This is a genomic window from Roseofilum halophilum BLCC-M91, from assembly GCF_030068445.1.
GTDB classification, from domain to species: domain Bacteria; phylum Cyanobacteriota; class Cyanobacteriia; order Cyanobacteriales; family Desertifilaceae; genus Roseofilum; species Roseofilum halophilum.
Window position 1 is genome coordinate 1 of sequence record NZ_JAQPOK010000094.1, and the last position, 42,905, is coordinate 42,905.

Annotated in this window: 32 protein-coding genes and 1 tRNA gene; 11 read left to right on the forward strand and 22 right to left on the reverse strand. The window is 45.7% G+C overall.

Annotated elements, in window-relative coordinates; genetic code table 11:
* Positions 1-225: 225 nt before the first annotated feature.
* The 4 genes from PJF56_RS12855 to PJF56_RS12870 all read right to left on the reverse strand — a co-directional run bounded on the left by PJF56_RS12855 (position 226) and on the right by PJF56_RS12870 (position 5,887).
* Positions 226-888: a hypothetical protein gene (locus tag PJF56_RS12855; protein ID WP_283763080.1), complete on the reverse strand. Its 663-nt coding sequence runs from the start codon at positions 886-888 to the stop codon at positions 226-228.
* 54 nt (positions 889-942) lie between these two features.
* Positions 943-3,468 carry a DUF3769 domain-containing protein gene (locus PJF56_RS12860; RefSeq protein ID WP_283763081.1) on the reverse strand — a complete coding sequence of 842 codons (2,526 nt, stop codon included), beginning with the start codon at positions 3,466-3,468 and terminating at the stop codon, positions 943-945.
* Between the two features lie 78 nt (positions 3,469-3,546).
* Positions 3,547-3,786, reverse strand: a complete 240-nt coding sequence (locus PJF56_RS12865) for a CHAT domain-containing protein (RefSeq protein ID WP_283763082.1) — start codon at positions 3,784-3,786, stop codon at positions 3,547-3,549.
* A gap of 40 nt (positions 3,787-3,826) precedes the next feature.
* The gene (locus PJF56_RS12870; protein ID WP_283763083.1) at positions 3,827-5,887 is read right to left on the reverse strand and encodes an adenylate/guanylate cyclase domain-containing protein; all 2,061 of its coding nucleotides are present in this window, start codon (positions 5,885-5,887) and stop codon (positions 3,827-3,829) included.
* A 391-nt stretch (positions 5,888-6,278) separates the two neighbouring features.
* Here PJF56_RS12870 and PJF56_RS12875 point away from each other — a divergent pair, with 391 nt between their 5' ends.
* Positions 6,279-8,273 (forward strand): response regulator, encoded by a 1,995-nt coding sequence (locus PJF56_RS12875; protein WP_283763084.1) that lies wholly within the window; start codon positions 6,279-6,281, stop codon positions 8,271-8,273.
* Here PJF56_RS12875 and PJF56_RS12880 read toward each other — a convergent pair.
* Together PJF56_RS12880 and queA are read right to left on the reverse strand one after the other, a co-directional pair.
* The gene (locus PJF56_RS12880) at positions 8,270-8,926 is read right to left on the reverse strand and encodes a tetratricopeptide repeat protein (RefSeq protein WP_283763085.1); all 657 of its coding nucleotides are present in this window, start codon (positions 8,924-8,926) and stop codon (positions 8,270-8,272) included. The genes PJF56_RS12875 and PJF56_RS12880 overlap by 4 nt on opposite strands.
* A gap of 36 nt (positions 8,927-8,962) precedes the next feature.
* Positions 8,963-10,123 carry a tRNA preQ1(34) S-adenosylmethionine ribosyltransferase-isomerase QueA gene (queA, locus tag PJF56_RS12885; protein WP_283763086.1) on the reverse strand — a complete coding sequence of 387 codons (1,161 nt, stop codon included), beginning with the start codon at positions 10,121-10,123 and terminating at the stop codon, positions 8,963-8,965.
* 181 nt (positions 10,124-10,304) lie between these two features.
* Here queA and PJF56_RS12890 point away from each other — a divergent pair, with 181 nt between their 5' ends.
* On the forward strand, positions 10,305-10,694 hold the full coding sequence (locus PJF56_RS12890; RefSeq protein ID WP_283763087.1) for a hypothetical protein: 390 nt from the start codon (positions 10,305-10,307) through the stop codon (positions 10,692-10,694).
* A gap of 207 nt (positions 10,695-10,901) precedes the next feature.
* Entirely contained in the window at positions 10,902-11,912 is a 1,011-nt protein-coding gene (locus PJF56_RS12895; RefSeq protein WP_283763088.1) for a calcium-binding protein, read from the forward strand.
* Between the two features lie 77 nt (positions 11,913-11,989).
* Here PJF56_RS12895 and PJF56_RS12900 read toward each other — a convergent pair whose 3' ends face one another.
* Both PJF56_RS12900 and PJF56_RS12905 read right to left on the reverse strand, forming a co-directional pair.
* On the reverse strand, positions 11,990-13,360 hold the full coding sequence (locus PJF56_RS12900) for an adenylate/guanylate cyclase domain-containing protein (RefSeq protein ID WP_283763089.1): 1,371 nt from the start codon (positions 13,358-13,360) through the stop codon (positions 11,990-11,992).
* 47 nt (positions 13,361-13,407) lie between these two features.
* Entirely contained in the window at positions 13,408-14,586 is a 1,179-nt protein-coding gene (locus tag PJF56_RS12905) for a saccharopine dehydrogenase family protein (RefSeq protein WP_283763090.1), read from the reverse strand.
* A gap of 214 nt (positions 14,587-14,800) precedes the next feature.
* Between PJF56_RS12905 and argZ the strand changes: the two genes are divergently transcribed.
* Both argZ and PJF56_RS12915 read left to right on the forward strand, forming a co-directional pair.
* A complete protein-coding gene (argZ, locus tag PJF56_RS12910) occupies positions 14,801-16,909 on the forward strand; it encodes a bifunctional arginine dihydrolase/ornithine cyclodeaminase (protein ID WP_283763091.1) in 2,109 nt (702 codons plus the stop codon).
* A gap of 228 nt (positions 16,910-17,137) precedes the next feature.
* Positions 17,138-17,497 (forward strand): ArsR/SmtB family transcription factor, encoded by a 360-nt coding sequence (locus PJF56_RS12915; protein WP_283755106.1) that lies wholly within the window; start codon positions 17,138-17,140, stop codon positions 17,495-17,497.
* Between the two features lie 9 nt (positions 17,498-17,506).
* On the opposite strand, the gene PJF56_RS12920 is transcribed toward PJF56_RS12915, so the two are convergent.
* Both PJF56_RS12920 and PJF56_RS12925 read right to left on the reverse strand, forming a co-directional pair.
* Positions 17,507-18,103: a GerMN domain-containing protein gene (locus tag PJF56_RS12920; RefSeq protein ID WP_283763092.1), complete on the reverse strand. Its 597-nt coding sequence runs from the start codon at positions 18,101-18,103 to the stop codon at positions 17,507-17,509.
* 179 nt (positions 18,104-18,282) lie between these two features.
* Positions 18,283-19,116, reverse strand: coding sequence for an LmeA family phospholipid-binding protein (locus tag PJF56_RS12925; RefSeq protein ID WP_283763093.1), 834 nt, complete (start codon positions 19,114-19,116; stop codon positions 18,283-18,285).
* A gap of 75 nt (positions 19,117-19,191) precedes the next feature.
* Here PJF56_RS12925 and PJF56_RS12930 point away from each other — a divergent pair, with 75 nt between their 5' ends.
* On the forward strand, positions 19,192-19,374 hold the full coding sequence (locus tag PJF56_RS12930) for a hypothetical protein (RefSeq protein ID WP_283763094.1): 183 nt from the start codon (positions 19,192-19,194) through the stop codon (positions 19,372-19,374).
* Here PJF56_RS12930 and PJF56_RS12935 read toward each other — a convergent pair.
* From PJF56_RS12935 to PJF56_RS12945, 3 genes are all read right to left on the reverse strand, one after another.
* Complete coding sequence (locus PJF56_RS12935; RefSeq protein ID WP_283763095.1) at positions 19,364-21,538, reverse strand: hybrid sensor histidine kinase/response regulator; 2,175 nt, start codon at positions 21,536-21,538, stop codon at positions 19,364-19,366. The two genes, PJF56_RS12930 and PJF56_RS12935, sit on opposite strands and share 11 nt — an antisense overlap.
* 162 nt (positions 21,539-21,700) lie before the next feature.
* Positions 21,701-23,146, reverse strand: a complete 1,446-nt coding sequence (locus tag PJF56_RS12940; RefSeq protein WP_283763096.1) for a protein adenylyltransferase SelO — start codon at positions 23,144-23,146, stop codon at positions 21,701-21,703.
* A 25-nt stretch (positions 23,147-23,171) separates the two neighbouring features.
* Entirely contained in the window at positions 23,172-25,469 is a 2,298-nt protein-coding gene (locus PJF56_RS12945) for a RelA/SpoT family protein (RefSeq protein ID WP_283763097.1), read from the reverse strand.
* A 220-nt stretch (positions 25,470-25,689) separates the two neighbouring features.
* On the opposite strand from PJF56_RS12945, the gene patD reads away from it, so the two are divergent.
* Complete coding sequence (patD, locus tag PJF56_RS12950; RefSeq protein WP_283763098.1) at positions 25,690-26,052, forward strand: heterocyst frequency control protein PatD; 363 nt, start codon at positions 25,690-25,692, stop codon at positions 26,050-26,052.
* On the opposite strand, the gene PJF56_RS12955 is transcribed toward patD, so the two are convergent.
* The 7 genes from PJF56_RS12955 to PJF56_RS12985 all read right to left on the reverse strand — a co-directional run bounded on the left by PJF56_RS12955 (position 26,049) and on the right by PJF56_RS12985 (position 35,404).
* On the reverse strand, positions 26,049-27,176 hold the full coding sequence (locus PJF56_RS12955) for an ATP-binding response regulator (RefSeq protein ID WP_283763099.1): 1,128 nt from the start codon (positions 27,174-27,176) through the stop codon (positions 26,049-26,051). The genes patD and PJF56_RS12955 overlap by 4 nt on opposite strands.
* 139 nt (positions 27,177-27,315) lie before the next feature.
* The gene (locus PJF56_RS12960; protein WP_283763100.1) at positions 27,316-29,241 is read right to left on the reverse strand and encodes a diguanylate cyclase; all 1,926 of its coding nucleotides are present in this window, start codon (positions 29,239-29,241) and stop codon (positions 27,316-27,318) included.
* 160 nt (positions 29,242-29,401) lie between these two features.
* Positions 29,402-29,857: a response regulator gene (locus tag PJF56_RS12965; protein WP_283763101.1), complete on the reverse strand. Its 456-nt coding sequence runs from the start codon at positions 29,855-29,857 to the stop codon at positions 29,402-29,404.
* Positions 29,858-29,873: 16 nt separating this feature from the next.
* Positions 29,874-33,158: a PAS domain S-box protein gene (locus PJF56_RS12970; protein WP_283763102.1), complete on the reverse strand. Its 3,285-nt coding sequence runs from the start codon at positions 33,156-33,158 to the stop codon at positions 29,874-29,876.
* A gap of 203 nt (positions 33,159-33,361) precedes the next feature.
* Positions 33,362-33,739, reverse strand: a complete 378-nt coding sequence (locus PJF56_RS12975) for a DUF1823 family protein (RefSeq protein WP_283763103.1) — start codon at positions 33,737-33,739, stop codon at positions 33,362-33,364.
* Positions 33,740-33,835: 96 nt separating this feature from the next.
* A complete protein-coding gene (locus PJF56_RS12980) occupies positions 33,836-35,230 on the reverse strand; it encodes an NCS2 family permease (protein ID WP_283763104.1) in 1,395 nt (464 codons plus the stop codon).
* Between the two features lie 102 nt (positions 35,231-35,332).
* Positions 35,333-35,404: transfer RNA gene (locus tag PJF56_RS12985), tRNA-Thr, on the reverse strand.
* Positions 35,405-35,494: 90 nt separating this feature from the next.
* On the opposite strand from PJF56_RS12985, the gene dprA reads away from it, so the two are divergent.
* Together dprA and PJF56_RS12995 are read left to right on the forward strand one after the other, a co-directional pair.
* Positions 35,495-36,640: a DNA-processing protein DprA gene (gene dprA / locus PJF56_RS12990; RefSeq protein WP_283763105.1), complete on the forward strand. Its 1,146-nt coding sequence runs from the start codon at positions 35,495-35,497 to the stop codon at positions 36,638-36,640.
* A gap of 238 nt (positions 36,641-36,878) precedes the next feature.
* The gene (locus tag PJF56_RS12995; protein WP_283763106.1) at positions 36,879-37,766 is read left to right on the forward strand and encodes a WD40 repeat domain-containing protein; all 888 of its coding nucleotides are present in this window, start codon (positions 36,879-36,881) and stop codon (positions 37,764-37,766) included.
* A 21-nt stretch (positions 37,767-37,787) separates the two neighbouring features.
* Here the strand turns inward: PJF56_RS12995 and PJF56_RS13000 are convergent, their stop codons facing one another.
* The gene (locus tag PJF56_RS13000; protein ID WP_283763107.1) at positions 37,788-40,910 is read right to left on the reverse strand and encodes an ATP-binding protein; all 3,123 of its coding nucleotides are present in this window, start codon (positions 40,908-40,910) and stop codon (positions 37,788-37,790) included.
* Between the two features lie 280 nt (positions 40,911-41,190).
* Positions 41,191-41,823: a uracil phosphoribosyltransferase gene (gene upp, locus PJF56_RS13005; RefSeq protein ID WP_283763108.1), complete on the reverse strand. Its 633-nt coding sequence runs from the start codon at positions 41,821-41,823 to the stop codon at positions 41,191-41,193.
* Between the two features lie 127 nt (positions 41,824-41,950).
* Between upp and PJF56_RS13010 the strand changes: the two genes are divergently transcribed.
* Positions 41,951-42,136: a hypothetical protein gene (locus PJF56_RS13010; RefSeq protein WP_283763109.1), complete on the forward strand. Its 186-nt coding sequence runs from the start codon at positions 41,951-41,953 to the stop codon at positions 42,134-42,136.
* A gap of 85 nt (positions 42,137-42,221) precedes the next feature.
* On the forward strand, positions 42,222-42,842 hold the full coding sequence (locus tag PJF56_RS13015; RefSeq protein ID WP_283763110.1) for a transposase: 621 nt from the start codon (positions 42,222-42,224) through the stop codon (positions 42,840-42,842).
* The last annotated feature ends 63 nt before the right edge of the window (positions 42,843-42,905 follow it).

The window sequence follows — 42,905 nt, forward strand, 5'->3', positions numbered from 1 at the left end:
CCCCAGCACCCCCCCCCACACCAGACACATTGCCCGGTCACTGCAGGTCATACGTGTTCTCAACCGATCGGCTCTCCCATTTCCTCCTCTGGCAGCGAGCAAGATGCTCGCACTCCCCCCATTCCCCCATTCTCCCCTATGGCAGCGACCAAGATGCACGCACTCTCTATTCCCCCATTCCCCCCTATGGCAGCGAGCAAGATGCTCGCACTCCCCCATCTCCAATTAACTAGGGGGCGAATCTTGGACAAAGGCCTGCAACTTTAAATAAAACTCAGAAGTAGGTAAGGAGGGGGAAAATTGATCGATGGGGAGTTGATCGGATGGCTCATTGACTTTATCCGAGTCTAACTTGTGGGCGATCGCCGACTCCTCAGCCTCTGAAGATTCAGCCTCAAGGATTTTTTCGTCCTCCTCTGATTTTTCCCCATCTTCTTCTGTGATTGAATCCGTGAGTGTGGGAGGTTGATGTTCCGCCTCATCCGGTGGGGGGACTTCCGGAGCAGCAGAGCGCATTTCCGGAGTAAGATTCAGATAGTCTAAAGGCAGTAACTCTTCCGGTAACTTACTGCAAACAATTTGCTCAAACTCATGATTAAAATGACAGATGGGTTGTCCCCGTCTGGCCCAAAGATTCAAAATTTGCTCAATGGAAATGATCTTATATCGGCCTTGATATAAAGCTTCGACGATCGCCAATCGCAACCAATCCCCCTGAAACCGCTCCAGCCATCGCTGTATACATTCTTCCACCCGATAGCCATATAAATCAAAGCTATAGTAAATCAGCAACGCTGGAACATAGCAGAGCGATCGCATTTCGGAGACACTTCGCCCAACCGATATGCTCTCCAGAAAAGTAATCCATGGGTTTGCCGATCCGGTCATGGGGGAGTAATGGGGGATGGGGAATGGGGAATGGGGAATCGGTTCTAATTAAAATTAAAAAGATGGAATCACGGTGGGAGTCGCTTGGCGAATATTGGGACTCGAAAAAGACTGACTCACCCCGCTCCAATTAAAATCACCTAAGCGAAAGCCAAGAGCGGCTAAACCTAATTCTGGATTATATCGAAAGGTTACGCCATAGGTACGACGACTATATTCAACCATATAATCGGTACTAATTGTTTGCCCTGTATCTAGATTAAACCCAGCCCGGGCCGCAATGCGAATGGGGCCATACAGTTGTTGATTGAGTTCTAGCTGTAAAACCCGCACATCAGCCACGCGGTCAAAGCGAAACGGGGACTCTCCTGTGGGGATAAACTGGGCATAGAGCAAACTGAATCCAGTGTAGTCTAACCAGGGGCGGGAGAAATGGCCAAATTGTCCTCGAACTCCCATTAAGCCCTGTATATAGGATTGACTCTCGCCATTACTGTAAAATCCGGCGGTTCCTGTCAATCCGGCTAAAAGTTGCAGATAAGGAACCACGGGTTTAGGGGTATACTTGAGTCCCTCCGTAGGAGTTGCGGGTAAGGGTTCCCCCTTCCACAGAGAAAAGGGACGGCGCACGGTGGCACTCATCTGGGTACGATTTAAGGAAGCCCGGTCATTGGTTAAATCAGAGGGATCTAATAATTCTAGGCGATCGGTTGGGGCGTAAATATTTTGGAAACTGGCTTGATAATTCACTACAATTCCCGTATCGGCAATGGTCTGAATGGGTGAAGCAAAGACAATTCCTACACTGCGATCGACGGTTTGAAAGCCGAGGGAACCATTATAAAATCGATTGCGATAGGTATATTCGGCGCTTAAGGTATGATTGGCGATTAAGTGTTGCAATTGTACGTTAGCCCTGGCCGTATCTCCCGTATTATTGAGTCCGGCTAAACTGACATTGGCTTGGAAATTGGTCTGAGCGGCTAATTTGGCATCAAAGGAGGCTCGTAAACCAATCCAACTCCAAAACGAATCGGTTTCTAACTCCTCCTCGGATACACTCTCTGCATCTCGGTTATCGCTGGAGAACCCTAGAGCGCGTTGCACCAGGAATTGGGGAGCTAACCGTAGGGCAAAACGGCGAGTTTCAATGATTTCAAAACTGCGTTCAATGAATAAACCGCCGCGATCGCGGTCATCATAGCCTATATTGGCGATCGCCGGATCTCGCTCTTCTCGGCTAATAATCAGGCGATCGCGCAAGAGGGGAACCCCCACGCGCTGATCGAACACCAACCGGGGACGAGTGGCTAAAACCTCATCCTCTAGGGGAGAAATCCGCGTTAACTGGGCGCGATCGGCTCGTACCTCTAACTCTGGGGGTGAAAAGGGATCGTTGGTAAACCGAATATCCGTGGCTTGCCAACCTTCGGGCGTAAAATCTAACTGTTGAGCCTCAAACCTGACCCGTCGCACTTGCCCCCCTTGTTGCACGTTGGTGGTCGTCGTGGTTCCGCCCCCCCCTACATTAATAATTACCCCTCCTTCATTGGTAACATCCGTGGGCGGTTGGTCTAAGATAATTCCCTCTCCCGGAGGCGAAAGTTGGGAATCAGCGTTCTCATCTGTAAAATCAAAATCCGTTCCAGCCGTAGGAATATAGACCACGCCCCTGGCATTTTCAACCGTTCCCGTTCCTTGGACAAAGTTATAGAGAAAGCGAGAGCCTAATAAAATTTGTTCGCCACTGACTAAAGACACATTGCCCACCGCCAGAGCCAAGCGGTTAATCAAGTTAACCTGCAATTTGTCCGATCGCAAAATCGCCTCATCAAAGATCATTTCCACATTGCCTTCAGCCGTGAAAATTTGCCGCTCATCATCAAATTCCTGGCGATCGGCAGTTAATTCAATCACTGCGTCTTGTCCTGGAGGAGCAATGGGAATTTCAACCTCTTCCGGTTCGGCAGATTCAATCGGGATCGGAGTTTGGCGATCGGACTCTGGTGCATCCCCATTCAGGGGCGAGGGTTCTCCAGGAGTTGGGTTCTCTGATAAAACTGCATCTAAGGCTTCTTGGATAGAATCAGAGGCTGGCGTAGTTTGCCATGGGGAGAGTGGATCTGCAAGGGCTGGTAATTCCGGCTCCGTCACAGGTTCCAAACTCAGATCGCCAACCCCATAACCCTCCATAACCGGTGCAACCCGCACCTGGGAAGCCACCGATAATTCGCCCCCTAACGCTGAAGCCTGGGTACTGGCAACGAGGCGTTCATCGTCTGGAGAAGAGCGTTCTGGAGGAGAAATGGGCGATAGGGTTTCTGTACCCACCCAACTCAAGGCTTCCGGTTCAACCGCAGTTTTTTCCGGAGGGGAAACGGGTTCAGGACGTTCTCCTGTTTCCAAAGTATCGAGTACACTCGATCCCCCTACATCCCCCTTTTCAAGCAGGGGTTCTACCATAGTCACGGGTGTAGGAGCCACCCAATCGATCCCTTCAGTTGGCTCGGCAGCACGAATACTCTGATGGGGAATAGTATGAACAACTGGCGGCAATTGAGGGGGGACAGGATAGGGCATAGATTCTACAATTCACTCCAACACCTTGCCCAGTATAGCGCTACACGCTCGGCTGGAGTATGCTCCTAAGTTCTGTCCTTAATCGAGGCCATTGCCAATTAAAATAAAGGGGGCCCAATAGTAGGGATGTTGAAAAGAGGTGGGGTCAATATTCTCGGTTGCGGGAAGTTGAGCTTCAATTAAACTGATTTGCGCTTGGCGAAGGGCTTGGGCTAGGACGATCGAAGCATCGGTCTCTAAAAATTGATAAAATTCATCCATTAAGACTTGAGTTCCTCGATCGTCCACTTTCCAGAGGGTGGCGATCGCCGGTTGCACCGTAAAAATGGGGAACTTTAAGAGAAAAAAGGTTTACTCATCACTCCTTTATTCCTTGCAACCAATAGGTTTTCATCTTCCCCTTACCTTTCACCGAAATAATCCCCCGTTCTTCAAACTCAAACCGGTCTTTGAGACACTGATAAAATTTATCACTGACTTGAATTTTTCCCGGCATCCCCGAAGACTCCATCCGCGAAGCCACATTCACCGTATCCCCCCATAAATCATAACTAAACTTACGCACCCCAATCACTCCCGCCACCACTGGCCCCGTATGAATGCCAATGCGAATTTGCATACATTCTCCATTCTCTAAACAAAACTTTTGCATCGTCTCTTGCATTTCTAAGGCCATCGCTGCCATCGCTACTTGATGGTTATTTTGGGGAACCGGTAAGCCACCCACCACCATATAAGCATCCCCAATCGTTTTAATTTTTTCTAACCCATGTTTTTCCGCTAAATAATCAAAAGTAGAGAACAATTCATTCAGCCAAGTCACCAAATGAATAGGGGCCATGCGAGAGGATAAAGACGTAAAGCCAACAATATCCGAAAACAGGATCGTCACCGATTCAAAATGTTCCGCGATCGCCTGGGTTTCTTGCTTCAGTTGTTTGGCGATCGCCTCCGGCAGAATATTCAATAACAGGGTCTCCGATTTTTCCTGCTCTCGACGCAAATCTGCCGTTCTCTCTTCCACCCTTAACTCCAATTCCTCATTGCTTTTCTCCAAAGCTGTAAAAGACGCTTGAAGCTGATTGGCCATTTGATTAAACGATTGAGCCAAAACTTTCAACTCCGCGACTCCGGTAACTTCCACATTTTCCGCCAAACTTTCATGAGTCCAGCGCGTCAGAGCAGCACTCGCTAACCGACGACTGCCGTTACTTAACTGCATAATTGGATCGGTGATCCACTTTGCACTCACCCATCCAAAGCAAGTAGCGACGAACAGAGCAACCATACAGAGGGCGATCGTGCGTTGAGTATTTTTATGGATTTGTCCCATAAAATCAGACTCCGGAACCATCACCACAATTAACCAATCTAAATTCTGTCCTTGGCTAAAAGGAACAACTTGCAAAAAATATCGCTCTCGATCGATGTCTAACTGTAAATTTTCTGTGGTTTGAATAGTTTCTAAATCCGCGAAGCGATCGTACAAATATAGCGCTGTCTTTTGAGTCACTGTATTTTCACTTTCAATAGCTGGCAAGCGTTCTACCGTCTCTGGTTTAATCACAAAGGGTAATTCTTCCGTAGAACTAGCAACCAAAAAACCAGAACGATCCATAATAAAAGTTGTGCCCGATTCCCCAATTTTAATCGCTTGTAAAAACGTGCGGATATGAGATAAAACAAAATCTACACCCAAAACTCCCCACAGTTCTCCAGACTCTTGAAACACCGGTTCAGCAAGGGTTATTTTCAATCGCGGTTCCTTAAAATCCGTATAAACATCACTCCAGGTTGCCTCCTGAGCATCGACCGCTTTTTTGTACCAAGGGCGTACCCTCGGATCGTAAGGATTTCCTTTTTCTAAAATTTGGGTCGGATTTCCTTGACGATCTGTGGCATAACTATAAAAGTGAAACTGGGTTTCTTCCCCCGCTCTTCCGACTTGCCAAGTTTGATCGTTTTGAAATCCTAAACCCGTAAATTCTCCTTCGAGAGTACCAAAATAAATTGCTGAAACTTCAATCGGAGTAAACAGATCTCTCTGTCGCCAAAAGGTACGAGTTAAACGGGAGGGATCTTCTGTATCTAATTGCCCCAATTCCAGACTGTTGGTATTCACTTCGGCAATGATCCGAGGGGCTTCTAAATAATCATCCAAATTTTGCTTAATTCTAGCGCTGGCTTCATCTCGAAGTTGTAACGTCACTTCCCGCACTGCTTGTTGACCATTGCGTAAAGACAACCATCCCGTTAACCCAACTGCTCCTACAATTTGTAAAATAAAGGGAATAACTAAGAGTAATCTGAGGGGAATATCTTGAGAGAGATTGAGAGACCCAGAAGCACAACTGTTAGATTTTGTTTGAGCAGGTAATGATTTTTGATTTAAGGGTTCATTTTCTTCACTCTCTCTCATAGGTTTATCCTTGGGGTTGAGATGGGTCTCCACCATCAATCGTGACAATTACTAACTATTTTAAGTATGATGAACCCTTGATGTCACTATCTAGCAATTATTTTGAGTCGTTTAGCTCTCATTATAACGCTTTGTGCTGGCAATGGGTAAGTAATGTATGATACGATTTATCCCCTAGATCTAGACCTCTTGAGGGTTGATAGGGAACTTTAATGGTTTATTTATTACTCATCAGTGGTAACGAGGGAGTTTCATGGGGAGAACTTCCGACAGTGATGGGCACATTATTGGCCACAGCGTTATCAACGACTGTGGTCATTTGAGGCTGTTTTGACCTAAGATTTAGATATAGTCTTGATATCGTGAGCCTAGAAAAGATTCATATCCTCTAATGTATTCCTTTCCCCATAGTTACAATGCTTTACAAGAGATCGTTATTCTGATTGTAGATGATAATCCTACAAACTTAAAAGTATTGTCAGAGGCTCTCCAAGATTTAGGATGGGAAATTTTAGTGGCTGTTGATGGAGAAAGTGCCATTGAACAAGTTGAATATGCCAAACCTGACTTAATTCTGTTAGATGTGATGATGCCTGGGATTGATGGATTTGAAACCTGTCGTCGTCTCAAGTCCTCTCCTTCAACTCAAGATATCCCGATTATTTTTACGACTGCATTAGGAGAAATTGAGGACAAAATGCGGGGTTTTGCTCTCGGTGCAGTTGATTATATTACGAAGCCTTTCCGTCAAGAAGAAGTATTAGCTCGAATTAACGTCCATCTGCAACTCCGATTGTTAAATCAGAGTTTAGAACAACAGAATCAACAGCTTCATCATGAAATAAAAGAAAGACAGATTGCAGAAAGTTCCTTGAAAGAAATGACGGAAGAATTAGAAAAAAGAGTTCAATCTCGAACCCTGGAATTACAACTGGCAAAAGAAGAAGCCGATCGAGCGAATCGTGCTAAAAGTGAGTTCTTAGCCCGGATGAGTCATGAATTGAGAACGCCACTAAATGCAATTTTGGGATTTGCACAAGTGCTAAAAACAGAAAATATAAAACACATAAAAAGCCATCAGTATTTAGATACTATAATTCATAGTGGACAGCATTTATTGCGATTAATTAATGATATTTTAGAATTATCTAAAATTGAAGCTGGAAAGTCGGAAATTAATGAAGTTAATATTGATTTATGGCAGTTACTTAAAAGTATTGAGAAAATGTTATCTCTGAAGGCTGAATCGAAACACTTGACTTTGAGGTTCGATCTACTCGATCATGTCAATCGATTTGTGAAAACTGATGAAGGGAAGCTAAGACAAGTTTTGATTAATTTAATTGATAATGCAATTAAGTTTACCGAACAAGGATCGATCGAGGTGCAAGTTGACCAATATTGTCCAGAGGATGAACCGGAAAGAGAGAGAGAAAACAGATGTTTGATGTTTAAGATTCAAGATACAGGAATCGGTATAGAATCAAAAGATATAGATCATCTTTTTGATGTTTTTTTTCAAATAAATCAAGGACTGAAAAACTATCAAGGTACAGGATTAGGCTTGCCGATTACTCGTGAGTTTATCAAGTTAATGGGTGGCGATATTTGGGTGAGTAGCACTCTGGGTAAAGGGACAAAGTTTGAGTTTTATATACCGGTTGAAGTTGTAAATTGTGAAGATCAAAGTAGCTTAAGATTCGATAGAAAAATTGTTGGAATTGTGGAGGTTAAACCTGCTTATAAGGTGTTGGTGGTTGAGGATCATTGGGCGAATCGGATATTGCTTGTGAATTTGTTGAAACGAGTTGGATTTCAAGTCCAAGAAGCGGTGAATGGAGTTGAAGCGATTGAGGTTTGGAAGGTTTGGCATCCTGATTTGATTTGGATGGATATGCGAATGCCGGTGATGGATGGATATGAAGCGACTGCACAAATTAAGTCGTCTCCAGAGGGCAAAGAAACGGCGATCCTGGCCTTAAGCGCGAATGCTTTTGCCGAGGAAAAAGCAAAGATGTTGGCCACGGGTTGTGATGATTATTTGAGTAAGCCATTTGAGGAAATGGAATTGTTGGAAAAGATGGCTCAATATTTAGATGTTGAGTATGTTTATGAGGAAGAAAATGTTATGGCTGAGGATGATGTACGGTTAGCTCCAGAATCGATCGCCTTAACCCCCGATCGCCTCAAACCCCTGCCTCAATCCTGGCTGGATCGCCTACATCAGGCAGCCACGGAAGCAGACAGCGATTTGCTCCTGGATATCATTGCCGAAATTCAAGAGCGCGATCGCTCCCTATCCCAAACCTTAACCATCCTCGTTAACCATTTTGACTTCGAGAAGATTACCGAAGTGACGGAGGCGATCGCCAACTCAGAAGATTAAGAGCGCAACTGCTGCAAATAGCCCTCAATTCTCTCAGCTTGCCCTCTATTCCCCTGCTGTTGAAACAAACGATAAGCCTTTTCCAAACTCGCCAAAGCTTGGGGAATCCGATCTTGCTGATGTAACACTACCCCTAGATTGGCATAGGCTGGGGCAAATTCCGGATTGACGCGGATCGCCTGATTCCACGCAGCGATCGCCCCCTCAAACTCTTCAACTAACGCCAGCGCATTAGCCAAATTGTAATAGGCCTTATCATAATTGGGCTGTACCTCTACTGCCCGTTGATACTTCTCAATGGCTCCATCGATCTGATTTTGACGAATCAAAACATTGCCCCAATTAAAATAGGCTTCCCCCAACCCCGGATCGATCTGTAAAGCTTGCCGATAGGCGGCGATCGCCCCTTGGCGATCCCCGAGATCCATCAACGCCACCCCCAAATTCACATAAACCTGAGCCAACTGGGGATTTAAGCGCAGTGCCTGCCGATATTGGGCGATCGCCTCCTCTAACAACCCTTCCTGCTGCAACGCTACGCCAAAGCGATAAAACTCATCCGCCCTCGGTTCCTGAGCAGACGACAGAGCCGGAAATCCCATGCCCAAAGCGATCGCCAAAACCATTCCCCAAACCACACGCTTACTATTCATACTGTATTTCTCTCCAATGTGAACTGATGTTCTTGTTCAAGCCGATAATCTAGCCTCCGGTAAAATCAGCATCGCATCCCCAAAGGAATAAAAGCGATATTTTTGGGCGATCGCCTCCTGATATAACTGTAGGAGTCGCGATCGACCCACCAAAGCACTCACCAACATCAACAAACTCGAACGCGGCAAATGGAAATTCGTAATCAACCCCTCAACCACCTGCCACTCATACCCCGGATAAATAAACAAATCCGTCTTTCCATAAAACCCCGATTCACCACCCGATGTAGGGGCAGGTTTCAAACCTGCCCCTACAGAACCTGCCCCTACAGAACCTGCCCCTACAGAAGCCGCCCCTTCCAACGCCCTCACCGAAGTCGTCCCCACCGCAATCACCCGTCCGCCCCGCTCTTTAGCCTCCCGTACCTTCCGCCAAGTCTCCCCAGACACCTCCAACCACTCCTGATGCATCTGATGGGTGCGAATATCTGCCACCTCCACCGGGCGAAACGTCCCCACCCCCACATGCAACGTCACCATCGCCCGCTCGATCCCCAGCCGATCCAACTCCTCCAACAACCGGGGCGTAAAATGCAAACCCGCCGTCGGCGCAGCCACCGAACCCGCCGCCTGTGCATACACCGTCTGATACTGATCCGGCACAGCTTGCGTATCCGTCACATAGGGCGGAAACGGCACATGACCATAATCATCCAATAGATCCTGTAACTGGCGATCGCCAGATAACTCAAACTCCAAAAACCGTCCCCCAGTCTCCTCATCCGTCCCCCGAATCTTCGCCTTTAATGGCGGTAAATGGCGATCGCCATGGGCAGAAAACTCAACCACCGCCCCCGGTTTCAACCGTCGCCCCGGCTTCACCAGAGCCAACCACACCTGACGCTCCACCCTCTCCAGCAGCAACGCCTCCATCTCCATCCCCGTAGACTTACGGCCATACAACCGCGCCGGAATCACCCGCGTATTATTCATCACCAACAAATCCCCAGGCCGTAACCATTCAGGCAACTGACGAAATACCCCATGATGACACCCCACCGGAGAATCCACCACCAACAACCGCGAGTTATCCCTAGGACTCACCGGATTTTGGGCAATATACTCCCCTGGCAGAACATAATCATATCCATCCAACTCATAATCCTGAGCATTCATCGATCCCCGCCCTCGATCCATTACGACAATTCCAATTCAATCCAAACTCTTTTAAAATACCCTATTCCCCCATCTCCCCATCTCCCCACCCAAATTGGGGGAATCTACCCAGGTAACATCGGGGAACTCTCCCCTACTCATGATCCCCGCTAACCAGAGAAAATGAAACTGTAGCATTTGCTAGGTTAACAGGGAAAAATTTATGGACTATCTTTACTACCTCGCGAATGCCAGCTTAACCCTCCGGATTATTGAATATCTAAACCTTTCACCTCAATTCCAGGTCGATTTTGTTACCGTTATTCATCAAATCGATGGTTGGGTCATCCGGATCAAGCTGGCCCGAGAACTCGACACCCAAGAAGCAGGGAACTTTCGTTCTGTTCTCAACGAATTAGGATTTGCTTATCAACCAGAGATCCGGGTGCAAATGGCCTTATGGAGTCTGGAAACCGGCCAATCTCCCACCCATGTCATGCGTCGCTACCAGGTGGCCGTCGTATCCCATGGAAAACCCAAACGTATCGAAATAGAAACCTTTCGCAAACAATTTGTGATGGGATTAGGCTATTGTCCAGAAACTTTAGCCTAATTCCTAACCAATCAACAACCTCAACAAGCTATAATGCAGCCAGCTATAAGAATACCTGATCAAAAAAATGAGTCTAGCCCCCTAAACATTTGCCTAGAAGGAATTTAAGAGATTCGTCAGGGGGATTGACACAGTTCAGGGAGACTACTGCTATAATCTTCTAGGCGTACACCATAACCATAGCCATAGAGTGAGGAGTGACTGATTATGGTATTTATACCCGGTACTGTTCCCGTTCCGTCTCCTGGGCCCTTTCAGCCCGCTGTATCTGCACCTAATTTACCCGGTTTACCCGGCACGATTCCTGTACCTCCCTTCCCAACTGGTACAATTCCCACCGTTTTAACCAACGATCCCACAGGGGTTAATGGCCTATCTCGGATCGTTGCTACCCCAACGCCTCCTGGTTTAGTTAACCCTCCGATTACAGCACCCGTTAATGACTATGTGAGTCTGTCGGGGAATTTTTCCAGCCCTCCGGGTGGACTCTGGATGCTTGAAGGTGACGATACCGTAGTTGCTTCTGTAGGCAATCAACGGATCTTAGGTAACACAGGCAATGATGTCCTGTTTGGGGGTAATGACCAAGACAAACTAGCCGGTGGACAAGGCAGTGATGCTCTTATTGGTGGCTTTGGCAAAGACTTACTCCTAGGAAACTTGGGTAGCGATCTTCTCGTGGGTAATGAAGATGAAGATACCTTACGAGGCGGTCAAGGTAATGATGAACTAGAGGGCGGATCTGGAAACGACTGGCTGTTTGGTGACTTCGGTGTTGATGTACTGACCGGTGGCGATGGTTTCGATACGTTTGTCATCCGTGCCAATGAACCCAACCCCCTAGCCGGAGTTCAGTATGTGAATCCTAACTTGCCTCCTACCGATCCCGATTACGTGGTCTTCGATCCAGGTATTGGCCCCCTTGACCCAGGTAATCCTTTTGCTGCTGATGTGATTACAGATTTCAATCCCCAAGAAGATAAGTTGGGGCTTGATAATGGTGTAGTCTATGCTAACCTCAGATTTGATACCGGTCAAAACATTACTGGAGGTTCCTCGAACGATACAGTGATCTACAACAACCTGACCAACAATGTACTGGCTGTACTGGCAGACTATGACTTGGGTATCAATAGCTTTGATGTGATTACCCTAACTTCGTTCCAACAAAATCTGGGATCTGATTTCTTTGGCCCCTTTATTGATGGGGTAGTGTAGCTATTTCCTAGTAGCTATTCCCTAAATTAATTCCCATGAGCGGCTATCCTATTGATTTAGGATAGCCCTTTTTATTGTCATTTACCGATTAAAAAATAGGTTTTTAGTTGGCCTTTGCCTTTGATGGGAATTTCTCCTCGTTCTTGAAATTGATATTTTCTTTTCAGTTTTTCATAAGTGGATTGACTGACCTGGATCGTGCCCGGTAAACCGTGGGATTCCATGCGACTGGCGGTGTTGACGGCATCTCCCCAAAGATCGTAACTAAATTTTTTTGTACCGATGACTCCGGCAACTACGGGGCCAGTATTGATGCCAATGCGGATTTGAAAGTGTTCTTGAGATTGGTGATTAAATTCTGCGATCGCAGCGATCATCTCTAAGGCCATCTCGGCGATCGCCTCTGCATGATCGCTGCGCTCCATGGGAATTCCTCCAGCGACCATGTATGCATCGCCAATGGTCTTGATTTTCTCTAGATGGTGTTTTTCGGTGAGCGCATCGAAGCGGGAAAATATTTCGTTGAGCAGCTTGACTAATTCTGAAGGAGAATAGCGTTCGGCTAGTTGGGTAAACCCTACTAAGTCGGCAAACAGAATGGTGACTTCGGTAAAGCCATCGGCAATGGTAGCTTGGCCATTTTTCAGTTGGGAGGCGATCGCCTGGGGCAAAATGTTGAGGAGCAATAGCTCCGATTTTTCTTGCTCCTCATGCACTTGACAGAACATTTGATGAAAGGCTTGCATTACCGCACCTAACTCATCGGAGCGTTCGGTGGAGAAGGAATAAAATTGAGGCTTAACGCGAGGGCGATCGGGATGAGATAAGGCCTCTCCCGCCGCGATTAAATCATCTCGCAGGCGTAAAATAGGAATAATCACTGTTATCCCTAAAACCAATAAGGTCGAGGACGTGACTACGACAGCGATAATGATCACCAGCCCCAAAATCCGCCATTTATAGGCAGTCAATATCGGCTGAATGCGTTCGGCATTGTGGCGAGCCACTAAGGTATAGTCAGTGCCTAAATAGTCTCCAGACCAAGCTACATCATAGCGCAGTTGGCTCCAGGTGCGATCGCGGACAATCAAATCCTGTTGGGTTTGCTCAAAGGAAATTTCCGGTAATTCCCCAAACTCAAAAACGACTTTTCCCCTGCGATCGTAAATCGTAATCCCCACAATAATCGAATCTTTGGTTAAGGTTTCTACCTTTTGATAAAACTCTGAACCGGTATCCATTTCCAGGTAGCTCAAACGAACAATCGAATCAATAATGGCCCAAGAAACTTCTTCAAGTTGTCTTAACTCTTGTCGTTCTTGCCGATAATAGGACGGAATTAAAATAATCCCTTCGATGGCCATTAAACTGACAAACACCCAACTCGCAATTTTACGGGATAACTGAGCGCTTAAAAGGTGGACTAGGGTCGAAAACCGCATAGACATCCGTGTTTACAAATACTGGAAAATGGCATCGATGCATGTTATGGGGTCTAAAGATCCTCCCAAGTCTGTTGGAGATCTAGATTACGCGACGATCGCATCATCTCCACAAATTCCTCTGAAGTGATCGCCTGTTCCACGGGCCAAACTCCCGGTTTTTTGAGCCTTCCATTCCCGATCCACTCGGCTAAGACTCCTGTACCACATCCGGCGGCGATCGCCGTGTGAGGATGGTAAAATCGGCTCTGATAGCTTGCCCGTTGAGAGTCTTTCTCTCCTTCGACTTCAACGATCATCACAATACCGACCCCAGAAAAGCGATCGCTAACCTGGGTCATGCGATAACTAATTTGCGAGAGTCCTTCGATAACGAAGGGATGATGAATCCAAGATGGGGGCAATTTAGCCATTAAAGCGGTTAAACGGTTGTAAATATCCGGTGCAGAACCAAACTTCGTAATCACATTCTGCACGGGGAAACTTTCCGCTATTGTCCAAGCTTCCGGCACATCGTACCAATAGACTCCCAGAGCATTAAATGGGGGGCCAAAATCGATGATTTGGCGATCGCTGTAGGGTTCGAGAGTTTGCCATTTTCCCCCGATCCAGGCTAAAAACGGGTGTTGCAGACCCAAAAACGTTGTCCGCATCACCGTTACCCCTGCACCTCCAGACCCTCCCACAGCATAATACAGGCGAATCGTTTCTACCCGGTCGAATCCGTCTACCCCTTGCCGCACCATGCCATTAGAAATGCCCGGAAACACCCCCGTATTCACAATAGCCGTAATTCCCGCCTCTTGTGCTGCGGGGGCTAACTCCAGTGCTTTTTGGGTAAAGGAGCGATGATCGCTGACATCCAGATAATCTACACCCTGTTCAATACAACTCTTGAGGACTCTAGCATCCCGATGGTGAAATGGCCCCGCGCAATGAATCACCAGTTGACTTTGGGCGATCGCCTTTTGGAGTTGTTCCCGGTTCCCTAAATCCAGGGGCAAAAATTCCCCCATCAGATGGCGATCGCTCTTGGGACGCTGACGACCTGTAACCACTAGCTTTGCGTCCATATGCTGTTGCAAATCCTGGGCCACATGATGGCCAATTCTTCCCGTTCCTCCAATAATTAAAATCTGATTTTTAGCCAACACCTTCACCTCAATGGGTTTTGAACTCCTGACCCTTTCTGGGGAAAGGGTATTAACCATGATATGATATTGGGTTGGCATAAGGCTTGACCATAACTTGGAATGCCCTCTCCCTATATCCCTCTCCCACAGGAGAGGGACTTCTGCTCCCCTTCTCCCGTGGGAGAAGGGGCTGGGGGATGAGGGGAAAGTATGTCGGCTGTCACCGACATGAACGCGACTGATTGAAAAATGCTATAGCAACTTCAAGAAGACGCAAAATCCTGAAAGCCTCTACCCTATCTTAAATTGAATTATGACTGATCCAATTCGCTTTTTAATGTGCGCTCCTGACCACTATGACGTGGATTATGTAATTAATCCCTGGATGGAAGGAAATATTCACAAATCCTCTCGTTCTTTAGCGGTAGAACAATGGGAAAAACTTCACCATATTATTAAAGACCATGCCATTGTTGAGTTAGTCAAACCCGAACAGGGATGGCCGGATATGGTATTTACCGCTAATGCCGGTTTGGTGCTGGGTAAGGATGTTGTCCTCAGCCGATTTTATCACCCGGAACGACAAGGTGAAGAACCCCATTTTAAGAGTTGGTTTGAATCTCAAGGATTTACGGTACATGAATTACCCAAAGATGTGCCCTTTGAAGGAGCAGGAGATGCCCTGTTTGATCGGGAAGGACGCTGGTTATGGGCTGGGTATGGATTTCGGTCTGAATTGGATGCTCATCCGGCGATCGCCGAATGGTTAGATGTGGAAGTTCTTTCCTTACGGTTAATGGATGAGCGCTTCTATCACCTGGATACTTGTTTTTGTCCCTTAACCGGGGGCTATCTACTCTATTATCCGGCTGCCTTTGATGGCTATTCTAATCGCCTGATTGAAATGCGGGTTCCGGCAGAAAAACGGATTGCCATTAGTGAGCCAGATGCGGTAAATTTTGCCTGCAATGCGGTCAATATTAACGATATTGTCATTCTTAATAAAGCCACTAAGGAGTTACGCGATCGCCTAGAAGCAGTGGGTTACCGGGTGATAGAAACCCCATTAACCGAGTTTTTGAAAGCGGGGGGCGCATCGAAATGTTTGACGCTGCGGATTACGGAACCGGTACGCACGGAACTGCACGCCACCACTCAAATCGATACCCGCACCATTCATATGATGGGCCATTTGCTCGATGCGGGCTTGATGAACCGGGCGTTAGATTTGATCGTGGACGGGGGCGGTAGCTTCAAGGTTCTCAACTTCAATTTGGGCGAACAACGGCAAAGTCCCTCGGAAGCGGAGGTGAAAGTCTCTGCTCCTTCGGCGGAAGTGCTGGACGATATTATGTCCCAGTTGATTGATTTGGGGGCAGTGCCAGCGTCTGAAGATGAGCAAGAATCCTTGCGCGAGGCGGTTCCCCAACCGGGTGTTGCACCGGATGATTTCTATGTGAGTACCATTTATCCCACAGAAGTACGGATTCAGGGCACTTGGGTGAAGGTGCAAAACCAACGCATGGATGGATCGATCGCCGTTACCTATACGGATCAAGGGCCGGTGGCACAATGTAAATTAATTCGAGATTTGGCGATCGGTGAAGAGGTGATTGTCGGTACTCGTGGTATCCGTACCCTGCATAAGGTGGAAAACCGAGACCAAAAAGCCTCTCAAGAGTTTAGCTTTATGAGCGGTGGAGTCTCCAGCGAGCGCCGCGTAGAATTAATGGTTGAGCAGGTGGCTTGGGAATTGCGCCATGTGCGAGATCAAGGCGGTAAAGTCGTCGTGACGGCTGGCCCGGTGGTGATTCATACTGGGGGAGGACAACACTTAGCCAGCTTAATCCGGGAAGGCTATGTGCAAGCACTGCTCGGCGGAAATGCGATCGCCGTTCATGATATCGAACAAGCGATGATGGGAACTTCCTTGGGTGTAGACATGAATCAAGGAGTCGCCGTACAAGGGGGGCATCGTCATCATCTGAAGGTGATTAATAAGATTCGTCGCTGTGGCAGCATCGCCCAAGCGGTAGAGTCTGGAGTGCTAACCAAAGGGGTGATGTACGAATGTGTCCGCAATCAAGTCCCCTTTGTCTTAGCCGGTTCCATCCGCGATGATGGCCCCTTACCCGATACTGAAACAGATATGATCGCGGCTCAACAGCAATATGCCGAACTCCTCAAAGGAGCAGATATGGTGCTGATGCTCTCATCAATGCTCCATTCCATCGGTGTCGGCAATATGACTCCTTCTGGGGTGAAAATGGTTTGTGTGGATATTAATCCGGCTGTCGTGACTAAATTGAGCGATCGCGGTTCCTTAGAATCCATTGGTGTAGTCACCGATGTCGGCTTATTCCTAAGTCTCTTAGTCAACCAACTCCATCAACTCACCACCGTTTATCAAACCGTCTCGTAACCTCAGCCCGTAGGGTGGGCAATGCCCACCCTACCACTCTCCTGCTCTAGCGTAAAAAATGGTTTTCCCATTACCCATTACCCATTACCCATTACCCATTACCGCGCGAAGCGCTGTATATTCCCCACTCCCCATCTCACTCCTTCATGACCCTATTGCCATTGATCAATAAATTGCTACAATTTGAAGAACAACTGCCCACTCATTGTCATTGATTATTTAACCAACATGGCATCCCAACAGGTTCCCCAAGAAGTCGTCGATCAAGTGGCTGAATATTTCAGTGTTCTCTCAGAACCCATGCGCCTAAAGCTTTTAAACCTATTGCGCGAGCGCGAGCAATGCGTACAAGAGCTAGTGGAAGCAACCCAAACCAGTCAAGCGAATGTCTCCAAACATCTCAAACTGATGTTACAAGCGGGCATTCTGCAACGACGGGCAGAAGGAACATCAGCTTACTATAGCGTTAAAGATGAATTAATCTTTGAATTATGTAATTTAGTCTGCGATCGCCTCGCCAGTCGCATCGAACAGCAAGCCCGTCAATTCCGAGATTTTAGCATGACGGGCAAACAACTCGTGTCCTAGAAGGCTCTCTTAGAGAGCAAATTCCTGGTCATAGATTGCACGAGTCATCGGTTGCTGAATTTCTAAGCCTCCACCGCCTAAATATTCTAAGGGTTCGCCTTCGACTGAGAGCCAAACGGGAGCCTCTGGGTCTAAACTCGTAGCCGTATACAAAATTTGCCCTAATCGTCCCATCATCGAGGCGCTACCGCCTCCAGTCGTGAATTCCTGGGAAATATTCAGGTGAATACCATCTGCTCTTTCCTCCAAGCTTAACAAGGTTGTGCCTGGGGGGATGGTGCTGGCCAGTTCGGGATCGGCGGGAGCTTCTAAAACCGCCTTCAAGGCAAGGGTTAACTGCTCTTGCGATGACCCAACAGTTTTCATTTGCACGGGAGTAGAGACCAATTCCAAAGCATTCCCCGTATCTTGGAGCCAATAAGCTTGAGGCGTATTGTTTGCCGATGGAGTGGGTTGGACTTCCTCCAGGATGGAAGAGGAACTATTGGGGGCCTGCATAGACCGGATCATCCACCAGGCTGTACCCCCTCCAGTCCCTAAAATTAAGGCTGATAGTCCAACGACTAGGCCGATATGAATACCGCGATTTTGTTTATGTTGTTCCATAATTACCGTCCTTATTGAGTTGCGCGATTTTGAATAGGGTAGGCAAGAGGTAAGAGGGGAAGAGGCAAAAGGCAAAAAACAAAAGGCTACCTGCCTGTCGGCTAGGATAAACCTGGTTTACCCATGACCCATGACCCATGACCCATGACCCACATAATGATATGGATCGAGGTTGACTCCTATGTATCAGGATCGTCTGAAGGGTTAAGGGGTGGCTGAACTCTGAGAAATCCAGCCATTTCCAGTTGACCGGGAATAACCTGTATCTGCAATAGGCGCAGGATTACGGAGTTAGATTCCAGGGTGCGGAGGTCAAATTGTTCGCGAACTCCCTCTTGAATGAGATCGATAACCAGGGGAGGAACCGGTTCTTGGTTGACGGTGACCTCCAGATCGACAAGTTCTAAACCCCACCCTTTTATGATATTGAAACCCGATTCAACGGCAAGGGCCAGTTCAAAGGGCTGGGATGGGGGTTCAGGGTCTGGGTTTGGGAGTTGCACGAGTTCGACTTGCAGTCGTATGCGGTTGTCCAAAAAGGTAATTTCTGGGTTAACGATACGATAGCGCTCCAGTTGAGCTGCGGCTACACGAGGGAGGGAGGAGATAGCCAGTTGGCGCAGGCGATCGCTCATTTGGGGAGAACTCAACCACTGGTTGAGCGCTGTATCCGTGAACCCAACCCGAATTCCCCCTTGTAATGGTCGCTCCAGAAAGGAAAAACCGGGGCCCTCTCTGAAATTATCTGGGTTGATGTCAATGGCATCGGTTTCTATCTCTAGTATAGCCATTTGTAAATCAGGGGTGAGCCAAATCCCTCTCCCGGCAATTCTCACCCGTTCCACTTGACCCTGTAAGAGTCGGTGAACTGGAGCGTTATCGACCCGCACTTGCCAAGTGTTTGCCTCATCGAAGGTCGATTTGAGGAAAGATTGGGTGATTCGATCCACCAATAACCCAGAGGGCGATCCCACCAGGAGTAAACTGGACAAGAGGATAGTTAAGGCTTCCATAACTGCGTGTTTGTAAGGGGGAGTAAGGGTTGTTGATGTTATACAATGGGCGAGCAGTTTTGAGCCTGGGTCTTGATGAAAAATTTAGATTTAAATCGGATTCTTCGCAATGCGGTGATTACGGCGTTTTTAGCCTATGGCTCCATGAGTTTTTGGACTGAGGCCCATTGGTCGATGTTCCTTTGGGGGGCGGCGATTGGAGGATTGGTGGAGTTAGGATTTCAAGCTGGGCGCGATCGCCAGCCTCCTACTCCTTAAGCGCTAAAGGTTCAACCAATTCCAAAATTTTATCTAACCGATAATTTTTAGCCAATTCCCTAATCTGCTCTCGACTGTGGCTCTCCGACTCAGGAAACTCCTTGAGCAGCTCAATAACTTGCTCATCATCTGCTTCACAGCAGGCTTGATACAATTTTTTTAGCCAGGACAAAGAGAGAGATTCCATTGATTTCCGCAAGTTATCCAACGACTCTAGAGACCCCCCAGAAACGCTAATGATTTCTGCTTCTTCTGTCTGCATATTTAACGTAATCTCCACCCCATCGGATGCTCTTTGGAACGGCAGAATTACCGTTACTGTTGTCCCCCTACCCACCTGACTTTGAACCCTAATTTCCCCCTCCATTTGTCGTACCAACTTTTTACACATAGGCAATCCTAATCCCATCCCTTCCTGAAAATCTCCACTTTTGAAATGACGTGAAAAGGGTTCAAATAGATGCTCTAACTCTTGGGGTTCAATTCCACATCCTGTATCTTCAATTTCCCATTGAATCCAATCAATTTCTGATAATTCCGGATTAAAATAATCGGGAAATTTTATTGATTTTCTATCCTCCTCTGGCTCAAATCGAGTGACTTTTATTTTGATCTCACCTTTCTCAGTAAATTTAATCGAGTTATCCAGTAAGTAATTGAAAATTTTACCTAACCAGTAAGGATCGGTTTGAATAAAACGAGGAACTTGGGGAGAAACTTGGGAAACTAATGATAAGTTTTTGCGATTGAATCGAGTCTTAAAATTCGATAATAATTCTTCTAAGAATTCTGAAACCGAGATCGCACTAATGCATCGGGATTGATCCCTATCATCCTTTTTAGAGAGCGAAATTACATCGTTGATCAATTCTAGGAGTTTATATCCACTACTATAAATTTGTGCCAATAGAGATTTTTGTGATTCTGCGATTCCCGGATCTTCCACTAGCACTTGACTAAATCCCAAAATACTATTTAAAGGCGTTCTCAGTTCATGACTCATCTGACTGATAAACTCACTTTTAACTTGATTGGCTTTTTCTGCCCTTTGATTGGCTTGCTTGAGTTGAGCGACTTTAATTTTTAACTGTTCATTGATCGTTTCTAGTTCTTGGAAAGAGTGGTTCAATTTTTTTGTCATCACATTGAACGTCATCGCCAGAGTACCTATTTCGTCTTTACTCAGCACGGGTACATGACAGTTGAGATCCCCTTGAGAAATCTTGATAGCAGCTTTCGATATTTGAGAAATGGGTTGGACTAATTTGCGAGTTACGATATAAATAATCGTTAATATTATCACCAAAAACAAGCATCCAATGAGTAAAATTTGGCGAGCGAGTCTTTCGGCTAAAGCAAAGGCTGTTTGTTGGGGAATTTCTGCGACCAAACCCATATTTTTATCTTCCAACCACCGATAAAATCCTAAGACTGGAATCTGTTGATGATTTTTATATAGACCCGATCCATTTATTCCTTCAAGAACAGAGTTGATTGCTAAACTATTAATTTGGATGTTTTCATGTTCATTTTCTAAGTGTAGAGAGTTGACAAATGTATTTCTGCCGCTAATTCGACCAATTAAGTATAATCTGCTATTATTAAAATCTTCCTCTTTATGGATGACGTTATCGACTTCTGCTAAATCTAATTCAATGGAAAGATAAGCAATTTTCTGATTATTTTTATAAATTGGAGTGACTAATGTAATGGCTTTATTTTTGGTGATAATAGAGTTATAAAATATGGGATTGATGGTGTCTTTTGGGTTGGTGATATAAGTGGTCAAGTGTCCTAATGGCTGGTAGGTTCTTTCTAGGACAGAATTGGTCGAGATTAGGACAATTCCTTGATTACTGACGATAGAGACGATTTTAATATTCGATTTGACTTGAGTGATGGTGTTTAAGATATTTTTAATTTCTTCATGGACTCGATCGGGTTCAAAACTGGGATCTAGCGGAGGGTTAATAAAACGGTCTGTTTTGGCGATTATTTCTGGGAACTGAGCTAATAAGAAAACATCTTGAATTTGGAGAGAAAACCATTGATTTATTTCATGTTCTTTGAGGGAAACTGCTAATCTAAGTTGATCGATCACTGATTGTTTTAGGGAAGAACGGGCTAGGATATAAGCGCTTCCGGCGACTAGAACAATGATCAAAAAGGAGACACTTGAATAATAAAATGCAAGTTTTCTCAGGAGACTTTTTTCAAAGAAACGAATCATAATAATGAAACTCAAAAGCCATGGATTTGAAGGTTAAGAATAGAGGGAGTATCTAGTAAATAAAACATCAATTTCTCAGCTATATTACGGAAGTTTTTAATGTTGAAGTTGTTGTAAAAAATCAATCAGGGGTTGCCAATTATCATCAACCATAATTGAATTCCACATGGCTTCGATCGCCGGTCTTAAGAGATCGACTGTCGGATTCGCCTTTTGCAGGCGATCGCCCATCTCAGCTAACTGTTCTTCCGAGTTTCGACCTAATATCCTATGATACAGGATTTTCCAAGCCTGCCATATATGACTGGGGCCAGCACTAGCCCAGTTGGGAATCCGATCGATTTGTGTTGACCAACTGGGATCGAAGCAATCCCGAAGACCGATAAAAAATTGTGGGTATCCTTTTTGTGTATCTTTGAGTAGTTTTACAGTTAGTTCGATCAACTCTTGGGCTTCAGATTCCTGGACTCGATGGGCTTCCAACCCTAAACGACGTAACATTAATTGTCGATAAGCCTGTTCATAATGAACATTAAATTGCTCTAAACTCTCTTTCATGGCCGTTTTAGGCACAACTTTACTCAGAGCCACACTGAGCAGTTCTAAATTCAGTTGACATACCAGGGGTTGATTGCCATAACTGTAGCGTCCTGAATAGTCGAAATAGGCGGCGGTAAAATTGGGGTCGTAATGGGGAATAAAGGCATAGGGGCCATAGTCGAAACTTTCACCGGTAATGGACATATTATCGGTATTTAAGACCCCATGACAAAAGCCTGCGGCCATCCATTGGGCGGCGAGTTGGGCGACTCGTTGCACCAGTCGATCGTAAAATCGGATGTAGCGCTCTGGTGCGGGTTCAGGTTTGACTAAGGGGAAGGGAGCGGGATAATACTGTTCGATGACATGATCTAAGAGTTGGGTAATTAAATCCGATCGCTCGAAATATCGCAGTCTTTCAAATGTGCCAAAGCGGATATGGGAGCGACTCCAGCGTACCATCACGCACGATCGCGTCGGAGAGGGTTCATCCCCTCGCCATAAAGACTCTCCCGTTTCGATAAGACTCAAACAGCGAGAGGTGGTAACCCCCAAGCGATGGAGCATTTCCCCGGCTAAGACTTCCCGTACTCCCCCTTTGAGGGTTAACCGGCCATCTGCGCCCCTAGAATAGGGAGTCATGCCCGATCCTTTTGTGCCAAAATCATACAGTTGGCCATCCACTGCTCGCACCTGGCCATACAAAAACCCCCGACCGTCACCTAACCAGGGGTTGTATTCTCCAAATTGATAGCCATGATACCGGAGGGCTAAACAGGGGAGAGAGCTGTTAAATTTACCGAAGAAGCCGATAAAATGGCGATCGCTCACCTGGTGGGGATCGAGTCCCATTTGCGGCAAGAGATCGTCATTACGCCATCGCAAAATATGTTCGGGAAATTTGGTGGCTGCTACGGGATCGTAATAATCATCCCCTAAGTTTTCTAGGGCACTTTCATAGTGCAAACTCAAAAAAGGATTGTTATCTACCGTGTTCGTCATTACTGTTCCTGATTATTGCCCTCTCCTATTCTGACTCAGAATCGCCCTCTTCTGCTTGTCCCACACGACGAATATTGAGAACATCGCTCATATTGCGGATTTGAGTAAACACGGATTCCAATTGGGGGCGATCGCGAATTTCCATGCCTAAGTTAATCACGGCCGGTTTTCCCGTCTGGGTTTTCACGTCCACATTCCGCACATTGATCCCTTGGTCGCTTAACCGGGAGAGAATATCCTTAAGAATGCCTACCCGGTCAATGGTTTGGATTTGCACTTGCACAATATAAGTCATAGCAGTGGGCGCATTTTTATGCTTCTTGCCATTCCAACTGACGGGGATCAGGCGATCGCCCTCCACATGCTCCACATTTTGACAGCCTTGGCGATGAATGGAAATCCCTCGCCCTCTGGTTACCACACCAATAATTAGCTCTCCCGGAATCGGATTACAGCATCCAGCCAGATAATAGAGTAACCCTTCAATTCCCACAATCGGAGAATGGCGATCCTCAGTCGGAGAGTGAGTCCCAGAAGATGAGGATGGAATCACCGCCTCACCTTTGAGTCCTTGCTTATCATGGTGATGATCCGGTTCTAGGGGTTGAGTGGCACGAATGGCATCCCGGAGACGGTTGACCACCAAATTTAAGGTCAGCTCGCCATACCCCAAAGCGGCTAACAGATCGTCCACCGAGTGATAATTACACCGTTCTACCACCCAATGCATGGGTTGAGATTTCAGCAGGGCTTCAAATCCCGGTTTACCCATTTCTTTTTCCAGCAGTTCCCGACCTCTAGCAATATTTTCGTCTCGATGCGATCGCTTGTACCATTGACGAATCCGGTTCCGCGCTCCTGCGGTTTTGACAAAATTGAGCCAATCTAAACTGGGATGGCTATTTTTTTGCGTCAAAATTTCCACAATATCGCCATTTTTCAACACCGTACTTAAAGGAACCATGCGCCCATTCACCCTGGCTCCAGCGCAATGGTTCCCCACTTCCGAATGGATGCGATAGGCAAAATCCACCGTTGACGATCCTGAAGTCAGGGACAGCACATCCCCACGGGGGGTGAACACATAAACATCATCTTCAAATAGATTATCCTTGATACTCTCCAGATATTCCTGAGCATCCTTGAGATCGTTTTGCCAATCGAGCAATTGACGGAGCCAAGTAAATTTTTCATCCGCATCCGTCATTTGGCTATAGTTCGATCCCCCTTCCTTATATTTCCAATGGGCTGCAATCCCATATTCTGCCACCTGATGCATTTCCTGGGTACGGATTTGCACTTCTAGGGGCCGACCTGTGGGGCCAATCACCCCCGTATGCAAGGATTGATAGCGGTTAGGTTTGGGCAGGCCAATATAGTCCTTAAATCGACCGGGGATCGGTCGGAAGGAGTCATGAACGATCGCCAGAGCGCGATAGCATTGGTCATGGCTTTGGGTAATCATGCGAATCCCCGCAATATCGAAAATTTCGTGAAATTCCTTTTGCTGCTGTTGCATTTTGCGATAAATGCCATACAGATGTTTGGGACGGCCGCTAATTTCTACGTTGTCGATCCCAATCTGTTCCAGGCGAATCTGTAAAACCTCTATCACATTATCGAGACGACTTTCCCGGTCTGCTCGCTTTTCTGCCACCAGGCATTGCACTTCCCGATAGGACAGGGGTTCCAAATACTTAAAGGCTAGGTCTTCGAGTTCCCATTTGATCCGCCCGATCCCCAAACGATTGGCTAAGGGAGCAAAGATTTCACGGGTTTCTAAGGCGATCGCCCGTTGTTTATCCTCTTTCATAAATTCTAGGGTTCGCATGTTGTGAAGTCGGTCGGCTAACTTAACCACAATCACCCGAATATCTTGGGCCATGGCCAAAAACATGCGCCGAAAGTTTTCCGCTTGCCGTTCCGTTTTGCTGGAAAATTTAAATTTGGAGAGTTTGGTTACGCCTTCCACCAAGTGGCGGACTTCTGAACCAAACCGCTCTTCTAGTTCTTCTGGGGTAACATCCGTATCTTCGACCACATCATGGAGAAAACCGGCCGCAATCATGGGGGCACTTCCCCCAAGTTCGCGCAATAATCCTGCCACTGCGACGGGATGAGAAATATAGGCTTCTCCTGACTTTCGGTATTGCCCTTGATGAAGTTGGTAGGCAAATTCAAAGGCTTCTCGAATTAAGCGCTGATCTTCTGGGGATTGACAGACAGGGATGGGTTCAACTGGAGATTGATCTGGGTTTAAGCAGGCTGTTAACCAGTTGGGGAGAGTGAGATCGAGGGAGTTGGATTCAGTGAGCGTTTTCATAGCGGGTGGATGTTCAGGGATGATCGATACAATAGCGAATTTAGTCTCGGAACCCACCCAAGGGTGTTACGATTACGAGAACTCGATGATGGGAATGGAAAAATAGCTGGTGGTGGAGTTAATGCTGAGGTTTACCCTGATGTTGGGTTACCTCTAATGCTCTGTTATTTAATACTATAACTTTACACCTCTAAAAAAAGCGAGGGGATGAAAGACCCGTATGTTATCGAAAGAGCATGTACAGATTTACCAGAATTTTCTGGACATTTTAAAGAAAGTTTTAATGTTGTCCACAACTGAGACGACTCCAGACCGATTAATCCCAGCTTGTGAGGAAGTTCGGGATTTTTTTGGGCAACAGATTGCACTTTTGTCTTGGGATGAACATTATCCCGTCTCTGAGATGGCGTGGCAGTCGATTCAAACGGAGATGCATAAACAGATTAAACTATTGGTAACTGAGACTACATTTTACCAAATGAGTCGCCAGACATCGGCGAAACAGCAGAGAAAAAATAAGATCGGTAATTATACTCAGACCTTGATTCGCTATTGTGAGATCCTGTTAGGAGCTGGGGATTAAGGGCTGGCGGGTAAGGTAATGGTAAAGGTGGTTCCTTGGTTCACTTGGCTGTCTAGGTGAAGGGTTCCGTTGTGTAAATCTACGCATTTTTTGACAATGGAGAGTCCGAGACCGGTTCCGCCAATGTTGCCAATATTGCTCCCTCGATGGAAGGAGTCAAATAGATGCTGTTGCTCGGATTCGGGAATACCAATGCCTCGATCTTGGATCTGAAATTCCATGGTGTTATTGAGGTCTCGCAGGCGAATTAATACTTTACTACCCTGGGGAGAATACTTGATGGCATTGGAGAGTAAATGAACTAACATTTGTTCGATTAAGCGGCTATCGAGCATCCAGGAGCTTACAGAGTGTTGGGGCAGAAATTCTAGGGAATATTGGGGGCCGGCGATCGCCTGCATTCGGGCGATCGCTTGTTCAAACAGGGGAATGACTTCCACCAGCGTGGGGTTAAATTCCAACAAGCCAAAATCTGCATCTTTGATAAACAGAACATCCTCTAAGAGGCTGATCATATGGCTAATGGCTTTATGAATGCGGTCAAAATGTTTGTTCTGTTTTTGCTTATCCCACTTATCTCGATAGCGCTCTAACATCCCTACGGATAAGCCAATGGTGGTGAGGGGGGTTCGATATTCATGGGAAATGGTGGTGATAATCCGGGATTTTAGCTCATTGAGGGCTTGTAAATGATTTAAGGATTGATTTAAATAGGGGTCGATTAAGCAGCGATCCTGGGGGTTAGAAATGCACAGTAAGCTGGCAATGCGTTTGTTGAGCAGTTGAGGATGAAGGGGTTTGGGTAAAAAATCATCTGCTCCCATTTCCAAAATTTGGCTAATAAAGTCGGGTTGTTGGCAGTCGCTGATGACTAAAATGGCTGGTGGGTAAGGTTGGCCACCTTTTTGATAGGCGATCGCCTCTTTGAGTTGCTGCACGTTGCGATCGCGAACATCAACAATAATCAGATGGGGTTGCTCATTCGAGAGTTCTGCCATCTCACTAACGGTTTGAGTCACATACTGATGTGGCGGGATTTCCTCCATTGCAGGGGGATGGATTGATAAACTCAGCTCTTGGGCTAACGGAGGGTCTGCCTCCACAATTAGAATCAATGAAGACATCAGAGATTAGTTATCCGGCTTAGAGGGAACTTCAGTTAATTAAGGGTGACTTTAGGAGATGGATGCCAGTAGACTTCCCTATTTTTACTTATGCTAGATGCTTCTTCAAGGGCATCATACCCTAATTGATGCCAACTCCCTATACAAAACTGGACTGGCCCTCTAAGCTTAACCCGTGGGTTTGAATGGTATTGCGTCCCTGAGCTTTCGATTGATAGAGAGCTTCATCGGCGTTAATGAGTAATTGGTAGGGTTCAATCTCCACTTGAGGTATTTTACAGGCAACGCCTAGGGATAAGGTGAGGTGGGAACAGATGGGGGAAGCTAGATGTTCCATGTGCATAGAGTTAATTTGCTGCTGAATCTTGTTCGCGACTTGGAGAGCGCCTTGGAGGGGAGTATAAGGGAGAACGACTACAAATTCTTCCCCACCATACCGAGCGACTAAATCGGCTGGACGTTGAGCAGAGGAGGCGATCGCCTGGGCAACGTTCCGTAAGCAGTCATCTCCGGCTTGATGTCCGTAGGTATCATTATAGAGCTTGAAATGATCGATATCGCATAAAATAATCGATAGGGGAGCGCCCTCGCGAGCGAGTCTGCGCCATTCCACGGCTAAATATTGATCGAAGCGTCGCCGGTTGGCGATACCGGTTAAGCCGTCTAGGGTTGCCATTTGGTGTAGCATTTGATTGGTTTGGGCCAGTTGTTGATACAGTTGCCCTTGGCGGATGGCGATCGCCACTTGATGAGTGATTTTTTGCAGTAATTCTAGTTGTTCTTCTGGCCAAGAGCGAGGCGATCGGCAATCCTGTAAAGCTAACAGACCCCACAGAGACTCTGGGGTTTTTTGCAGTAACTCTTGTGGAGACTCCATCCCCATGTCTCGATCCGGTAAGGGTAACTCAAAGCACTTGATTTGAATCACCAATTGAGATTTCACCTGCCACTGGTGTAACTTTTCTTCAAAGGCAGAACGAGCTTGGGGCGAAATTTGTTCAATCACCCCCAATTTTAAGTCAGAGGTTTTCCCATAATCTAGCACCTCTTCTAGGTTCACATTTTCGATCGTTTCCCCAACCACTGAGCCACAACCGGCAGCAACGGATTCTACCAAAACATTTAAACTCGCTTCTGATTGCACGCTATAAATCAACACTCGATCTACTTGCAACAGTTTACGCACTTCACGAACCGTGGTTTTTAATATTTCTTCTAAATTGAGAGATTGGCGAATTTTTTGAGTGATAATGCTAAATATTTTTTCCTGTTGTGCTTGTTTTCTTAAGATTAATTCCACCTGCTTGGTATCGGTAATATCCCGACCGACTGCTTGATATTCGGCCAGGGTTTTCTGGGAGGTAAAAATCCCGCGAATCGTCCAGGATTGCCAGATTGCAGGGACATTCTGGGAAGAAATCGGTAATTCTAGAGTCACTGTCGGACTGTTGAGCGTGATTTGTTCCAACTTTTTCTGAAGTTGAGACCAGTCTCGATCGAACAGTCCATAGGAAATACGTTGACCCACTAAGGCTTCCGGTTCCTGATGGCAAAATAAACTAAAGGCTCGGTTAATAAAGGTAATGGTTCCATCAGCTAAAAACCGACAAATAAATTCCGTTTGATCTTCAATAATTCCTCGGTAACGGGCTTCACTTTGCCGTAATTTTTCTAGAGTTTCTTTGCGTCTGATCGCATAATGAATGGCGCGGGTGAGCATATTTGGGCGCAATTCATTCTTAAAAATATAATCCTGGGCCCCCGCTTTCAGGGCAGAGATTGCCGTTACTTCGTCGTCTAAACCCGTCAGCACAATCATGGGAATATGGGGTGCTTGTGCATACATGGTTTGACAAGTTTCTACTCCTTTAGCATCGGGTAAAGACAAGTCTAATAAAATTACTGCATAGGAATTTTTGATCGCCGATTCGATGGCTTGGGCCAAAGTTTCCACGCGATCGATTTGGTAATGACACCCTTGTGTCCTCTGGAGTAAGGTTTCAATCAGACGAACATCGGCAGGATTATCTTCAATCAATAGTACATTTAGGGTAACTTGATTCACGCGGTTTAATCCTTGACCATCTTCAATGCAAAGGGGGAATCGATAATTATTTTATATTATACATAACTCCCTTTTTGACCTGCCTTGATGTCTGAACCGTTAATACTTAACTTTTTGTAGTCTAAATGACATTTTTGATAACAGGCAACTTCTTCTAAGGTTAAAATATTGTGCCGGATATGGGGGGAAGCTTAACGGAAGTTAACCAAAATTGTTCGACCAGATGTATCAAGTGTTGGAACTGATCGAACGAAGAGGGTTTCTTTAGATAGCAATTGGCATAGTTTTGGTAACTTGAGAGAATATCGGCTTCGTTTTCTGAGTTACTGAGCATGATGACGGGAATCACCCGCAGAGAGAGATCGGCTTTAATTTCGGCTAAGACTTCTAAACCGCTTTTAGTGGGTAATTTAATATCTAAGAGAATGATATGGGGCTGTGGACTGTGGTTATAGGGTTCATGGTGATGCAAAAAGGCGATCGCCTGTTCTCCACTCTCTACCACATGGAGCTGATGTTCGATCGAGCCTTTGCGAAATGCCTGCACCATCAAGGCAGCTTGACTGGGCGAGTCTTCGACCAACAAAATATGAATGGGTTCAGAACTAAAATTCAAAGTACATGCATCATCATTAAGTGCGATTAGGGATTGTAAAGTAAAAGGTGGCTCCCTGGTTAAGGTTGGACTCTACCCAAATTTTTCCTCCATGACGGGCAATAATTTTATGACAGATAGCCAAGCCAATCCCTGTACCGGCAAAAGCGCTTTGGGAATGGAGTCTTTGGAAAATGGCAAAGATGCGCTCGGCATAACGGGGATCGATGCCAATGCCATTATCCTGTACCCAAAAGAGCCAATGGGAATCTTGAGGTTTGGCTCCGAGGTGAATGTTCAAGGGGCGATCGCCGCGAAACTTCAGGGCGTTACTACATAAATTTTGCCACAGTTGCACCATCTGGGAGCGATCGGCGTAAATTGTGGGTAAGGGATCGTGGGTTAGGGTGGCACAACTTTCCTCGATCGCGACGTTTAAGTTGATCAAAACCTGCTGTCGCACGTCCTCAAGATCGGTGGGCAGCATCTCTTGAGCGCAAGTTCTCACCCGCGAAAAGGCTAATAAATCCTGAATTAACCCTTGCATTCGCTCTCCTTCACTGAGGATAAAGTGCAGATAGTTTTCGCCTTCACCATCGAGAAGATGACCATAATCTTCTTTCAACAGTTGACTGAAACTGACGACTCCTCGCAGGGGTTCCTGTAAATCATGGGAGGCTATATAGGCAAATTGCTGTAATTCGGCATTAGAACGGGCTAATTCTTCCTGTTGGCAGATTTGTTGGGCGATCGCCTCTTGTTGTTCAAGTTGCGCTTGTTGACGGGCAGTATGGGTATAGAGCATTTCCCCGACAACCTGTAAAATTCTGCCATCTTCGACTGACCATTGTTTGGGGTTCTCACCATTGGACTCGCATTTAATTTGTCCCCAGAGTCTTCCCGATGCAGTCCAAATGGGAACGGCTAAGAGGGAAGCAATTTGCAAAGATTGTAAATAGGCTTTCTCTGCCTGGGCGATCGCCGGGAGTTCCTCAAGGGAATTGATAATCAAAATATCCTGTTGACGCAGCCTCTCAAACCACCAGCTAAAAGGAGCCACCTCCAGGTTTTGAAACCGATCGCGAAAGGATACACTCTCACGATTCAACCATTCATCGGTAAGACTCAATTGGGTTTCTTCTGGGTTTAACCGAATGAGATACACTCGACTCGCTCCCATTGCTTCACCGAGTATACCCAAGAGATCGTCAAAATCGAGGGTATCATGGCGGGTTAACCATTTAGAAACTTCTGATAAAGCTGTTTCCAGTTTGAGACGATATTTTAATTCTTGCTCCGCTTGTTTGCGATCGGTAATATCTTCTGCAATGCCCGCCACTCGTTCAATATTCCCCCATTGATCTTCGATGGGAAACGCCCGATCCCAAATCCACCGCGTTTTGCCATTCGGACAACGAATCTGATATTCACAAAAGGTATAGTTACCTTGAATTTGTTGCTCTAAGGTTTGCTTGACTCGATCGCGATCCTGGGGATCGACCGTCTCTAACCAGGAAAAATGAGGCTCATAGACTTCTGAGAGCGATCGCCCCCAAACCTTTTCATAGGCAGGACTGATATATTCAATCTCATAGGGATGAGTCGTCGCCAACCAAAAGACATCTTGAACATTATCAGCCAACTGGCGAAACCGTTGTTCGCTTTCCCGGAGCGCTTCTTCCGCTTGTCTTCGTTCGGTAATATCGCGAATACTCACCACATAAACGGGTTCACCCAACCAATAGGTTTGAGACACACTCATTTCCCCCACCCCCATTACATGGTTCCCTTGGATTAAATCCAGTTCCGTCACACTGTCCACAGTCAGGGGTTGACCGAATTCATGATGGATTAAGCTGGAAATGGGACGATTAAACAACTGAGCGGCTGCGGGATTCACAAACTGAATGATCCCCTCAAGATCGACAATCAGTAAGCCATCGGAAGCGCTATTAATAATGGTGTGCAGTCGCGCCTCACTTTCCCAGAGTTGCAGTTCAATCAACTTATGGGTGGTAATATCAATGGCTGTCCCTAAAATTTCGATCGGAACCCCTTGTGCATCCCGCTTAAAGACCATATTGCGCGATCGCAGCCACACCCAAGACCCATTCTGATGGCGCATTCGATATTCCACCTCCTGAATTTCTCCATCGGCTAACCTTAACCACTCCTGTTTGATATTTTGAACTAACTCTAATTCATCGGGATGATAAATATCCTTCAAAAAATAAGTATCTTGGGAGTACATATCTTCGGGAGAATAACCCGAAATACCTTCTAGGGAACGATTGACATAAATATTTTTCTCCTGTTGTAAATCATACAAATAGAGCAATTCGGGGGAGGCATCCGTCAGTTGTTCAATAAAGCGTTTACTTTGGCGTAATTCTTCCTCTGTACGCTTGCGATCCGTAATATCTCGATAAATACTCAAATACCAATGTCGCTCTTCTTCCCAAATAATCGACGTAGAAACCAATAAAGTTTTCTGTTGCCCATCCTTGGTGTGAATTACCGTTTCTACATCCTCTATTTTACCGCGATCGCGCACTTGCACAATCTGATCGGTAACTTTACTTAATTTTTCTGGGTTAGGATACAATAAACTTAAAAAATTATCAGCTTTATTGGCTTCTTCCTGAGAATATCCTGTCAGGCTTTCCATCTTAGGATTAAAAATACTAAAATATCCCCGTTCATCACTGAGCGTAATCCCTTCTCCCACTGTCTTAATTACTCTTAATAGACGGTCTAATAATCCTTTGATGAGATTAGAGTTTTGCTTTTGAGCCGTAATATCTGTATCTGTACCCGCCATTCGATAAGGCTTACCTGCACTGTCTCGAAACGCAATTCCCCGTGCTAAAATCCAGCGAATACTGCCATCCTTATGCACCATCCGATGCTCGACTTCATACAGAGGATTTAAACCCTCTAAATGCTCTTGAGCTAACTTCATCGTCATTTCTCGATCGTCAGGATGAACTAAGGCTATCCAAGATTCAATGCAATTGGTAATTTCTTCATCTGAGTATCCCAAAATTCCTTTTAAGTTGGGAGAGATATACATTTGATTGGTTTCTAAATCCCAATCCCAAACACCCACTTGACTACTCGAAATTGCTAGGGTATACCGTTCTTCTGTTTGATTGAGTAAATGCCTTAATCTTTGATTTTCTTGAATGACTTCCTGTAATTGGGTTTGCACAAAATTGAAACGCTCCCAAATTTGAGGTGAACAAAAGTTTTTGTGCTGATGCCAAAATTCAAAACCAGAGTGTTCTGTAAACGGATAGTTTAACTGCTCTGCACTATTCATCACTAATTTCTCCGAATTATGATTAACCAGTACCCAGTTTGATTTTCCCAGTTTAAATTCATCCATCTATTGAGCGACAACTGAGGTTAAGTCTAAATGACTGGAATCGGTCAATAAAAGACAAATAGAGATATAGTGATTATTGAATGGGTTGAGATTTTTAATAATTAAATTCAATAAAATTAACAAATATTATTATATCTTTACGGATGAAGGTGACGATAACTAAGTAACCAATTGGCGATCGTTGCTCGGCGAGTTTGTCGTGGCCCAAACTCACCGATTTTATATCCCTTAAATCCTAATTCTTGTTTCAGAAGTTGTTTATTTTCTGGGGGAATCGAGCGAGTTAGTTTGAGGGTAGCTGGACGGGAAGCAATGAAATCAGGGGGTTCAGGATACACTTCCCCCCAATCATCCATTACTTGGCTGATATCCCAAGTTTGGTTATCTGCATTATAACGATAGCCCAAATAGTGCCACACTAATTCATTGACGATTCGATCGTCTAGGCTATCTTCTAGGGTTTCATCCACGATCGCCCAAATGGTTTCGTCCGTCAGCTCAGGTAAATTAGACATCATTGGAGTCTCGATCTAAGATGGAGTGAACAAGTCCAATTATAACCTCTTACCCCTCGTCGTTTACCTCTGGGTAATTAGTGAAATTTTCAAACCCTAGCCTCCAATATGTAACCCCATCAATACAAACCGCAAGGTAAAGATAGCCGCAATTCCCCATACCGCCGGGCGAACCTCATGCATTTTGCCTTGAAACGATTTGAGTAAAGGATAGGTGATAAATCCGATCGCCAAACCTTCGGCGATCGAAAAGCTCAGGGGAATAAACACCAGCGTCAGAAACCCAGGGATAGACTCGGCCGGATCGTCCCAATGAATTGACCGTACACTTCCCATCATCAGCACTCCAATAATCACCAATGCGGGTGCAGTGGCAAAGGGGGGAATACCGGAAATGAGGGGAATAAAGAAAATCGACAGGGCAAACAATGCAGCCGTCACCACAGCCGTAAACCCCGATCGCCCCCCTTCAGAAATTCCCGAAGCCGACTCAATATAAGTGGTTACCGTTGACGTGCCTAAAATCGCCCCTACCGTCGTGCCCACCGCATCAGCCATAAATGCTTGACTGGCTCTTGGCAATTCCCCCCGGTCATTAATTAAACCCGCTTTCATGCCAATACCCGCCAAGGTTCCTACGGTATCAAATAAATCTACAAACAGCAGCACAAACAAAATCGCCAACAGTTCCCAAAACGGAATTTGATTCAGGTTTCCCAAGCCCACCAACGCTTGACCAAACAAATCACTCGGCCATTGGGGAATCGCCAGGATACCAGTCGGTAGCTGGGCAACACCCAAAATCCAAGCCAAAACTGCCGTGGCCAAAATTCCTAACAATAGGGCCCCACGAATACGCCGAGCCAGAAACGCCGAGGTGATTATAATCCCAAAAATGGCGATTAAGGCGACTGGGTTACTCAAATCCCCCAAAGCCGTTGTGGTCACCTCATTGGCCACAATTAAGCCACCATTTTTCAGCCCGATGTAAGTAATAAATAAACCAATCCCAGCCGCAGTCGAGTGTTTGATACAAGCTGGAATAGCCGTCACCATGCGAGCGCGAATATTAAAGAGAGTTAAGGCAATAAAAATCAGCCCTTCCAGAAACACTGCTGTTAAGGCAACCCGCCAATCAATCCCCAATCTGAGGACAATAGAAAAGGCAAAATAGGCGTTCAATCCCATGCCTGGAGCGAGGGCAAACGGGTATTTGGCATAACATCCCATCACTAAAGAGGCGATCGCTGCCGAAAATGCCGTGGCAATCACCAATTCTCCGAATAAATCCCGACTTTCTTGTAAAAAAATGGCATTCGACAAAATATCCGGATTGACCACCAAAATATAGGCCATCGTAATAAACGTCGTTGCTCCAGCCAATACTTCTGTGCCCCAACTCGTATTTAAGGCCTTCCATTGGAAGAACTCACCTATCTTTTGTTCTAACGATAAGGAAGTAGACTGAGGGCGTTCCTGGTCTTCATTCATAAGTGTTCAAAACTAAACCATTTGCCACACCATACCACCCCCCGCTCCTCCCAATGAGCAACAGGGAATACAAAAAACAGGGCTGTCAGGAATCCCTAGAAAAGCCGATGATGAGATTTGAACTCACGACCTACCGATTACGAATCGGTTGCTCTACCACTGAGCTACATCGGCAATTGCCATCCTGTACTATAGCACATGCCTAGATTTTAGACTAGAATCTAGAGGGACTACGGAAGAGAAAAGCTTTAAACTCAACTTTGGATGACAGAACGTGCGTTTTGGTTGGCCTGGTCGCAATTCCCAAAGATGGGGCCGATTTTGTTACAACGAATGGAGGAGCATTTTGGTAGCTTGGCCGCAGCTTGGCAGGCAGAGGCGATCGCTCTCAGTGGGGTGGAAGGTGTGGGTCTCAAAACCGCAGAATCCTGGGTGCGCTATCGTCAAGGGATCGATCCGATCGCCTTTTTGCAGCAGCATTTACAAACAAATCCTCAGTTTTGGACTCCGAGCGATCGCCTTTATCCTCGCTTATTACTGGAAATCCCCAATCCGCCACCGGTATTATATTATCGGGGCATAGTGGAACCAGAAGACAATCAGGGACTCCGGCCCGCAGTAGCCATTGTGGGCACTCGCGAACCCACCGACTATGGCAGACGATGGACTTATCGCCTCAGTAGACAGTTAGCAGAACGGGGATTTACGATTGTTTCTGGCATGGCTCAAGGCATTGATACTCAAGCCCATCGGGGTTGTTTAGAAGGGGGAGGACGGACGATCGCCGTTTTGGGAACGGGAGTTGATATTATTTATCCTCCAGGCAATCAATCCCTTTATCATCAGATCCTCGAACAAGGGTTAGCCGTGAGTGAATATCCCACGGGAGTCCAACCCAACCGCGCCCATTTTCCCCAACGCAATCGGATTATAGCGGGCTTGAGTCGAGCAGTATTAGTGACTGAAGCACCAACCCAGTCAGGAGCCTTGATTACAGCCCGATTAGCGAATGAATTTGGTCGGGATGTTTATGTATTGCCCGGTCGCATTGACGATCGCAATTCTAAAGGATGTCTGGGTTTAATCAGTAAAGGGGCACAAGTGTTGATCCATGAAGGGTATTTATTAGAACTTTTATCCCAGATTCCGGAACTCGATCCGGCCATTCCTAGGGAAACAGCACCGACTCAACAGCTATCCCTGTTCCCTCCAGCTCCTGCACCTGCACCGATGCCCTCGTTACCCCCATTGCAACAAAAGGTATTGGAGGCAGTGAAGATGGAACCGACTTCCCTGGATGCGATCGTAGCCCAAAGCGGCTTAAGTTCGGCAGAAGTCTCCTCGACTTTAATTGAATTAGAGCTACTCGGATTGGTCTCCCAGTTACCCGGAATGCGATACCAGCGTTAAAACTGTCCTATACCAATGCAGATTTGAGAAATTTTCCCGATCTGTCTCTGATTTCTCTGAAAGGTAGCTCTGACGGCACAGTGAGCTAGGAACAACTGGCCCCAAGGGTATGTCCGTGGAACTATGCCAAACCTTATACTGTCAGTTTTTCCGGAACCGTTAAGGATTTTGCCTTTTATCGTAATGGATAGATTGAGGGTTTCAGAAACCCTTGGAAACAATGTTTTGATTGGATATTATGAAAGCTTCTACTATTCTCGCCCTTATTTTCAGTCTCTCAACCAGCCTTACGGCTTGGCAACCTGCTCATTCTACAACAGTCGAAGAGAAGGCTACCTCCGTAACTCCATCCTATGCTGTGATGGCAGAACCCATGGTCTGGAGAAGACTGCCTAAGCAGGAGCAAACGATTACGGCTTTAGATATTAGTCCGACCGGAGATTTTGTGGTGGGGGGTAGCGAAGAGGCGATCGTGCATTTATGGGATATCAGAGCGCAACAAGTGGTTCGCAGTTTGCACAGTCATACGGCAAAAGTAACTTCTGTGGTGTTTAGTCCCAATGGTCGCACGTTTGTCAGTAGCAGTATGGATAAAACGATTAAAATTTGGAATTTAGCTATGTTACGGCTAAAAATGACCATTTATACGGATCGTGAAATACATTCGTTAGCGGTGAGTCCCCACGGACAAACTTTTGCCAGTGGTAATGAAGATGGTACGGTAGAGATTTGGAACTTAAATACGGGTAAAAAAAGACGAGAATTTAGTACGCCGATGCACTCGGAGGTGGACGTTGCCTATAGTGAAGATGGTCGAGTGCTGGTTACTCGGTATCGCGATCGCGATATTGTCCATTTTTGGAATCCACTGACTGGGGATTTTTTAGGCTCTAATCTGGCTGAAGATCCCTGGAGTGTCAGCGATCGCCCAACGGATCGGGTTTGTGAAAATTTATCTCGGTGGTTAAATACACACAACCGTAGACAGATAGACGGATTTCAGGGTCAGCTTTGTGGAGCGATCGCTTCCACCTCTAAGGGCAGCTTTTTAGCTGACGTTGACCCCAATTATATTGTACTGTGGCGGTTTCCTAATCCTTTGAGATTTACGGCTAACCGGCCTTAGTTTACCTTTTGCGTTTTACGTCTACATCAATTGTTCCAGAATTTTTACAATCCCTCGATCGTCAAAATCTTCAGTCAGTTTGAGAATGCGATCGGCGAAATAAGTATACTCTTGGTTGGTCTCTTTCAATAATTGGGCTTGATATTCAATCTCTTCAATATCTCCAATTCTAGACGCTTTATACAAATGTTTTAATTCTTCAGGCGACGGATAAACCACGGATACATTATGCTCTTCTAAAACTGATTCTGGATCGGGGATGAGTTCATAAATCCACTCTAAATGTAAATACTTTTGCAAGCAAGCCAACAACTTTTCTAGATCGATCGGTTTAGGCAAAAATTCATCACAACCTGCCATAATTGCCCGATCTTGCTCCTCTGGAGATACACTGGCTGATGAACCAATAATGGGAAAAGATTGATAACCGGGTAAATGACGGATGGTCTCAGCCATTTGATAACCGCTCAATTCTGGCATCATTAAGTCAGTAACGATCAAATCTGGTTTTAATTCTTCCAGTAAAATCAAACCTGCCTGCCCATTTTCGGCCTCGATAATTTCAAACCCCAAAGACCTTAAAAGGTCAGTTAAAACGGAGCGATTCACTTGATGATCGTCAACAATCATCAGTTTTACCCGTTTACCTCGATAACCCACAATTTGTCCAGAGCTTGAAGCACTACCGGATTGTGAAGCGTCACTAGAGATGGGACATTCTAGCTCAAACCCAAAGGTACTGCCTTTTCCTAAAACACTCTCGACATGAATTTGACTGCCCATCATCTGTAGAATTTGGTGACAAATGGATAACCCTAATCCTGTGCCTTCAGAGCGTTTAGAGTGACTGCCCACTTGTTCAAAAGGCATGAAAATTTTCTCCGCTTCTTCTGGTGTCATTCCTACCCCTGTATCTTGAATTTCAAATCTGAGATTCACTGCATTAGAATTAGAGGATCGTCTGCTATCTACCAAAAAGGTCACCGATCCTTTTTCCGTAAATTTAACAGCATTTCCTAATAGATTAATCAAAACTTGGCGCAGACGCTTTTCATCCGCTACAATACTATGGGGTAAATTTTTCCCAGGCATATAATAAAATTCAATGCCCTTATTTTCTGCCCGAATCCGAATAATTTCGGAGACACTCAATAAGAATGAGTTTAAATGGAAATGTTTAGGATAGAGTTCTAGCTTACGGGCCTCAATTTTAGCGAGATCTAAAATATCATTAATCAGGTTCAGAAGATGGGAACCAGCTTGTTGAATGACGTTGACTCCTTTACGATATTGATTTAAGTCATGGGCCCGTTGTAGGATTTGGGCATAGCCTAAGATACCATTGAGGGGCGTGCGTAATTCATGGCTGATATTGGCCAGAAAATCGCTTTTGGCTTGATTGGCAGCATCAGCCGCTTCTTTGGCGGTTTTTAGATGTTCTTCGATTTGTTTATGATTGGTAATATCTACGCTAACGACCAACATTAAGGGGAGACCATTTTCTTGACTTCCTAAAGGGAGCTTAATACTTTGAAAATAAATTTCTTCTCCTGTCGGTTTTGTGAATCGTTCTTCAAAGACTTTGGGCACTTGTTGGATCATGACTTCACGGGCATGTCTTCGGTATTGCTCTAGATCTTCTGAGTTATGAATGAATTTTGCTTGGTTTTTGCCAATGATTTCTGGAATAGGGGTATTAAATAAATTGGCTAGGGCTTGATTGACTAAAACGAGATGTCCTTCCCAGTCTTTGACGTAAATGATATTGGGATCGGTGTCAATAATGAGACGTAAAAATGTTTTTTGCTGCTCAATTTCTTGCGTCCGTTGCTGGACTTGTTTTTCTAGTTTTTCGTTTTCTTGCTGTAAAGAATCAACCAAGGCTTTGACTTTTCCGGCCATTTGGTTGAAGGAAGAAGAAACGATATCTAATTCTTTAATATTTTTAAAGTTGACTTGGCGATCGAAATTGCCGTTGGCGATCGCCTCGGATGCTCTGGACAGACGGAGAATGGGTTGGGCGATCCATTGGGCGGTGAGGACTCCAAACCCTGTGGTCACGACTAAGGCGAGGAGACAAAGGATAATGGTTTGCTGGGTATGGGCATAGATCTGGCCCATAAAATCCGATTCTGGAAGCACAACCACAATCAGGAGATTGATGCCAAATTCATTATTGAGGGGCGTGACTTGTACAAATTGCTTTTGAGATTCTAGGGAAAAATCCAGTTGATGGGTGCGGTTGATGTCTGCTAAGGAGCCAAAATGGTTGATTAAATATTGAGTGGTTTCTCGAACTAGGGCAGAAGGGCTATAGATGGCTTTTTCTACACTCAGAGAGGTTAGATGGGCATTTTCCTCAGAGAAGGGGAGATCGCCTGAAGATGCGATCAATGCCCCGGAGGGATCGAGGATAAAGGTTTCTCCGGTTTGGCCAATTTTGATGTCGCCCAGAAAATCATTAATTTGGTCGAGAGCCAAATCGACGCTGATCGTGCCTAGGAGCCGATTTTGGGAGTCATAAAGGGGATGATAGGTGGACAGAACCGCCCGTTGACTGGTTTGCAGAACATGGATATCGTTCCAGGTGAGAGAGTCTGCGGGTTTGGTTGGGGGGAGCTGATAGGGAAGATGTAAATGAAAATTGAGCAGCGATCGCAACTTCTCTATTTTCTCTCCCTTGTCATTGGTTTGCCACTGCTCGGCCAAGAAATTGGTTTCAGCAGTAGCCACCGTTAGGGTAATCTCTCCGTCTACTTGCCGTTCAGCGCCGACTAAATGGCCATCTGCCGTTTCTAGACCAATAAACGCTAACTCCTCAAACTGATAGAGTTGGTTCCAGAAATGGACTTCTAGGGTGGAGATATCCTCCAGATCGAGCAAATTCAGCCGAATGGAGTCCACATTATTTTTGCTCACTCGAATCGGGGTTTCAATCAAAACCAGCAGTTTTTGCTCAATGCGAGCCACGACTTCATTGCGGAGCTGACGGGCTAAGTCGTTAACCGCCTGCTCTCCATTGCGTAGACTTAACCAACTGGTGAATCCAACTACCGCAAAGAGTTGGATCGTAAATGGAATGACCAGAACCCACCGTAAGGGCAGTTTAGGCCGATGAGTAATGGGTAAGGAGGTTTTCAGCATAAACCTGAAGAATGATCTGGACAATCCGTGTCTTAAGTTTAAGGGATTATTAAGCTGTTTGAACCAGGCAAAATAGGCTGAGGAAAGGATAAAAACACTAACTCACCTCCAAAATGATTTGTAATATGGGATACAAAAAATACAGGATTTAACCAGCCTATTCTAGCCTATTTTTTTATTTTGGGTTCGATCTACTCGTTTGCTTTGTTGTATAGGCTACAAAGTTACAGGAAAAATAGCTTGGTACATTTTAAGCGATCTGTTCCTGAAAGATCGATATTTACTTGGTTCCGAAGAGGCGATCGCCAGCATCTCCTAAGCCAGGTAAAATGTATCCATGCTCATCTAAGCCTTCATCAATGGCAGTGGTATAAATCGGAATATCTGGATGTTCTTCTTGAACATGATCTAATCCTTCAGGAGCAGCTAACAAGCACACAAATTTAATCGATGTTGGGTTAAGTTCTTTTAAGCGACCAATAGCAGCAACGGCCGTATTACCGGTAGCTAACATGGGATCGACAATAAACATATCTCGCTCTTCTACATCATGGGGAACTTTCAAATAATACTCAATCGGAATTAAGGTTCTAGGGTCACGATATAAGCCAATATGTCCTACCCGTGCCGAAGGAATTAATTCTAACATTCCATCTAAAATACCTTGTCCGGCTCGCATAATGGAAATCACTACCATTTTCTTTTCTGGCGCTAAAACGGGCGCTTGCATAACCCTTAAAGGAGTCTGGATTTCTTCTGATTTTAAGGGTAAATCCCTGGTCACTTCATAGGCCAGTAAGAGGCTGATTTCTTTGAGCAAAGAACGAAACTTGGCTGTACTGGTTTCCTCACGACGCATAAGGGTTAGTTTATGGGCAATGAGGGGATGATTGATAATGGTAATGCTGGACATTCGCAATGAGTCAGAAGTAATGAGTAATGAGTAAACCGTCGAAAACAGCCCTAGGTAAGAGTGAGCAGTTGATTAGTATAAGCTGTACCCGTTGAATTATGGCGTATCCATGGTTACCATTGAGTCCATGTTTCAATCTCTAATAGACTGGCAAGGAAACAACATGGTAGGGGCAGGTTTCAAACCTGCCCCTACCCCTATGGATGAACTGAGGTTGAATGACATGGAAGATTTACGGCGATCGCGATATGCATTCCGTAAACCTATACAGGAACTGAGGTTGAATTTGATGGAAGAGGATAATTGGCCTTGAATCTTCCTTAAATACCTACCCCTATATGGAAACTGAAGTTACATTAGATGGCAAAGATTAGCCAGAATTTCAATGAATTGGGGATATGACCAGTGTTCGGCGAAGAAAATTAATGCGGCTGCAAGGCTACGATTACACGCGATCCGGGGCCTATTTTGTCACCATTTGTGTAAAAGATCGGGTTTGTCTGTTTGGCGAAATTATCGATGGGCAGATGCATCTGAATCCCTATGGTGAAATTGTTCAGGCGGTGTGGGATGGCCTGGCGGATCATTACGATCATCTGGGATTGGATGTGTTTGTGATTATGCCAAATCATATCCACGCCATCATCGTTTTGCATGATGATGTAGGGGCGGGTTTGATTGTAGGGGCGGGTTTCAAACCCGCCCCTACAACCGACCCTGATGTAAAACCTGCCCCTACAGGCACACCGACAGAACAACCAACGAAAACCAAGAGGGCATCAAAACGGCATGGATTACCGGAAATTGTGCGGGCATTTAAAACCTTTTCCGCACGACGTATCAATGAATTGCGGCAGAATCCAGGAGTACCGGTGTGGCAGCGAAATTATTACGAACATATTATTCGTAATGAGGAATCCTTAGAGAGCATCCGCCGTTACATTGTCGAAAACCCGATGCGGTGGTCAGAAGATCGGGAAAATCCAAATAATCCCATTGTAGGGGCGGGTTTGATGTAGGGGCGGGTTTGATGTAGGGGCGGGTTTGATGTAGGGGCGGGTTTGATGTAGGGGCGGGTTTGA

Excerpts from the sequence above, each read along its gene's own strand:
- PJF56_RS12995 (WP_283763106.1), top strand. The coding sequence starts at position 36,879 with ATGAAAGCTTCTACTATTCTCGCCCTTATTTTCAGTCTCTCAACCAGC.
- PJF56_RS12980 (WP_283763104.1), bottom strand. The coding sequence starts at position 35,230 with ATGAATGAAGACCAGGAACGCCCTCAGTCTACTTCCTTATCGTTAGAA.
- PJF56_RS12900 (WP_283763089.1), bottom strand. The coding sequence starts at position 13,360 with ATGTCTATGCGGTTTTCGACCCTAGTCCACCTTTTAAGCGCTCAGTTA.
- argZ (WP_283763091.1), top strand. The coding sequence starts at position 14,801 with ATGACTGATCCAATTCGCTTTTTAATGTGCGCTCCTGACCACTATGAC.
- PJF56_RS12945 (WP_283763097.1), bottom strand. The coding sequence starts at position 25,469 with ATGAAAACGCTCACTGAATCCAACTCCCTCGATCTCACTCTCCCCAAC.
- dprA (WP_283763105.1), top strand. The coding sequence starts at position 35,495 with ATGACAGAACGTGCGTTTTGGTTGGCCTGGTCGCAATTCCCAAAGATG.
- PJF56_RS13015 (WP_283763110.1), top strand. The coding sequence starts at position 42,222 with ATGACCAGTGTTCGGCGAAGAAAATTAATGCGGCTGCAAGGCTACGAT.
- PJF56_RS13000 (WP_283763107.1), bottom strand. The coding sequence starts at position 40,910 with ATGCTGAAAACCTCCTTACCCATTACTCATCGGCCTAAACTGCCCTTA.
- PJF56_RS12895 (WP_283763088.1), top strand. The coding sequence starts at position 10,902 with ATGGTATTTATACCCGGTACTGTTCCCGTTCCGTCTCCTGGGCCCTTT.
- PJF56_RS12970 (WP_283763102.1), bottom strand. The coding sequence starts at position 33,158 with ATGAATAGTGCAGAGCAGTTAAACTATCCGTTTACAGAACACTCTGGT.
- upp (WP_283763108.1), bottom strand. The coding sequence starts at position 41,823 with ATGTCCAGCATTACCATTATCAATCATCCCCTCATTGCCCATAAACTA.
- PJF56_RS12855 (WP_283763080.1), bottom strand. The coding sequence starts at position 888 with ATGACCGGATCGGCAAACCCATGGATTACTTTTCTGGAGAGCATATCG.
- PJF56_RS12905 (WP_283763090.1), bottom strand. The coding sequence starts at position 14,586 with ATGCCAACCCAATATCATATCATGGTTAATACCCTTTCCCCAGAAAGG.
- PJF56_RS12925 (WP_283763093.1), bottom strand. The coding sequence starts at position 19,116 with ATGGAAGCCTTAACTATCCTCTTGTCCAGTTTACTCCTGGTGGGATCG.
- PJF56_RS12870 (WP_283763083.1), bottom strand. The coding sequence starts at position 5,887 with ATGAGAGAGAGTGAAGAAAATGAACCCTTAAATCAAAAATCATTACCT.
- PJF56_RS12920 (WP_283763092.1), bottom strand. The coding sequence starts at position 18,103 with ATGGAACAACATAAACAAAATCGCGGTATTCATATCGGCCTAGTCGTT.
- PJF56_RS12915 (WP_283755106.1), top strand. The coding sequence starts at position 17,138 with ATGGCATCCCAACAGGTTCCCCAAGAAGTCGTCGATCAAGTGGCTGAA.
- PJF56_RS12890 (WP_283763087.1), top strand. The coding sequence starts at position 10,305 with ATGGACTATCTTTACTACCTCGCGAATGCCAGCTTAACCCTCCGGATT.
- PJF56_RS12860 (WP_283763081.1), bottom strand. The coding sequence starts at position 3,468 with ATGCCCTATCCTGTCCCCCCTCAATTGCCGCCAGTTGTTCATACTATT.
- PJF56_RS12940 (WP_283763096.1), bottom strand. The coding sequence starts at position 23,146 with ATGACGAACACGGTAGATAACAATCCTTTTTTGAGTTTGCACTATGAA.
- PJF56_RS12875 (WP_283763084.1), top strand. The coding sequence starts at position 6,279 with ATGTATTCCTTTCCCCATAGTTACAATGCTTTACAAGAGATCGTTATT.
- PJF56_RS12930 (WP_283763094.1), top strand. The coding sequence starts at position 19,192 with ATGAAAAATTTAGATTTAAATCGGATTCTTCGCAATGCGGTGATTACG.
- PJF56_RS12975 (WP_283763103.1), bottom strand. The coding sequence starts at position 33,739 with ATGTCTAATTTACCTGAGCTGACGGACGAAACCATTTGGGCGATCGTG.
- PJF56_RS12955 (WP_283763099.1), bottom strand. The coding sequence starts at position 27,176 with ATGTCTTCATTGATTCTAATTGTGGAGGCAGACCCTCCGTTAGCCCAA.
- queA (WP_283763086.1), bottom strand. The coding sequence starts at position 10,123 with ATGGATCGAGGGCGGGGATCGATGAATGCTCAGGATTATGAGTTGGAT.
- PJF56_RS13010 (WP_283763109.1), top strand. The coding sequence starts at position 41,951 with ATGTTTCAATCTCTAATAGACTGGCAAGGAAACAACATGGTAGGGGCA.
- PJF56_RS12880 (WP_283763085.1), bottom strand. The coding sequence starts at position 8,926 with ATGAATAGTAAGCGTGTGGTTTGGGGAATGGTTTTGGCGATCGCTTTG.
- patD (WP_283763098.1), top strand. The coding sequence starts at position 25,690 with ATGTTATCGAAAGAGCATGTACAGATTTACCAGAATTTTCTGGACATT.